The following is a 54,937-nucleotide window of genomic DNA, read 5'->3' on the forward strand; positions in this document are numbered from 1 at the left end:
CGCCGGCCTCGACCCGACCGAAGGCATGGACGGCGTGCGCCAGCTCGAGCGCGCGGTGAAGGACCACGGCTTCATCGGCGCGCACTTCTATCCGCACTGGTTCGAGCTCGCGCCCGACCATGCGAAGTGGTATCCCTTCTATGCCAAGTGCGTGGAGCTCGACGTGCCGGTGCAGCTGCAGGTCGGCCAGTCGATGCTCTACGACCCGAAGCACCGGCTGCGCAGCGTGGGCCGCCCGATCTCGCTCGATGCGGTGGCCTGCGACTTCCCGGAGCTCAAGCTCATCGGCATCCATGTCGGCATTCCATGGACCGACGAGATGATCGCGATGGCGTGGAAACATCCGAACGTGTACATCGGCACCGACGCCCACAGCCCCAAGTACTGGCCGGAGGCTTTCGTCAAGTACATCGACAGCTTCGGGCAGGACAAGGTGATCTTCGGCACCGACTTCCCGGTGCTCGACTTCGAGCGCACGCGCGACGAGATCGAGGCGCTGGGCCTGCGCCCGCTGCCCAAGCGCAAGCTGCTGCGCGACAACGTGCTGCGCATCTACGGGCTGAACGAGGACGGCTCGCGGGCCGCGAAGCGATGAACGAGGCCGCCGTCCCGAACCTGGCCGACCCGTTGGCGCTGCATGCGCGCCAGCGGCCGACCCAGCCGGCGCTCGTGCACGGCGGCACGGTGCTGGACTGTCGCGAACTCGATCTCGCGGTGCGCCGGCGCGCCGCGCGGCTGCAGGACCTGGGCGTGGAACCCGGCGGCATCGTCGGCATCGCGCTGCGCGATTCCATCGAGCATGTGCTCGTGCTCTTCGCGGTGGCGCGCGCCGGCGCAGTGATCCTGCCGATGGATTGCCGCTGGAAGGAATTCGAGAAGCAGCGCCTGGCCGCGCACTTCGAGCCGGCAGCGGCGATCGTCGAGCCCGGCGGCGCATTCGAAGGCGCACGCTGCATCGCGGTCGACGAAGCCTGGCTGGCCGGCGTCGCGACGGCCGCTGCCGATCGCGCGTTTCCCGATGGCGACCGCGGCCTCGTGATGTCGCTGTCCTCGGGCACGACGGGGCGGCCCAAGGGACCGCTGGTGTCGCACCGCAAGTTCGCCAGCCGCTTCTGGACGCACTGGGTGGACCTCGGCTTCGGCAGCCGCGAGACCTACATCAACGCGACGCCGCTTTACTTCGGCGGCGGCCGCGCCTTCAGCCTGTCGACGCTCTGTTGCGGCGGCACCGTGGTGCTCTGCCCGCCGCCTTACACGCCGGAAGAACTCGCGGCCGAAGTCGCGCGCACCGGATCGACCGTGCTGTTCCTCGTGCCCACGCTGCTGCGCCGGCTGCTCGAATGCGACGTTGCCACGCTGGCGCCGCTCAAGCGGCTCAGGACGCTGGTCTCTTCCGGCTCCGCACTCACCGCCGAGGAACGCGTGCGCATCCGCGAGACGGTCTGCCCGAACTTCATCGAGTACTACAGCTCGACCGAAGGCGGCGGTGTCTCGGTGCTGTCGTCGCAGGACCAGCTGCGCCACGGCGAGTCGGTCGGAAGGCCGGTGTTCGGCGTCGAAGTGCAGATCGTCGACGACGCCGACCGGCTGCAACCGCCCGGCAGCATCGGGCGCATCCGCTACCGCGGGCCCGCGGTCGCCGATGGTTTCTATCGCGATCCCGAGGCCAGCCGCGAAGCCTTCCGCGACGGCTTCTTCTATCCGGGCGACCTCGGCACTTTCAACGACGAAGGCTACCTGTTCCTCAAGGGCCGGTCCAAGGACATGATCATCCGCGGCGGCATCAACATCTATCCGATGGAAGTCGAGAGCACCTTGATGAGCCACGCGGCCGTCTCCGAGGCCGCGGTGGTGGGCTGGCCCTCGCGCGAGTTCGACGAGGAGGTCGCGGCCTTCGTCGTGCGCGGCAAGGACGTGGAAGCCGAGGCGCTGCTCGCGCTGTGCCGTGAGCGGCTCGCGCCCTACAAGGTGCCGCGGCAGATCTTCTTCGTCGACGACCTGCCGCGCAATTCGCTCGGCAAGGTCGTGAAGGCGCGGCTGGTGGAAGGCCTGGCGCCGCTCTGAGCGCCCTGCCCGCGCGCCGGTTCAGACCAGCGCGTTGAGCATGCCGTGCGCCTTGCGGCGCAACTGCCAGCGCTGGTAGGCATCGCTGTTGAGCTGGGCCGACAGCTCGGCCGCGCAGGCCTGCAGCGTCTCGACCTGCTTGCGGCGCGGCGGATTGGGCACGTTCTGGATCGAGCCGACGATCGACAGCGCGCCGGCCAGCACGTCGCCATTGCGGAAGATGGGCACGGCGATGGTGTTCACGCCGAGCATCATCTCGCCGTTGCAGACTTCGTAGAACTGCTCGTGGATCAGGCCGAGCCGCTTGCGGATGCGCGCCGGGTCGGTCATCGACTGCGGCGTCTCCGAGGTCATCGGCGCCGACAGCATTTCCTCCTGCAGCACGGCCGGCGAGAACGCGAGTGTCAGCCGGCCCAGCGCCGAGCAATGCGGCAGCGGCCGGTTGCCGGGCTTCACGCTGATGCAGATGCGCGCATAGATGTTGTCCGTGGTCGCGATCACCATCGGGCGGCCGTTGATCGGCACCGCGAGCACCGAGGTTTCCTTCAGCTCGTCGCGCAGCCGCAGCAGGTAGGGCTCGGCGCGGCTGCGCAGGTCGAACTGCGTGCCGGCCGCTTCGCCGAGCTGGAACACGCGCCATCCGAGCCGGTAGCGATCGGTGGCCTGGTCCTGCTCGATCAGGCCGACCTCGCGCAAGGTCGAGAGATGGCGGTGCACGCGCGGCTTGGTTTCGCCGAGCGCCTCGGCCAGCTCGGTCACGCCCATCGCGCGCTGTGCGAGGGCGAGCTCGTCCAGCACGCGCACTGCGACCTTGACCGCTTCCACCGAGTTGAGCTTTTTCTCGCCGGGCGGCAACGACTTCCGGGTCGACGGTTTCGGCGGCGAAGGACGTGCAGCAGGGGAACGGGGCATGGGGTTTGGCCTTTAAACGCGACGTTACGTTCATCGTAATCGCTTGTCATCTGGAATGCTATGCGATATCGTATATCGTCTGACGTAACAACATCGCTTTTGCAGACAGCGGCGCGATGGCCCGTCGACCCCTTCAAAAACTCCGAGGACCCTGCCAATGAAACATCTCCGCCGTTGCGTCGTCGTCTCCGCCGTGTTGCTGGCCAGCGGGCTGCTGGCCCATGCCCAGGGCGCGCCCGCGCCCACCAAGGAGCCGCTCAAGTTCGGCCTGGCCATGCCGCTCACCGGCTCGCAGGCGCTGTTCGGCGCCGACCAGGTCAAGGCCGCGCAATGGGCCGTGCAGGACATCAATGCCAAGGGCGGCATCGAGGGCCATCCGCTCGAGATGGTGCTGCTCGACACGCAGGCGGATCCGCGGCTGGGCATCAACGCGGTCAATCGCCTGGTCAACGTCGACAAGGTGCCGGTCTTCGGCACCGCGTGGAGCGCGGTGGTCAAGTCGGTGGCGCCGATCGCCAACCGCAGCCAGGTGCTGGAACTGAGCGTCGGCGCGAACTCGCCCGACATCGCGAAGCTGGGCGACTACGTCTACACCACCTACCCGCTCGCCGACGTCGACGTGCGCGCACAGGCCCGCTATGCACACGACACGCTGAAGAAGGCCACGGCCGCGGTGCTCTACATCCACAACGACAGCGGCATCGAAGGTGCGCGCATCTACCGCGATGCGTTCCAGGAAGCGGGCGGCAAGGTGGTGGCCTACGAAGCCTACGACGCCCAGGCGACCGACTACACCGGCGCGATCCTGAAGGTGCGTGCGGCCAACCCGGACATCATCCATATCCAGGGCCTGGTGGCCGACCTGCCGCAGGTCGTGGCGCAGCTGCGCCAGCTCGGCCTGAAGCAGCCGGTGTCGACCTACTCCGCGGGCTACAACCCGAAGGTGGTCGAGCAGCTGGGTGCCGCGGCCGAAGGCATGCTGGTCTCCGCGCTCGCGCCGTCGGCCGAGCAGAACGCCGATGTGGCGAAGTTCGTGGACCGCTGGCAGCAGACCGAGAAGCGCGTGCCCAACGGCCTGCCCTACACGCAGTACCTCTACGACATGCCTTTCCTCATCGGCCAGCTCTACGCGCACCTGATCAAGACGAATCAGCCGCTGACCGGCCCCAACATGAAGAAGGCGCTGGTCGAGGTCGGCAAGTTCGACCTGCCGCTGACCGGCCTGCTCGAATTCACCAAGGACCATCGCGTGAACAAGCCGGTCTACCTGTTCGAGGTCAAGGGCGGCAAGTTCGTGCCGGTCGCGACCGTCAAGTAGCCAACCCGCCGCGGCGGCCGCAAAGGTCATCGATCCATGATCGACATACAGACGTTGCTCCAGATCCTCTGGACCGGCATCGCCACCGCCACCTACGGCGTGCTGCTCGCTGCCGCGTTCTCGCTCGTGCTCAAGGTGGTCAAGGTCTGGAACTTCGCGCAGGCCGGGATGATGGGCATCGCCTACTACACGATGTACGTGGTGATCTTCCGGCTCGGCTGGCCTGCCTTGGCGGGCATCGCCGCCAGCCTGGTGATCACCATCGCGGCGGCACTCGCGATGGAGGTCTGGGGCCTGCAGACTTTCCGCCGGCGCCATTCGCCGTCGCTCACCTATTTCATCTTCACGCTGGTGGTGTCGGAGTTCGTGCAGTACATGCTGGCGATGGTGTTCGGCACCGAGCCGGTGTCGCTGGCCGGCAATCTGATGTCGTCCTCGACGCTGGTCGGCGGCATCGTGATCAGCCGCTGGGACCTGACGGCTCTGGGCGTCGCCGTGGTGGTGATGGCAGCGCTCTACCTGCTGCTGAAGAAGTCGCGCTACGGCAAGTTCATGGTCGCCGTGGCCGACAACCCGCACCTGTCGCGCCTGTACGGCATCAACGTGCGGCCGGTCTATGCCGCCACCTTCGCGATCGCCTCGGTGCTGGTCGTGGCCGCCATGTACCTGTTCGGCACGCGGGCCTCGATGGTGCCCAACACGCCGCTCGAGATGATGCTGTTCGCCGTCATCGCGGCGCTGCTCGGCGGCATGGGCAACGTCTTCGGCGCGGCCGGCGCGGCGCTGTTCCTCACGCTGCTGCGCGCGTTCAGCATCCTCGTCATTCCGTCGGCATGGCAGGGGCTGATCCTCTACGCGCTGCTCTTCATCACCATCCTGCTGTTCCCGAACGGCGTGCGCCTGCGGCGCCGCGCCAGGGTGCGGCCGGTCGCCGCCACGCCCGCGGCCGAACCCGCCGCCTGAGGCGCCGCCACCGAAGCCACACGGACCCTTGCCATGGAATACGTCATCTCGCTGCTGGTGCTGATCGGCCTCTACGTGATCCTCAGCGCGAGCTTCAACCTGATCATCGGCTTCGGCGGACTGATCAGCATCGCGCATCCGATCTTCTTCGCGCTCGGCGCCTACACGGTCGGTGCGCTGAGCGTGCAGTTCGACCTCAACCCCGTCCTCGCCGTCGCGGCCGGAGGGCTGGTGGCGCTGCTGGCTTCGTTCATGCTGTCGCTGCCCTCGCTGCGCATCTCGGGCGACTACCTGCTGATCACCAGCATCGGCTTCCAGCTCGGCCTGATCGAGATCATCAAGAACCTCGATTTCATCGGCGGCGCCGGCGGCCTGAGCGGCATCCCGAACGTGGTGGAACAACATCGAAGCGCGACCTTCGCCGCGATCGCGCTGGGCCTGGCGCTCGCCAGCGTGCTCTTCATCCGCGCGCTGGTGCGCGGGCCCTACGGCCGCGCGATCCAGGCCATGCGCGACGACGAGCTCGCCTTCTCCGCCCTCGGCCGCAACGCGATGAACATCAAGATGACGATCTTCGCGATCGGCTCCGGCATGGCCGGCGTCGCAGGCGGCATCTATGCCTACTACTACCAGTACATCACGCCGGACCAGTTCCAGATCCTGCAGTCCGCGATGATCCTGACGATGGTGGTGGTCGGCGGCATGGGCTCGGTCTACGGGCCGGTGGTCGGCGCGGTGCTGCTGATCGCGCTGCCCGAAGCCATCACCTTCCTCAACCTGCCCTCCGAGATCATGGGCCCGCTGCAGGGCGTGATCTTCACGCTGCTGGTGATCGTGTTCCTGTTCCTGCGGCCGCAGGGTCTGGTCGCGCCGGCGCGCGCCCGCTGAAGGAAGCCTCGATGAGCACCGTGCTTTCCCTTCAGAACGTCTGCAAGAAATTCGGCGGCGTGGTCGTGGCCGACCACATCGACCTCGAGCTGCACGCCGGCGAGATCATGGGCCTGATCGGCCCGAACGGCGCCGGCAAGACCACGCTGTTCAACCTGATCTCCGGCGTCGTGATGCCCGATGCGGGCGAGATCGCCTTGACCGGCCGCGGGCTCCATGCGCTGCCGCTGTACCGCCGCGCGCGCCTGGGCGTCGCGCGCACCTGGCAGCACATGCGGCTGTTCGGTTCGATGAGCGTGCTCGAGAACATGCTGGTCGGGCCCTCTCACTATCCGGGCGAATCGCTGCTGCGCGTGGTCTTCGCCGGTGGCGCGGTGCGCCGTGCCGAGCAAGCGGCGCGCGAGCACGCGATGCAGGTGCTGCAACGCATGAACATGGAATCGCTCGCCGCCGCCAGCGTCAACGACATCACCTTCGGCCAGCAGAAGCTGGTCGGCCTGGCCCGCGCACTGATGAGCGATGCGCCCTGCCTGCTGCTCGACGAACCGATGGGCGGCGTCGAAGGCAGCGCCTACGAGACCATGCGGACCATCGTCCGCGAGGAGGCGCAGGCCGGCCGCGCCGTCTGCGTGGTCGAGCACAACGTCTCCTTCATCCGCGACCTCTGCACCAGCGCCGTCTTCATGGTGCAGGGACGCATCGTGGAGCGCGGCGATGTCGGCACCCTGCTCGAGAGCAAGGCGCTGGCCGAACTCTATTTCGGAAAGTGACGGCACCCGCCGCACCGCACCCCTCCATGCTGCAACTCCACGGAATCAACGCCCACTACGGCAAGCTGCACGTGCTGCACGACTTCTCGCTGTCGATCCGCGACGGCGAGCGCGTCGGCATCTTCGGCCACAACGGCGCCGGCAAGACCACGCTGCTGCGCGCCTGCGTCGGCGACCTCGACGAATGCCAAGGCCGCGTGAGCTATCGCGGCCAGGATCTCGCACCCGGCGAGGCGCACCGCAACGTGGTCCACGGCATGGGCTTCGTGCCGCAGGGGCACAACGTGTTCCGCGATCTGTCGGTGGCGGAGAACCTCGAGATCGCGGGCCTGCGCAATGCGCAGCAGGCGCTCGGCGAGGTCTATGCGCTGTTCCCGCTGCTGCAGGAACGCACGCAGCAGATCGCCAGCTCGCTCAGCGGCGGCCAGCAGCAGATGCTCGCACTCGGCATGGCCTTGATGACGCGGCCTTCGATCCTGCTGCTGGACGAGCCGACCATCGGCCTGGCGCCCGTGATCGTGCGCGACGTGCTGCGCAGCGTGACGCAGATCAACCGCACCAAGGGCACCACGCTGGTGATCGTCGAGCAGAACGTGCAGGCCACGCTGGAGAACGTCGACCGCGCGGTGGTCATCAAGTCGGGTCGCATCATTTTCGACGGCGCCAGCAGCGAACTGCTGGCCCAGGAGAGCTTGTGGGAACTGTTCTGACATCGCCCCCAACCGAGGAAGCCGGCGCCGCCTTCGCGCGCTTCGTGCGCTGGGTCGCGGCGCTCGAATGGAGCGATCTGTCGCCGAGCGCGCGCGAGCGCACGGTGGGGGTGCTGGCCGACGACATGGCGGCCACCTTCAGCGCGCTCGATGAACCGCAGGTCGCGCTCGCGCAGCAGCGGCTGCGCGAGGCCGCGCTGCAAGGCGGCCCGGCCTCGCTGATCGCCGCGGGCCGGCCGCGCATGTCGGTCCTGCAGGCCGCGATGGGCAACGGCCTCGCGATGGGATGGAACGAGCTGGATGAAGGCTTTCGCAAGGCCGTGTGCCATGCCGGGCTCTACGTGCTGCCGGCCCTGCTCGCGACCGCCGAGGCCGGCAATGCCTCGCTGCGCGACCTGCTGCGCGCCCTCGCGCTCGGCTACGAGGTCGTCACCCGCGTCGCGCGCACCTGGCAGTTCCCCGCGCTGCGCATTCATCCGCATGCGCTGCTCGCGCCGGTCGGCGCCGCGGCGGGCCTCGCTTTCCTGCAACGGCTGCCGGCGGAGCAGATCGTCTCGGCCATCGCGGGCGCCGCGACCCTGGGCATGGCCGGGCCCTTCGACCACGCCTTGAAAGGCGTCCTCGCGCGCAACACCTGGGCACCTCAGGCGGCCGTCGCCGGACTGAACGCGGTCGAGTGGGCGCAGTGCGGCATCGGCGGCCGGGCCGCGAGCCCGCACGATGTCTATGCCGTCGCGCTGGGCGCTTCCACCGATCTTGCCGTGCTCACGCCGCATGCCGACGAAGGCTGGGCGGTCGAATCCGGCTACCAGAAGATGAACGCCTGCTGCCAGTACGCGCACTCGACGATCGAGGCGATCCAGACGCTGCTCGCGAACGAGCCCTCGCTGCGCGGCGGCGAGCGCGTGACGGCGATCACCGTCGAAGCGCATCCACTGGCGTACGCGCTCGACGACCGCGCGCCGCGGACCACGCTCGGCGCCAAGTTCTCGGTGCCGCATGCGGCCGCGGCCGCGCTGGTCCACGGCAACGGCGGCGCGACCGCCTTCGATGCCGCGTCGCTGGACGATGCGCGCATCGCACGCCTGCGCAACGCGACCACGCTGGTGCCCTTTCCCGAGCTGCGGCCCTGGCCCGACGACCGCCCCTCGCGCGTGACGCTGACGACCGACGACGGCACGTCCTTCGATGCGCTGTGCTGGAGCGCGCAAGGCGGTCCCGACCGACCCTTCCCCGCTGCCGCGCTGTGGGACAAGGTGGCGACGCTGTCCGCGCCGTACGCGCCCGCCTTCGCGCCGACGATGCGCCGCATGGCCGATGCTGCAGCCTCGGGCAGCGGCAGCGCCGATCTCGACCGCCCGTGGCGCGACTGGCTCGACGCCTGTTTTTCCGAGCCGGCGCCGGTGACGGCGGCCGCCCTCGATCCCCAAGCAACGAAGGAACACTGAACGATGCAAGCCCTGGTGCAACAGGTCGAAGAAGGCCAGGTCTGGGACCTGGAAGTGGACGTGCTGGTGGTCGGCGCCGGCGCCTGCGGCATGGCCGCGGCCATCGCCGCGCACGATGCCGGCGCGCAGGTCGCGATCCTCGAGAAGCGCGAGCGGCCGGGCGGCAATTCCTCGCTCAGCACCGGCTCCGTGCCGGGCGCCGGCAGCCGCTTCCAGCACGAAGCCGGCATCGTCGATTCGCCCGAGGTGATGGTGGCCGACCTGCTGCGCCTGTCGGGCGAAGGCGAGCTGCCGCAACTCACGCGGCGCATGGCCGCGATCTCGGCCGAGCTCTGCGAATGGCTGGTCGATAGCGTCGGCGCACGCATGGCGTTGATCACCGACTACTGCCATGTCGGCCACACGATTGCGCGCCTGCACGCGCCGGTGTCGCGGCGCGGCCAGGACCTGGTCGACGATCTGCTGGCCGCGGTGGCCACGCGCGAGATCCCGCTGGCGACGAACAACCCGGTGCAGGTGCTCTATCTGTCCGCCGAGGGCGCGGTGGTCGGCGTGGCAGTCGGCGGCGCCGGTGTGCAGACCTCGCGCATCGGCGCGCGCAGCGTCATCCTGGCATCCAACGGCTTCGCGGCGAACCGCGAGCTCGTCAAGCAGCACTGCGGCGAGATTGCCGGCGCCGAGTATTTCGGCGCGCTCGGCAGCGAAGGCGAGGCCGTGCTGTGGGGCCGCGCGCTCGGCGCACGGCTGGCCAACATGCAGGCCTACCAGGGCTATGCAGCCGTGGCCTATCCGCATGGCTCGCTGCTGTCGTGGACCACGATCGAGAAAGGCGGTGTGCTCGTCAACGCGCGCGGCGAACGCTTCGGCAACGAGGACCTCGGCTACTCCGCCTATGCGCGCCATGTGCTGGCCGAAGACACGAACGTCTATGCGGTGTTCGACGAACGCATCATGGCGCTGGCTTCGAAGGAGGACGAGTTCCGCGAGCTGGTCGAGCATGGCGGGCTCAAGCAGGCGGCGTCGGCGGAAGCACTTGCGGCGCTGTTCGAGCTGCCGCCGCAAACGCTGGCCGCGACGCTGGCCGCATTCAACGAGGCCGCGGCCGGCCGCGCGCCCGATCCGCAAGGCCGCGCGCGCTTCGGCATGGCGCCATTGACGGGCCGGCTCTGGATCTGTCGCGTCACTCCGGGCCTGTTCCATACGCAGGGCGGCCTCGCGGTCGATACCGAAGGGCGCGTGCTGCGCGAGGATGGTTCGGTCATCGCCGGTCTCTATGCCGGCGGCGGCGCGGCGGCCGGCATCAGCGGGCGCGCGGGTGCAGGCGGCTATGCCTCGGGCAATGGCCTGCTGACTGCGGTCGGGCTCGGCTACCTCGCAGGCCGCGACGCAGCGGCCAAGGTCCGCGCCGGAGCCGCGGCATGACGCTGGCCGAACAGTTTGCAAGCTTTGCGGACGGGCTTCGGCTGGCGGATGTGCCGGCGCCGGTGCAGCGCCTCGCGCGTCTTCACCTGATCGATGCGCTCGGCGTCGGGCTCGGCGCCTCGGCCGTGCCCTCGCATCGCCGTTTCCTGCAAGGCCTGCGCGAGGAGTCGGGCACCGGCGGCCGCGCCACGGTGCTGGGCTATTCGACGGGTGCATCGGCACCGGTGGCCGCCTTGCTCAACGGCACGTCCATCCACTCGCTCGAGTACGACGACACGCACATGGGCTCCATCGTGCACGGCAGCGCGGTGATCGTGCCGGCCGTGCTGGCCGCGGTCGAGACGCACGCGCTGTCGCTCGACGAAGCCGTGCGCCTGGTGGTGATCGGCTGGGAGTTGCTGGTGCGCCTCGGCGAGGCGAGCCCCGGCGGCTTCCAGCGCCGCGGCTTCCAGGTGACCTCGGTGGGCGGCGTGGGGGTCGCGGCGCTGCTCGCCTCGGTGGCGCGCGGCGCGAGCCCGGCGCAGAGCGTGGCCGCGATGGGCATCGCCGGCAGCCAGGCCGGCGGCATCTTCGAATTCCTGAGCAACGGCTCCAACGTGAAGGCGCTGCATCCGGGCTGGGCCGCGCATGCAGGCCTGTGGGCCGCGCGCTGCGCAGCCGCAGGCATGACCGGGCCGACCACCGTGATCGAGGGCCGCTATGGCCTGTTCGCCGCCTATGCCGACGACCCAGCCGCCGGCGGTCGCCTGGCCGTTGGCCTGCGCGATCTCGGCACGCAATGGCGGCTGGCCGATGCCGCCTTCAAGTTCTTTCCGTGCTGCCACTACATCCATCCCTTCCTCGAATGCGCACAGGCCTTGTCGGCGCGCATCGCGACGGTCGCGGACATCGCCGAGGTGCATTGCCGCGTCGCGCCGGGCGCGGCCACGGTGATCTGCGAACCCTGGTCGTCGAAGCAGCAGGTCGCGAGCGGCAACGAGGCCAAGTACAGCCTGCCCTACTGCATCGCCCGCGTGCTGCTCGGGCGCCCGGTGGACATCCCCTCGATGACGGCCACCAGCGTCGACGCGGACGCGATCGCACTGGCCGCGCGCATCCAATGGACGCCACGCGACGACAGCGGCTTCCCGGCGAAGTTCGATGCCGACCTGCGCATCATGCTGGCCGACGGCACGCAGCTGCACCATGCGGTCGATCAGGTGTTCGGCAGCCCGCAGCGTCCGGCCGGCGAAGACGCCGTGCGCGCCAAGTTCGCGGCCAACGTCGCGCCCGTGCTCGGTGCCACGGCGCGCGACACGGCCTGGGATGCGGTGATGCAGGGGGGCAGCCTCGACACGCTGCAGCGCGCGCTGCGCACGGCGGCCGATTGAACGCAGGATGGCGATGACGGCGGCAGCGCGCATTCCGGTCGACCTCGTCACCGGCTTCCTCGGCAGCGGCAAGACCACGCTGGTCAATGCCGTGCTGCGCGATGCGTCCTTCGCCGGCGCGATGGTCATCGTCAACGAATTCGGCGAAGTCGGGCTGGACCACGTGCTGATGTCCGCCGCCGACGACCAGGTGCTGCTGCTCGACTCGGGCTGCCTGTGCTGCGCCGCCTCGGGCACGCTGCGCGACACGCTGATCGATCTGTTCGCGCGCCGCAGCAGCGGCGGCGTGCCGCCCTTCGACCGCATCATCGTCGAGACCAGCGGCCTGGCCCATCCCGGTCCGCTGGTGGCCTCGCTGCTGGGCGATTCGGCGCTGAAGCCGCGCTGCGTCCTGGCGCAGGTGCTGACGCTGGTCGATGCGGTGAATGGCGCCGCGACGCTGGCGCGCTATGCCGAAGCGCAGCGACAGGTGGCCTTCGCCGACCGCGTGTTGATCAGCAAGACGGACATCGCCGAACCCGCGCAAGCGAGCGATCTGGTATCTCGGATTCGCGAGCTCAATCCCGCGGCCGAGGTCGCGCGCTGGCAGCGCGGCGATTCGCCGTCGCGCTATTTCGCGCCGGCTGCCAGTGCCGCGCCACACGCGACGGCCGTGCACGCCGAGGCGTGGCTGCGCGGCCCGCTGCGGCCGCAGTACGCGCAGGCCGGCGATGGCGTCGATACGGCCGATGTGGAGCATGACCACGGCACCGCCTTTCGCCAGGTCAGCACGCACGTGCTCGAAGTGCCCGGCCCCATCGACTGGCCGATCTACGCCGCATGGACGCAAGCCCTGAGTGCACGGCTTGGCGCGCGCCTGCTGCGCTGCAAGGGCCTGGTCGCGCTCGGCGACGACGGCGCGCCCTGGGTCGTGCAGGGCGTGCAGGGCTACTTCGCGCCGCCCGAACGGCTGGCCGCCTGGCCCGCCTCGGTGCCGCACGGCTTTCTCGTGTGCATCGGCGAATCCATCACCCGCGCGGAACTCGACGCCATCGTCGTGCCCACGCCCTCTCCCCACTGAAGCAACACCTCACCATGCCCGACACCTTCATTCTTCGCGGCGGCACCGTGGTCAGCGCCGAGCGCGACCCCGAGCCGCAGGACATCCTGGTCGAGGACGGCCGCATCGGCGCGCTGCTCGCGCCCGGCACGCCCGTGGCCGACCACGTGCGCGAGCGCCGCATCGACGGCCTGCACGTGTTTCCGGGCCTGATCGAAGCGCATCTGCATTTCGGCTTCGGCGAGAAGATCACCGAGTACAGCACCGAGACCGCACACGCGGCCATCGGCGGCTTCACCACCGTGCTCGGCTACTTCCTCAACAACGAGGCCTACAGCGACGTGTTCAAGCGCGAGCAGGCCTACGCGCAGCCGCGCGCGCACGTCGACTACGGCTTTCACTTCAGCACCGCCTCCGAGCTGCATCTGCAGGAACTCGAGAGCTATGTGCGCGACTACGGCGTCACCTCGTTCAAGTACTTCATGAACTTCAAGGGCGAAGAAGGCCGCTACCTCGGCCTCGACGGCACCGACGACGGCTACTTCCAGGCGCTGCTCGAACGCGCCGCGGCGATCGGCAACGTGACGGTGGTCTGCCACACCGAGAACATCGAGATCGTCAATCGCCGCCGCAACGCGCAGCTGGAGATCGGCCTCGACAACCTGCAGCAGTGGGCCGACATCAAGCCGCCGATCACCGAGGCCGAAGCCTGCGTGCGCGCGATGTTCCTGGCCGAGAAGGCCGGCGCGAAGATCTACATCCCGCACATGAGCTCGCGCATGGGCCTGGACGAGGTGCGCCAATGGCGCCGGCGCTACGACCAGGTGTTCGTCGAGACCTGTCCGCACTACCTGACCCACACCGCCGACATGGACCTCGGCGGCATGGGCAAGGCGAACCCGCCCTTCCGCAGCAAGGACGACCAGGACGCGCTCTGGGAAGGCCTGGCCGACGGTTCGATCGACGTCGTCGCCTCCGACCATTGCCCGCGCAAGCGCGCGACCAAGGACAAGACGCTGTGGCTCGCCTCGCAGGGCTTCCCGGGCACCGCGACCATCCTGCCCGTGCTGCTGCACGAGGGCTACCACCGGCGCGGGCTGTCGCTGCGCCGCATCTGCCAGCTGGTGTGCGAGGCACCGGCGCGCATCTTCGACATCGCCGCGCGCAAGGGCGCGCTGCGGCCGGGCGCCGATGCCGACATCACGCTGGTCGACCTGAACCTCGAGCGCGTGGTGCGGCACGAGGATCTGCTGTCCTACTCCGACTACAGCATCTACGACGGCTGGACCTTCAAGGGCTGGGCGACCGAGACCATCGTTCGCGGCGAGACCGTCATGCAGGACGGCAAGCTGGTCGGCGCGCCGGGCCATGGCCAGTACATCTTCCGCACGCGCGCCGGCGCGGCAAGCGCCTGACGCGCGCTCCCTTCATTCACCGAAAGACATCCATGACCTCCACCACCCATCCCTGGGACGACGTCATCAGCGCCGAAGAACAGCGCGCCTACAACGCGGTCGGCTTCGGCCGCCCGAGCGGCCTCGGCAAGCGGCCCGGCCTGCTCATCATCGACGTGCAATACCGCACCGTCGGCACGAAGCGCCTGCCGTTCTGGGAAGCCATCGAGGAATTCCCGACCTCCTGCGGCGAGGTCGGCTGGGCCGCGGTGGACGCCATCGTGCCGCTGCTCGCGCTGTTCCGCGAGCGCGACTGGCCGGTGCTCTATCCGCACGTGGCGCCCAAGGTCGCGCACGAAGGCGGCCGGCTGGCCGAGAAGATCCCGGCGATCATGAACATCGCGGCCAAGGGCTACGAGATCGTGCAGGAACTCGCGCCGCGCCCCGGCGACGTGCTGCTGCCCAAGAAGCACCCGAGCGCCTTCTTCGCAACCGCGCTGTGCAGCCACCTGATCGACCTGCGGGTCGACACCGTGGTCGTCGTCGGCTGCAGCACCAGCGGCTGCGTGCGCGGCACCGCGGTGGACGCGTTCTCGTACAACTTCAAGGTCTCGATTCCGCAGGAATGTTCATTCGACCGCAGCATCACCTCGCACAAGGTCAACCTGTTCGACCTCGGGCAGAAGTATGCGGACGTGCTGCCGACCGAGGCGTTGATCGAGAAGCTGCGTGCGCTGCCGGGTTCTGACTGAGGCCAGCGAAGCCCGCGCCGAGCAGCAGGCGCCCGGTACGAAAAGCTGCATGGGAGCTATGCCGCATTTATCCGTTTTTCAGCTACTTGACGATTAGCTGCAATACAGATAAATTTAAAATAGCATGAATACAGCTACTGCCATGGGTGCGCTTCCAGCCCAAGCTCTCGTGTCCGGCGATCAGCTGGGGCAGCTGCTGCGCAGCACGCGCCGCCGGTTGAAACTGAACCAGGCTGCCATCGGCGCCAGGCTGAATCTCAGCCAGAACCGGGTTTCCTACCTCGAACTCCATCCCGATGAGTTGAGCTTCAGGCAACTGCTGAGTTGGTGCTCGGTGCTCGGCCTCGAGCTGAAGCTGAGCGCACGAGGCCCGTTGAAGGTCAAGCCCGGCACGACGGAGTGGTGACGTGGGCCGTCGATCACGCAGCCAATCCCTCGGCCTCTGGTCCAACGGCGAGCGCGTCGGCCGCTGGACGATCCCCGCGCGCGGGGCGATGGAGCTGCACTACGACGAAGCCTGGGTCCGCTCGGACGTCGGCCGCCCGCTGTCGCTGTCGCTGCCCTTCAATCCCTACAACGAACCCCTCCAGGGTTCTGCCGTCGAGCACTATTTCGACAACCTGCTTCCCGACAGCACGGCCATTCGCAAGCGCGTGGCGGCGCGCTTCAAGACGGGCTCGATCGATGCGTTCGACCTGCTGGCGGCCATTGGGCGCGACTGTGTGGGCGCCATTCAGCTGCTCGACGAGGCCGACGCCCCCACGGCGGTCGACAAGGTGGAAGCCGTGCGGCTGGACGACGAGTCCATCGAACGCCACCTGCTGAACATCACGAGCCCCGACAAGTTCGACGCCTCGGTAGACCCCGACGACGACTTCCGCATCTCACTCGCCGGCGCCCAGGAAAAGGACGCCTACCTCTGGTGGAACGGTGCCTGGCACAAGCCCCGCGGCACCACGCCCACCACGCACATCTTCAAGCTCCCCCTGGGTCTGATCGGCGGGCGCCGGGCAGATTTCTCTACCTCCGTGGACAACGAGTGGTTGTGTCTGAAACTGCTTCAGGCCTATGGATTGCCCACTGCCGATGCGACCATCGCATCGTTCGGCAAGCAGCGCGTCCTGGTGGTCGAGCGCTTCGACCGGCGCGTTGCGAACGGCCGTCTCCTGCGGCTGCCCCAAGAGGACTTCTGCCAGGCCACGGGAACCTCGCCCTTGGTGAAATACGAGAACGAGGGCGGGCCAGGTCTGCAGAAGCTCTTTTCGCTTTTGCAGCAGTCCGCGACCGCGGCGGATGACATGCGCACCTTGATGGCCTCGCAGGTCCTGTTCTGGCTGCTCCGCGCGCCGGATGGCCACGCGAAGAATTTCAGCATTCACCTGCTGGCCGGCGGTGCGTTCCGGCTCACGAAGATGTATGACGTCATGTCGGCCTATCCCATCCTTGGCAAGGGCCGCAGCCAATGGGCGCCGCGCGACGTCAAGCTGGCGATGGCGCTGCTCGGCAAGAACCGGCACTACGCCATGGCCGGCATTCAACGCCGGCACTTCAACAGCACCGCGCAGCAGGTGGGATTCGGCCATGACGCAGAAGCCGTCATCCAGGCGCTGATTGTTCGGACGCCCGGCGCGATCAGGGAAGTGCGGGAACAGTTGCCGAAGGATTTGTCGCCTCTGGTGGCCGAGCGCGTGCTGGGCGGCCTGCAGTCGGCCGTGAACACGCTCGAAGGCATGCCTGCGACCTGATGCACGCCACTTCGTCATCCCGATCGTCGAGAATGACGCAAAGGCCGCCGCTCGGGCCTTCACGCATCGGAGAACCGTTTTGGCAGTCAGCGTTTTCGATTTGTTCAAGGTCGGCATCGGGCCTTCCAGTTCGCACACCGTGGGGCCGATGCGGGCGGCACGCCTGTTCACCTCGCGGCTTTCCAACGAAGGCCTGTTGAACGCGGTGGCGCGAATCCAGTCCGAGCTGTACGGCTCGCTCGGCGCCACCGGCAAGGGACACGGCACCGACCGCGCGGTGCTGCTGGGCCTGGCCGGGCACGAGCCCGACACGGTCGATCCGGACCAGATCGCCGCACTGCTCGACGTCATCCGCAGCGAGCGCGCGATCGCCTTGCTCGGCACCCACCGGATCGCGCTCGACGAGAAAAGCGACGTGCTCTTCTACCGCAGCGAGACGCTCCCGTTCCACGCCAACGGCATGAAGTTCAGTGCCTTCGATGCGGCGGGCGCTGCGCTGTGCACGCAGACCTACTACTCGGTCGGCGGCGGCTTCGTCGTCAGCGAGCAGGTGGCCGAGGACGGCCGGCGCCAGAAGGTCATCGCGCCCGACACCACCGTGTTGCCGCTGCCCTTCCACAGCGGCGACGAGCTGCTGGCGCTGACGCGGCAGCACGGCTGCAGCATCGCCGAGGTGATGCGGCGCAACGAGCGCCACTGGCGCGCCGACGACGAGATCGAGGCCGGCCTGCTGAAGATCTGGGCCGTGATGCAAGGCTGCGTCGCACGCGGCTGCAGGACCGAAGGCGTGCTGCCCGGCGCCTTCAAGGTCAAGCGCCGTGCCGCCGCGCTGCACCGCACGCTGACGGCCGCGGCGAAGCCCGGCGCCATCGACGATCCGCTGAAGGTGATGGACTGGCTGAACCTCTATGCGCTGGCCGTCAACGAAGAGAACGCGGCGGGCGGCCGCGTCGTGACCGCGCCCACCAACGGCGCCGCAGGCATCATTCCGTCGGTGCTGCACTACTACGTCGATTTCGTGCCGGGTGCGAGCCGCGCGGGCATCGTCGACTTCCTTCTCACCGCCGGCGCGATCGGCATTCTCTACAAGGAGAACGCGTCGATCTCGGGCGCCGAAGTCGGTTGCCAGGGCGAGGTCGGCGTGGCCTGCTCGATGGCTTCGGCCGCGTTCTGCGCGGTGCTCGGCGGCACGCCCGAGCAGGTCGAGAACGCTGCCGAGATCGGCATGGAGCACCACCTCGGCCTGACCTGCGATCCGGTCGGCGGCCTGGTGCAGATTCCCTGCATCGAGCGCAACGCCATCGCCTCGGTGAAGGCGGTGAACGCGGCCCGCATGGCGCTGCACGGCGACGGCACGCACCATGTGAGCCTCGACAAGGTCATCAAGACGATGCGCGAGACCGGCGCGGACATGATGACCAAGTACAAGGAAACCTCGCGCGGCGGGCTGGCGGTCAACATCGTCGAGTGCTGAGCCGGACGGCTACGTGCCGCTGCGGCCGCCACCCTTCGCACCGGCCAGCGCGTCGCTCGCCGGTCGACGAATCTCCGATCGCGCTTCGGCTCGCCGCCTCGCAAGATAGCGGACCGCCACCAGCGCCGCGGCGAATCCGGAGGCCGCGCCGACCGCCAGGGCCCAGCGCGGGCCGAAGGTGTCCGCGATCCATCCGACGATGGGCGCGCCGATCGGCGTGCTGCCGAGCGCCACCGCCAGCAGAATCGCGATCACGCGGCCGCGCAACGCCGGGTCGGTCGACAGCTGCACGAGGCTGTTCGTCGAGGTCGTCAGCGTCTGCGCCGCCAGGCCGATGAGCACCAGCGCCATCGCGAAGAAGATAGGGTTCGGCATCACCGCCGCGATCGCGCAGCCCAGCCCGAAGAGCGCGGCGCCATACAGCAGCATCGTCATGCGCGGCCGGCCGCGCCTGGCGGCGAGCAAGGCGCCGGTCACGGAGCCGACCGCCATGGCCGAGGACAGCAATCCGTACTGCCCCGCCCCGCCGTGGAACGCACCGAGGGACATCGTCGAAATGAAGATCGGGAAGTTGAGCCCGAAGGTGCCCACCAGCAGCAGCATCAGCAGCGCCGCCTTGAGATCCGGCCGATGCCAGACATACCGGAGCCCTTCGGCCAGTCCGCCGTGCGTTCGAGGCAAGGCCATCCTCGGCTGGAGCTCGGCGCGCCGCAGCCCGAGCAGCGAACCCAGCACGGCGAGAAAAGAGACCGCGTTGAGGAGGAACACCCAGCCGACGCCGGCGGCTGCGATCACCACGCCTGCGACGGCCGGCCCGATCATCCTGGCGGCGTTGAAGGACGTGGAATTGAGCGCCACCGCGTTCGAGAGATCGGCCGACGCCACGAGATCGGAGACGAAGGTCTGACGCGCAGGCGCATCGAAGGCCGCCGTGCACCCCAGCGCGAACGCGAACGCGTACACATGCCAGAGCCGGACGACGCCCGCGAGCGTCAACAGGCCCAGTCCCAGCGCCAGCGCACCCATCACGGCCTGCGTCACGAGAAGCAGCTTGCGCCGATCGAGCCGGTCGGCCGCCAGGCCGGTGAACGGCAGCAACAGCAGCTGGGGGCCGAACTGCAGCGCCATGACGATGCCCACGGCCGTCGCGTTGCGATGGGTGAGGTGGGCGAGCACGAGCCAGTCCTGGGCCGTGCGCTGCATCCATGTCCCGATGTTGGAGACCAGCGCGCCGATGGCCCAGAGGCGGTAGTTGAAGCCGCTCAGCGAGCGGAAGGTTCCGGCCACTGCGGTTCAACCCGCCAGAGGAGGGCCGCTGCCGGCCCGATCAGTTCCGATGCGCATCCAGCAACCGGAGAATGTCCTGCGTCGTGCCCGTTTCGCCCAGCCTCGGGAAGATCCGCGTGATGCTGTTCGCATGGGCGTCCGCGTTCGTGTCGGTCATCGCATCGACCGCGAGCGTGACGTGGAACCCGAGCTCGCTCGCCTGCCGCGCGGTCGACTCCACGCCGATGCTGGTGGCCACGCCGGCCAGCACGATCTGGGTCACGCCCAGGCCGCGCAGGGACTTCTCGAGGCCGGTGCCGGTGAAGGCGCCCCAGGTCCGCTTCGTGACCCGCAGGTCGGTGGGCTGCTGTCCCAGCGCGGGTATCAGCTCGGCCCAGTCCGCCGGCAGCTCGCCGGGGCCGCGGGGCTGCTCGTTGCGTCCGGGCGCGAAGCCCGCCACGTTGACGAGAACCACCGGCAGGCCATGCCGGCGGAACGCATCGGCGAGCGAAACGGCATGCCGCACGATCTCGTCGATCGGATGCACGGCCGGCCGGGCCACGATGCCCTTCTGAAGGTCGATGACGACGAGTGCGGATGTGGGATCGAGCGTGCTGATGGGCATGGCGGTTCTTTCAGGAGGAGTCAGTCGACAAGACGTTGGAGGAGTTCGATGCCGGTCATCAGCTGGCGCTGTTCGGCCTGCGAGAACCGGCTTTGCATGGAAGCCAGCAGCCAGTCCTCGCGGGCTGCGCGGACCGCCTTGAACGCCTTGCGGGCCGTCGCCGTCAGCGACAGGATGGTCTGGCGTCCGTCCTTCGGATCCGGTGTCGCTTTCAGGAAGCCTGCATCGACGAGCGCGGCGATCGTGGCGCCCATCGACTGCGAGCGCATGCCTTCGGCCCGGGCCAGCGCAGTCACGGTCGAGGGACCGTCGCGCTCCAGCCGACCGAGCACATGGCGCTGCGGTTCGGTCAGATGCCCGGCCGGGGCTTCGTCCCGCAGCCGCCTTCGCAGCTTGCCGACGAACACGCGCAGGTCCACGGCGGCGCTCATCAGGTGCGCGGCTTCAGGGCTTTCAGGTTCCACGTCGGCAAGTCCTGGATATGAAGTTTGGCTTCGCAGTTTAGCTTCGTATCAAGACCTTCCTCAAGAAGCGGTCTTGGCGTGCCCGCTCGCTCCTTCTAGACGAAACGCAACCCGACGCTGCCCATCCCCTGCACCTTCAGCGTGACCGCGTCACCCGCCTTCACCGCCACCGCCTCGGTGATGCCGCCCGACAGGATCAGCGTCCCGGCCGGGATCTCTTCGCCGTGCGCGCCGAGATGGTTGGCCAGCATCGCGATCGCCGCGGCGGGATGGCCGAGCACCGCCGCGCCGGCGCCGAAGGCCACCGGCTCGCCGTTCTTCTCCAGCACCACGCCCACGGTGCGCAAGTCGATCTCGGACGCCGGCCGCGCGCGGCCGCCGATCACGAAGCGCGCGGCCGAGGTGTTGTCGGCCACCACGCTCTTCAGGTCGAACTTGAAATCCCGGTAGCGGCTGTCGATGACCTCGATGCCGGGCAGCACGAAGTCGGTCGCGGCGAGCACCGCGCCGATGTGGCAGCCCGGACCCCTGAGCGCGCTGCGCGTGACGAAGGCGATCTCGGGCTCCACCTTCGGATGGATCAGCTCGGCGAGCCTGCACTCGCCGCCTTCGGGCACGGCATGGTTGTCGGCCATGAAGCCGAACACCGGCGTGGTCACGCCCATCTGCTTCATCTTCGCGTGCGAGGTGAGGCCGGCCTTGAGGCCGATCACGCGATGGCCGCGCGCGATCTTGCGGCGGCGGATCTCGTTCTGGATCGCATAGGCATCGTCCCAATCCATCTGCGGGTATTCGTCGGTGATCTTCGGCGTGTCGCGCGCCTCGCGTTCGCAGCTTTCCAGGTGCTCGGCGAGCGCGGCGATGGTGCGTGGGTCGAGCTTCATGCCGCCACCTCCTGCGCCGCCTGGCGTGCACGCGCCAGCGTGATCGCGGTGTCCTCGATCATGTCTTCCTGGCCGCCCACCATGCCGCGCCGTCCGAGCTCGACCAGGATCTCGCGCGCCGGCACGCCGTACCTCTTCTCGGCGCGCTTGGCGAACAGCAGGAAGGACGAGTACACGCCCGCATAGCCCAGCGTCAGCGCGTCGCGGTCGACGCGGATGACGTGGTCCATGATCGGCACCACGCGGTCCTCGGCCACGTCCTGGATCCTGAAGACATCGACGCCGGTCTCGATGCCCATGCGCTCGCACACCGCGACGAAGACTTCCATCGGCGTGTTGCCCGCGCCCGCGCCGAGGCCCGCGGCCGCGGCGTCGATGCGGTTGGCGCCGGCCTCCACCGCGGCGATCGAATTGGCGACGCCCATCGCGAGGTTGTGATGGCCGTGGAAGCCCAGCTCGGTGTCGGCCTTCAACGCCGCGCGCACCGCGCCGATGCGCGCCTTCACGTCATCGGGCAGCATGTGGCCGGCCGAGTCGGTGACGTAGACGCAGTTGGCGCCGTAGCCTTCCATCAGCAGCGCCTGGCTCACCAGCTTCTGCGGCGAGGCCATGTGCGCCATCATCAGGAAGCCGACGGTGTCCATCCCGAGCCGGCGCGCCATCGTGATGTGCTGCTCCGAGACGTCGGCCTCGGTGCAGTGCGTGGCGACGCGCACCGTGTGCACGCCGATCCCGTGCGCCATGCGCAGGTGGTCGACGGTGCCGATGCCGGGGATCAGCAAGGCCGAGACCTTGGCCCTGCGCATCAGCGGGATCACCGCGCCGAGGTAGTCCTCGTCGCTGTGCGCCGGAAATCCGTAGTTGACCGAGCTGCCGCCCAGGCCATCGCCATGGGTCACCTCGATCAGCGGCACGCCGGCTTCGTCGAGCCCGGCGGCGATGTCCTTCATCTGGTCCAGCGTCATCTGGTGGCGCTTGGGATGCATGCCGTCGCGCAGCGTCATGTCGTGCACGGTGATGTGTCGGCCCTGGAGATTCATGGTGGGGTCCTCAAGCCGTGGCGGCTTCAGTTTGAACTTCACCGGCCAGCATCGCTTCGGCGAACATCTCCGCCGTGCGCGCCGCGGCGGCGGTCATGATGTCGAGATTGCCGGCGTACTTCGGCAGGTAGTCGCCGAGGCCCTCGACCTCGAGGTAGATCGACACGCGCCGGCCGTCGAACACCGGCCCGTTCACCAGCCTGTAGCCCGGCACGTACTGGCGGACTTCCGCCATCATCTCGTGCACCGACGCGGTGATGCGCGCCTGGTCCGGCTCGTCCTCGGTCAGGCAATGCACGGTGTCGCGCATGATGAGCGGCGGCTCCGCCGGGTTGACGATGATGATCGCCTTGCCCTTCGCCGCGCCGCCCACGCGCTCTACCGCGCCGGCCGTGGTGCGCGTGAACTCGTCGATGTTCTTGCGCGTGCCCGGCCCGACCGATCGGCTCGACACCGTCGCCACGATCTCGCCGTAGGCCACGGGCTGCACGCGCGAGACGGCCGCCACCATCGGGATCGTGGCCTGGCCGCCGCAGGTGACCATGTTGAGATTCATCGGCCGCCCGCCCGGCGCCGCGAGCTGCGCCTTCAGGTTGACCGGCGGCACGCAGTAGGGGCCGATGGCCGCGGGCGTGAGGTCGATCATCATCACGCCGAGCGCATTGAGCTTCGCGCTGTTCTCGGCATGCACGTAGGCGCTGGTGGCGTCGAACGCGATCCGCACACCGTCGGCCTCGACATGCGGCAGCAGGCCGTCGACGCCTTCGGCGGTGGTCTTCAGGCCCATCGCGCGGGCGCGCTGCAGGCCGTCGGACGCGGGGTCGATGCCCACCATCCACACGGGTTCGAGCACCGCACTGCGCTGCAGCTTGGCCAGCAGGTCGGTGCCGATGTTGCCGGGCCCGATGAGGGCGCACCTGATTTTCTTCGTCATGGCGTGACTTCCTTCTTCGTCAGTGAAAGCGCACCGAGCAGCCGCCGAGGCCGCCGATGGAAACGCGGAAGTTGTCGCCGGCCGCGGCCGGGAACATGGCGGCCAGCGCGCCCGAGAGCACGACCTCGCCGGCCTTCAGCCCGATGCCCAGCCGGCCGAGCGTGTTGGCGAGCCAGGCGACCGCATTGACCGGCGATCCGAGTGCCGCGGCACCGGCGCCGGTGGCGATGATCTCGCCGTTCTTCTCCAGCACCATGCCGCAGGTGGCGAGGTCGACGCGGCGCGGATCGACCGCGCTGTCGCCCAGCACGAAGACGCCGCACGACGCGTTGTCGGCGACGGTGTCGGCGATCCCGATCTTCCAGTCGCGGATGCGCGAGTCGACAATCTCGAAGCAGGGCATCACGCATTCGGTCGCGGCCAGCACGTCGGCGTTGCCGATGCCAGGCCCCATCAGATCCCGCTTCAGGATGAAGGCGATCTCGCCCTCGGCCTTGGGCTGGATCAGCGTGCTGCGGTCGATCGATTCGCCTTCGTTCACGATCATGCCGTCGAGCAGGTAGCCGAAGTCGGGCTGCCAGACGCCGAGCATGGCCATGACGGCGCGCGAGGTGACGCCGATCTTCTTGCCGACGACGCGCTCGCCGGCCTCGAGGCGGCGCGCGATCATGCGCTGCTGCACGCCGTAGGCGTCGTCGATGCCGATGTCCTTGTGGCGCTCGGTGAGCGGTGCCACGACCTGGCGGTCGCGCAGCGCGGCGTAGAGCTCGTCACCGAGCTGCTGGATCAGGGTGTTGTCCATGAGGGTCTTCTCTGTCGGTGCGTGGAAATCAGTCGGCCTCGGCGAGGAAGTCGCCGACCAGCCGCACGAAGCGGGCGCTGTGCTCGATCTGCGTCCAGTGGCCGCAGCGGCCGAAGACATGCAGCTGGCTGCGCGGGATCCATTGCGCGAGCGTCAGCGAGGTGGCGAGCGGAATCACCTGGTCCTCGCGCCCGTGCAGCAGCAGCGTCTCGTGCGGCAGCGCGCGGATCGCGGCCTCCGGGCTCGCCATCGCGTCGACCCAGCGCTGGCGCGGTGCGGGAAACATCGCGCCGAAGGACTCCTGGAAGCCCGGCTGGATGCTGGCCTCGTAGCGCAGCTGCGCGAGCTCGTCGGTGACCAGCGTGCGGTCGTGCGCGAACACGTCCATGATGCGGCGCATGTTGTCGAACGAGGGCGTGTAGCCCCACACCGCATCGAGCCCCGGCGTGATCGGGAAGGGCACGCCGACGCTGCCCATCAGCACCAGACGGCGCACGCGCTGCGGCGCGCGGATCGCCAGCGCGAGCGAGAGCGCGCCGCCGAAGGAGTTGCCGACCACGTCGGCGCGTTCGATGTCGAGCGCGTCGAGCAGGTCGATGGCCTGCTGTACCCAGGTGTCCATCGTGTAGGCGATGCCGGGCGGCCGATCGGTGAAGCCGAAGCCCGCCATGTCCGGCGCGATGACGCGGCGCGTGCGCGCGAGCACCGGCATCGCGAGCCGCCAGTTGGCCCACGCGCTGACGCCGGGGCCGGAGCCGTGGATGAAGAGCACCGGCGCGCCCTGCCCCAGGTCGTGCACGTTGGTGTGAAAGGCGCCGGTGCGGATGCGGCTTGCGATTTCGGGATTGGCCATGGCCGTCGATGCCTCAGAGCCTGATGCAGACGTTGCGCAGCTCGGTGTAGAACTCGAGCGAATGCACGCCGCCTTCGCGGCCGATGCCCGAGGCCTTGGCGCCGCCGAAGGCGGTGCGCAGGTCGCGCAGGAACCAGCTGTTGACCCAGCAGATGCCGACCTCGACCTGCCGGGCGACGCGGTGCGCGCGGCCGAGGTTCTCGGTCCATACCGTCGTGGCCAGGCCGTAGTCGGTGGCGTTCGCGAGCGCTACCGCTTCTTCCTCGGTGTCGAAGGGCGCGATGTGGCAGCACGGCCCGAAGATCTCCTCGCGGATCACCGCGGCCGTCTCGGGCAGGCCGGTCCAGATCGTCGGCTGTACCCAGTGGCCTTCGGCCAGCATGCCCTTCATCGGCGGCACGCCGCCGCCGGTGACCAGCGTCGCGCCCTCGTCCATCGCCTTCCTGTAGTACGACAGCACCTTCTGCTGGTGCTCGCGCGAAATCAGCGGCCCGAGGTTCACACCGGGTTCCTCGGACGGCCCGGTCTTCAGCGCCTCGGCCCTGGCCTTCAGCGCGGCGACGAACCTGTCGAAGATCGGCCGCTCGACATACACGCGCTCCGTACCCAGGCACACCTGGCCGCAGTTCTCGAAGGCCGCGCGCGCGATGCCGGCGACGGCGCGGTCGAAGTCGGCATCGGCGAACACGATGCCGGCGTTCTTGCCGCCGAGTTCGAAGGACACCGGCCGCACGCCCTTCGCCGCCGCGGCCATGATGGCCTCGCCGGTGCGCGTTTCGCCGGTGAAGGTGATGCCGTTCACGCCCGGATGCCGGGTGAGGAATTCGCCCGCCGAGCCGGGGCCGAAGCCGTGCACCACGTTGTAGACGCCGGGCGGAATGCCGACCGCGTTCATCACCTCGCCGAGCAGCGTCGCGGTGGCCGGCGTTTCTTCGGACGGCTTCACGACCACCGTGTTGCCGCAGGCCAGCGCCGGCGCGACCTTCCACGTCATCAGCAGCAGCGGCAGGTTCCACGGGCACACCACGCCGATCACGCCCACCGGCGAACGCAGGGCGTAGTTGAGCGCATGGCCGCCGTCCGGCGTCGCCATCTCGAAGCTCTCGGCCGGCACGTTCTTCACGATGTCGGCGAAGGCCTTGAAGTTGGCCGCGCCGCGCGGGATGTCGACGTGCGAGGCCAGTGCATGCGGCTTGCCGGTGTCGGCCATCTCGGCCTGCAGGAAGTCGTCGAAGCGGCGGTCGATCTCGTCGGCCACCGCGTGCAGCAGCGCGACGCGACGGGCCACGCTCATGCGGCCCCACTCGCCTTGCAGGGCCGCACGCGCCGCGCGCACAGCGGCGTCGACCTCGGCCGCGCCGGCCTCGTGCACCTGGCCGATCAGCCGGTTGTCGACCGGCGCGCGGTCGTCGAAGGTCTTGCCGGTGGCGACGAACTCGCCACCGATGAAGTTGAGGAACTGCTTCATGGCCGAGACTGCTTTCAGGTCAGCACCGAGAGGAAGGCTTCGTTGAGCTTGCGGTCGTGGTAGAAGATCGCGCGCCCGAGTTCGTCATCCGTCCAGGTCAGCGGCGGCTTGTCCGGGTAGAAGATGTAGCCGCCCGAGAAGACCTCGTTGCGGTTGCCGCTCGGGTCGAAGAAGTAGATCGTCTCGCCGCGCGTGATGCCGTGGCGCGTCGGGCCGATGTCGAGCGAGACGCGCTTCTTCGTGATGATGTCGGCCGCCTTCAGCACCTCGCCCCAGTTGTCGAGCAGGAAGGAGGCGTGGTGGAACTTGTTCTTCTCCGGATGGCGGATGAAGGCGATGTCGTGCGGCTTGGTCGAGCAGGTCAGGAAGGCCGCGATGGGCATGCGCTCAGGGCCGGCGACCACGCTTTCCGCCATCGAGAAGCCCAGCACTTCGGTGAACAGCTTGATCGTGCCGTCGAGGTCGTCGCCGTACAGGAGGCAGTGGTCGAAGCGCGAGGGCGCCATGCCCTTGAGGTCGTCCGGCGAGATCTCGGGGTTCTCGTAGGGCATGCCATTGCCGACCTTCTCCTTCTCGGCGAAGAGCTCGATCGAATGGCCGGTCGGCACGGTGAAGCGCAAGCGCTTGCCGGTCTTCGGCTGTTCGCCGGCCGCGATCCATTGCATGTCGGTGGCCAGGCCGCTGGCCTGGAGGTCGGCGGCCAGCTTGTCGAGCGTGGCCGGCGAGTCGACGCGAAAGCCCATGAAGTCCATGCCGGCCGTGTCGGCCTCGCGCAGCACCACGCTGTGGTGATCGTGCTCGTCCCAGGCTTTCAGATAGATGCGGCCTTGCGCGTCGCGCGCGGTCTCGATCAGGCCGAGCACGTCGCGGTAGTGCTTGAGCGCGGTCTCGATGTCGAGCACGCGCAGTTGAACGTGGCCGGGTCTGAGTACGCCAGTGAGTGCCATGAGAGTCTCCTTCGGTGAGTGGAATTCAGGTGGAGGAACGGGAGGTCGCGAGATGACGTTCGATGCAGCGCGCCATCCGCTCGACGGCGCGCAGCTGCAGATCGCTCTGCGGATAGGCGCGGCAGGCCAGCACGTAGCCCTGCGCTTCTTCGGCGGCGCTGACGTGGCCGCGGCTCATGCGTTCGCAGCGCGCGCGGCCCGACTCGATGCGCACCTTGCACACGCCGCAGCCGCCGCCGCGGCAGCCGACCGGGATGCCCTTGCGGCCGAGCTGTTCCATGCCGCCCAGCAGCGTCTGGCCGGCGCGGCAAGCGTACTGCTCGTTCGTGTTGCCGATCGCGATGGAATAGATCGGGTCCATGTCAGAGGGCCTTGAACAACGGGCTGCGCGGGGCCGCAGAGGCCGCATCGGCGGCGGTGAAGAACTTCTCGGTGTAGATGTCGCGCTCGAACAGGCGGCCCTGCATCAGGGTCGCGATACAGGCCTCGGTCATCGGCGGCGGTCCGCACAGGTAGGCCTTGTGGCCGCGGAAGTCGTTGGCGAACTGCGCCTTCAGCGCCTCGTGCGCGAAGCCGCGCGCGCCGCGCCAGCCGGCATCCGGCGGCAGGTCGGACAGCACGGGCACATAGCTGAAGTTCGGATGCTTCTCGGCGAGCGCCTCGAAGAGCTCGTGGAAGTACAGCTCGTCGAGGTTGCGCGCGCCCTGGATCAGCGTGATGGGCAGCGTGCAGCCTTCGCCGAGCAGGTCGAGCACCATCGACTTCGGGCTCGACAGCCCGGAGCCGCCGGCCACGAAGATCATCGGCAACGCGGCCGACTTGCGCACGAAGAAGCGGCCGTTGGGCGCCGTGAAGCGCAGGCGCTGGCCGACCTGCAGCTCGTCGTGCAGCCAGCCGGTGGCGCGGCCCTGCGGCACGCGGCGCACGTGCAGTTCGATCAGGTCCTCGTCCGGTGCATTGGCGATCGAGAAGGCACGCGCGCCATCGACGCCCGGCACATGCAGCATCAGGTACTGGCCGGCCTGGAAGGGCGCACGCCGCGCGGTGCGCAGCCAGAGGCCGCGGATGGTAGGCGTGAGCATCCGCGCCTCGACCAGCTCGGCATCGAAGTCCTCCAGCGGCAGGAATTGCGCATCCGGGTCTTCGTCGATCTCGGCCTCGATCACGAGGTCGGCCTGCGCCATCGCGCAGCAGGCGAGGATCTTGCCCTCGTCGCGCTCGAAGTCCATCAGCGCGAAGTTCGATGCGTCGCCGTGCTCGCATTCGCCTTCGAGCACCTGGACCTTGCAGGTGCCGCAGACGCCATGGCCGCAGGCATGCGGCAGCCACACGCCGGCGCGCAGGCAGGCGTCGAGCACCGTCTGGCCGTCGCGGGCCGGGACGCCCTGGCCGAGCGGCTCGATCATGATCTGGAAGCTCATGGCCGTGTGCCTCGCGCGTTCAGCTGCACGAGCCGCGGATGCCCTTCAGGCCGGGCACGCGGAAGCGGATCACCGACTTGTGGACCAGGCCGTTGTCGGCCAGCGACTTGGCGGTGTCGGGCTTGAAGGGCTTGCCCGAATCGAACCACTGGGCCTGGGTCCAGTCGATCTTCTCGAAGTCGGGATGGCTGCCGTAGACGCCGGGCAGCACGTCGCTGAGGAGTGCGCCGAAGGGCATCGCCGCGGGCAGCGGCAGGCACACGGGCGCGCAGAACAGCAGGTGGTCGTCCCAGCCGATGTAGAGCAGGCGCTTGCCATGGAAGCGGTCTTCGCTGTCGGCGACGGTGCCGGTGTAGCCGGGGGCGAGTGCAACAACAGACATATCGTTCTCCTTGTCAGGTCGATGGGGCTCACGCCGCCTTCTGCGCGGACAGGTCCTGGCCGGTCCAGCGCTCCCAGTTCGCCTTGTCCGGCGAGGTGTTGAATTCGCCGTTGTCGGCGCCGTCTTCGATGTGGTAGTACTTCAACACCGCCGCCAGCGGATTGAAGCCGGGCACGGTCGGGTCGGTGCCTTCGGGGAAGCAGTTGCCCTGGTAGATCTGGTGCACCGGCAGCCAGGCCTGCACGTACTTCTCGGGCTCGCCGTCGAAGATGTCCTTGCAGCCGTCCGAGCAGAAGTGGTGCTTCATGCCGTGGTAGGTGCTCTCGCGGTAGCAGATCCTGGTGGGGTCGTCGGGCTCGGTGAAGAACATCGGCACCTGGCAGGTCTGGCACAGCATCGGCAGCGTGTTGTTGAACCAGCGCTTGCCCTGCTTCTCCTGCTCGGCCAGCCACTCGAAGCGCGGGCGGTACAGGGTGTCGAAGGTCTCGGGGTACTTCTCGGCCAGCCACTGCATCTCGTCGGGCTTCGGCACCCAGACGTTGAAGTCCGCCGCATGGCCGTAGTTGTTGAAGGTGGCCCAGGCCTCGTGCGAGAGGCGGCTCTTCTCCTTGGTCGCGACCTCGTGGTACTTGGGCATGCGGATGCCGTAGCGCGCGAGATCCTGGAACAGCGCGCCGCCGTTCTTCTCGAAGTACATCTCCCAGGCTTCCGACCAGCTCATCACGCGCTTGGGCAGCATGTAGTCCATCATCATCGCGACCAGCGTGAGCAGGCGATAGCCGCGCCAGAACCACTTGTCGACCCACTTCTGCACGATGGGCACGTTGTCCGGATCCTGTTCGAGGATGAACTTCACCACTTCGAGGCCGAGCGTCATGTGGCGCGACTCGTCGCTCTGCGCCGAGAAGCCGAAGGTCACGGTGGCCATGTCGCCGTTGTAGGCGGCACCGCTCATGAAGGGCATGAAGAGCAGGTTGGTCAACACGTACTCGAACGAGAACGAGATCGCGGTGACGAATTCGAAAGGCCCCGCGCTCATCGCGTCCTCGAAGTAGCTCTTGGGCACCGAGAGGTACCACACGCGGTCGTGCATGTGCTGCGGATCGTGCAGCCCGTTGAAGTACTTGTTGAAGTGGCTGATGGTGTGGAACTGCGTCTGCGCATGGCGCAGCTCGTCGATCGACTGCATCTGGCAGGCCACGCGCGCGCCGACGCCGCGGAATGCGCGCCCGTTCATCGCGTAGCCGCGGTGCGCCGCGTACTCGAGCGGCGACACGCCGGTGAGGAACAGCTTGAGCGTGTTCAGGTAGCGCGGATCGCTGATGTTGAACTGGCCGTTGTTCTGCTGGAACGCATCGATGATGGCGTAGAGCTTCTTCTCCTTCTCGCCCTGGAACTTCCAGTAGGCGTCCATCGTGAGGCGGAACGGGTCTTCCCATTTGTCCCAGTCGTGGATCTTGATGCCCTCGAACTTGTCGAAGGGAAAGACCTCGTCCATCGACTGGTAGGTGGTGTCCCAGCCGAGGCCGCGGGTCATCATCGCGTAGCGTTCCTTGAGGCCGAGGCGGGCGGCGGGGCGCGGGGTGGCTGCTTGGGTCATGGCGTGTCCTGTGCTCTTGTCTTGGAAGAATGGCAATGGGCGGTGCGCTCAGGCGCCCCAGTGGAGGATGAATTCGTCGTCGGTCTCTTCGATGCTTCCGGACAGCGAGATCAGGCTCAGGTGGATCTCCTGCATGTCCCAGCGCCGGCCGATCAGCGCCTCGACGCTGGCGCGCCGGATCACGAGGCGGCCGGGCGAATCGACCTTCACCATCGCCGGGTAGTCGCTGACGGTGGCCTCGGGGTTGTCGGCGACGATGGCGTCGACGATGGCACGCGCGGTCTCGCTGGTCTGCAGCGCGATGAAGACGGGCGGGCGGGAAATCTCTGCGGTGGCGGTGGACGTCATGCGTGGCTCCTGGGGGGTTTGCATCAGGCCGCGATGCCGAGGCGCGCGGCGCGGGTGTCGAGATCGGCGCCGATGGCCTGCAGCGCATCGGCGCCGTCATGGCCGAGCGCGAGCGCGGCCAGCGGCGCGAGCGCGCCGGCGATCTCGCTGCGCCAGGCGGCGTACCAGCGGGCCAGCTGCGCCGCGTTGGCGGGCGACTCCTCGGCCGCGGTCTTCAGCGTCGCGTCGACCCAGCGCGCGGTCTCGTCGTACCAGTCGTTCTGGAACTCGGTCAGCATGGCCAGCGCGTTGCCGGTGGCGGCGCTGCGCGCATTCACGTAGCGGCGGTAGACCAGCGGATAGAGCAGGCCGTCGAACACCAGGTTCTGCGCGACGAAGACCTCGAACCAGTCCTTCGTGACGAACAGCTTTTCCATCGTGCGGCGCACGCCCTGCCAGGCCGGGTGCGCGAGCCAGGCTTCCTTGCCGGCGTCGAGCGCCTTGCCCGAATTGCCGTCGAGCTGCAGGCCGACGCGCGACAGGTATTGCGCGATGCCCAGCCGGTCCATCGCGGCGAAGATGAAGGGCTGCGTGATCGCGGTGCCGTAGCCGTAGCCGCAGCAGTAGCTGTGGTTCATGTTCGCGCCCCACTCGTAGTGGCGCAGCGGCACCAGCACCTGCTGCAGCGACTCGCGGGTGCCGGCATCGGCCTGCGCGAGCAGCTGGCGCTTGTCGGCGAAGTCGAACTGCCGGTCGGCGCCTTCCTGCTGGCGCGCGCGCGTCATCGTGTAGATGCCGTAGTAGTAGTGGCGCGGATCCTTGAAGCTGTACCAGTCGGCCATCACGATGGCGGTGCGCCGCTTGTCGTAGAGCTCGTACTGCGGCGCCCACAGCGGCCGGTAGTGGAAGTTGGCCGTCGGCTGCATGTCCAGCGTGGCCTCCTGGTAGCGCGAGGCCGGCTTGTCGCCGAGCCGCCGCGCGACGTGCGAGAAGGTCTGCCGGATCGGGCGGATGTCGGATGTCTTGATGTCGACTTGCACTGCGTGTCTCCTCGGGATGGGGTCGGTGGGTCTGTCTGTCTCTGCTCAGTGATCGATGCCCGGCGCGCCGTAGCGCCACTTCATGCGCTCGAAGTCGAGCCGGGCGCCCTCTTCGGTCGTCAGGTGCCGCACCTCGTGGCGCGCACAGAATTCGCGGAACTGGTCGAACTGCAGGACGAGCTCGACCGCCAGCTCGGGATCGCCGATGGCGAACTCGAACTCGACGAAGCGCGCGTCCCGCGTGCCGGTCACGCGCACGAAGCACGGCTGGCCGGTCATCCGGCTGGCGCTGCCTGCGTGGGTCGATGGGGTCGAAAGCGTCACTTGTTCAATCCGTCACTCGGGCGGTGGCAACAGCGCCACACGCTCCTACACGGGCAACGGACGTGCCAGCGCGGCTAAGTGATTGATTCGTATGGGCCCGGCCGCGACGGAGGCCGGAAGCTCCGGGTTGTCCCGGATGATGGGGTGATCATTTGCTGCGGTGCAGCTTGATCAAATGGTGAAACGCATGGGCTGCACGATGGCTTCGTGCGGCAAGCAACTAGGGCTTCCGAACGTTGGCGCGTTCGTGGTATTCCGCGATCAGCCGTTCCCAGACGACCTCCAGTTCGTAGGCCATGGAGCGGGCCAGGCCATCGAGATCCGGAAAGAGCGTCGAGTTCGTGACGTTCATGCGATACAGGGACTGCATCGCCTGTGCACGCATGTCCAGCGGCAGCACGTACTTGACGATCACCGGCTCGTCAGCCACATAGCCATCGAGGATGCGGTGGAGAGGCTGATCCAGCACGCCCGGCAAGACGAACAGGCCCGACTGCGCGACCAGCCGCTGATCCATCTCCAGCGGCTCGCCGAACCAGACGACCGGCAGCTCGTTCACCATGAAATATTTCTCGAAGTTTCCCGCGACGCGAGGATCGATCGTTTCGCGCGTCAGCGCCGGATCGAATGACGGGAATGCCGACCACAGAACGGGCGTGTTGAGGGCGTAGACCGCCGCGTCGGTGACCGCATCCTCGAGCGCGAAGAATGCAGCGACGTAAGGCGACTTGGTGAAATCGAGCAGTCGCGTGGGCGCGCCATGGTGTTGCATCAGCGCCAGGCAACGCAGGTCGTCCTGCAGAGCAGCCGGAGAGGTGCGATAGATGTGCGCCTTGCGGCGAAACACGCGCAAGGAACGTTCCTCGCGCAGTGGCCACAGCGAAGAATCGGGTGCGTAGACCTGCAGTCGCCGAGTGAGCGAACTCACCAGCGGCCACTGCGCCGAAACTTCCCCGCGGAATGCCCAGCCCGTCTGCGCCTCGGTCAGTTCGACGAACTCGTTCCACTTCGAAAGCTTTCTGACTTCCATCGTCTTGTCCGTTCCGTTGTTGCCGCATGCGCCGCGAGAACGGCGCGCCGGCGTGGCTAGGTGGCGTTGGGCTCGATGCGCGTGAGCCGCTGGCCCAGCTCGCGCGTCGAGGGCACACGCCGCTTCGTGCCCTCGGCAGCGGATTCGTCCTCGGCCAGCGCGGCGGTGATGGCGAGCAAGACCCGCCGTGTCGTCTCCACGTCCTCTGCCGAGATGCCGCGCACGCTGATCTCGTTCACTTCCTCTGCCAGAGGCACGAGCTTGCGCTGCAATTGCTTGCCCAGTTTCGTCAGGTAGACATGGACCTTGCGGTCGTTGCCGGGCAGGTGAAAGCGCTCGACATAGCCCAGTGTTTCGAGCGCCTTGACGGCGGTGAAGGTGGTCGGTTCGGCGATGCCGGCCTGGATGCTCAGCTCCCGCTGCGACAGGCCGTCGCGCACCCAGAGCGCGCGAAGAACCGACCAGTGGCCGTACGAAACCGCGTGCGACACCAGCCGCATCTGCAATGCGCGGACGTACGCCCGCGCCGCATCCTTGACAACATGGGCCAGCCGCTCCTGAGCGCCCTCGCGTGAATCGGCAAGCGGTGGGGGCGATGGGTCTCTCATGGCATGCAGGGCGAGGATTCCGAAAGGCGGTGGGATGGCGGGGGCGCACGTCCCGGGGGAACGCTGCGCGCATCCATGAATGATAGATGCTGCCCCGCATCGCTTCTCGTCACGGCAACCAAATAATATTAGAGATCAAATATGTTGTTGACAGTAGCTTCATATGGTCTAGACTTATGAACTTCGATAGCTAATATTATCGAAGAAGATTCCAACCCAGCAGGCCGCCGGCGCGCGGCCGCATCCAGGAGCGCGATATGTACGACCCGTTCTTGACCGATCGCCTGATCGATCAATGGCTAGCAGAGGACATCGGAGGCTGTGACCTGACGGTACAGACCATGATCGACAGGGACGAGCGCGGTGCGTTCTGCATGAATGCGCGGGAGACGGCGATCGTGGCGGGCGTCGACGTGGCGGCGCGCGTGTTCAAGCGCTACGACCCGTCGCTGGAGATCGACGTCCTCGTGGCCGACGGGGAGCGCGTGGAGCGCGGCGCGATCCTGATCGCGGTGAAAGGCTCGGCGCGCAGCGTGCTGACGGCCGAGCGCACCGCGCTGAACATCATGCAGCGGCTGTGCGGCATCGCCAACGAGACGGCGAAATACGTGGACGCCGTCGCGGGCACCCAGGCCAGGCTGATCGACAGCCGCAAGACCACGCCGGGCCTGCGCATGCTGGAGAAGCATGCCGTGCTTTGCGGTGGTGGCCTGAATCACCGCTTGGGCCTGGACGGCGGCGTGATGATCAAGGACAACCACATCGCGGTCTGCGGCAGCATCGAGGCGGCCGTCGCCCGCGCACGCCGGTCGTTGCCGGTGCTGACCAAACTGGAAGTCGAATGCGACCGCCTGGAACAGGTCGCGCAGGCGCTGAAGGCAGGCGTGGACGTGATCATGCTGGACAACATGTCGGTGAGCGACATGCGACAGGCCGTGCGCATGGTGGAGGGCCGCACCAAGGTCGAGGCCTCGGGCGGAATTCGCCTGGAGACGATTCGCCCGATTGCAGAAACCGGCGTCGACTACATCTCGACGAGCCGCGTCACGCAGGCGGCGATTGCCGTCGACATCGGCCTCGACGAAGCCCGGTAGCCGACATGGAAAGCGGCACCTTCTTCCTCGTCGTCGGCCCGAGCGGCGCGGGGAAGGACTCGCTGATCGACGGCGCGCGACAGCGGCTGTCGGCGCAGGCGCGCCACGTCTTCGCCAGGCGCACGATCACGCGCCCGACGGCGGCGCCGGGCGAGGACCATGAAGGCGTCACGCGCGCGGAATTCGATCGCCGCGAGGCCGCCGGGGACTTCCTGGTGACGTGGCAGGCCCACGGTCTGTGCTACGGCTTGCCCGTGTCGCTGCGCACCGTGCTGGAGGCCGGCCAGCACGTGGTGGCCAATGTTTCGCGCAGTGTCGTCGCGCAGTTGTCGCGATGCCTGGCGCGCCTGGTCGTGATCGAAGTGACGGCCGCTCCGGAGCTTCTGGCGAAGCGCATCGCCGCCCGGGGGCGCGAGCGCGAGGAAGAGACGCAGTTGCGGCTGGTCCGGCGCGGCGAGCCGATTCCGGCATCGGTGCGCTCGCTCGGCGTGGACAACGACGCCGGCGTGGCCGAAGGCATCGACCGCTTCGTCGAGGCGATCGAATCGTTTCGCGGCTGGGCGACGATCCGGTGCCTGGAACTGCGCAGCGGCGGGGATCCCGTGGTCCATTTTTCCTCCATCGACGCCGGCAGGCAGCCGCCCGCGTGGCGCGGCGGCGAGCAGGTGGAACTGTCGGCCGATGGCAGCCGCGGGATCTCGCGCGTGTGGGCCCGTGTCCACGTCGGCGGCGCGGGCGCGGCGCTGGCGGCAGGCGAAATCGGCTTGTCGCGCGAGACCTTCGAGGCCCTCGGTGCAGCGCAAGGCAGCCAGGTCGCGGTGCGCGCGATTCCTGCGCCCCGCAGCCACGCGCTGCTGGTGCGCAAGATCCGCGGCGAAGCGCTGAACGAAGCGCAATACCGACGGCTTCTGCGCGACATCGTGGAGGGACGGTACGCCGATCGCGAACTGACCGCCTTCCTGGTCGCCGCGACGCAGAACCTGTCGGACGCGGAGGTCCTGAGCCTGGCCCGCGTGAGAACGAGCCTGGCGCATTGCCTGACGTGGGATGAGCGCATCGTCGTCGACAAGCATTCGATGGGCGGCGTGCCCGGCAGCCGCATCACCCCGATCGTGGTCTCGCTGGTCGCGGCGCACGGCCTCGCGATGCCGAAGACCTCGTCGCGCGCCATCACGTCCGCGGCCGGAACGGCTGACGTCATGGAAGTCGTGGCGCGGGTCGATCTCACGGTCGAGGAGGTGCAACGCTGCGTCGCCGAGGCGCGCGCCTGCATCGCCTGGAACGGCCGCCTCAATCATTCGGTGCTGGACGATGCGATGAACGCCGTGACCCGGCCCCTGGGCCTCGATTCGACGCGCTGGTCGGTGGCGTCGATCCTGTCGAAGAAGAAGGCGGCGGGCGCCACCCACGTCATCGTCGATCTGCCCTGCGGCCCCTACGCGAAGCTGCGCACCGAGCACGCGGCGCTCGAACTGGCTGCATTGTTCGAAGCCACGGGCGCCGGAATCGGCCTGCATGTGCGCGCGCTGGTGACCGACGGCAGCCGGCCCATCGGCCGAGGCATCGGTCCGGCGCTGGAGTTGCGCGACGTGCTGTGCGTGCTCGACAACCGCGCCGACGCCCCCTGCGATCTGCGCGACAAGGCCTTGCGCTTTGCCGGCCAGATCCTGGCCTGGGATCCGGCCGTGGGTTCGGCCGAGAAGGGACGCGCGGTGGCGCAGGCGCTGCTGCAATCGGGCGCGGCGCGGCGCGCCTTCGCACGCATCGTCGAGGCGCAGGGAGCCCACGACGCGCCGGTGCGCCCGAGCACGCTGACCCATGTCGTGCGAGCAGAACATGACGGCGTGGTGAACGGGATCGACGGTTGGACCCTTGCCGGCATCGCGAGACTCGCCGGTGCGCCTGTCGACAAAGGCAGCGGCATCGACCTGCTGTGCCAGGTCGGCGATGCGGTTGGGGCCGGCGATCCGCTGTATCGCATCCATGCCGCGACCCCGGACAGTCTGGCTGCCTGCGTCGCGCTCGTGCAGGGTGCACATCCGGACGGTGAGCCCGCAAAGGCCATTGAAATTGCCGCCCAGTGGCCGCAGGCCCAGGCCGTGCGCGGCGCCCGGTCGGCAGCGGCGTCCACTTGGATCAACGAAGGGAATCGAGCATGAAGCAATGCAATCGGCTGGTCGGGATCGCCGCATTCATCGTGGCCTGCCTTCAGGCGCCTTTCGCGATCGCCGGCGACAGCATCGAGGCTGCCGGGAAACCGATCGAGATCACCGTGACCTTTCCGCCGGGCGGCGGCACGGACGTGCTCGCCCGGTTGATCGGCAACCACACGATCGACAGCCTGGGCCGGCCCTCGGTCATCGAGAATCGTCCCGGTGCGAGCGGCAACCTGGGCGCCCGCTATGTCGCCGCGCGGCCGGCAGACGGCGCCTCCTTGTTGATGGTGAACAGTTCGTTCGCGATCAATCCCGGCGTGTTCAGGACGCTGCCCTTCAATCCGAAGACCGACTTCGTCGCCATCATCAACGTGGCCTACATCGCCACCGTCATGGTCGTGCCGGCCGACTCGCCCTACAAGACCTTCGCCGACGTCATGGCGGCGGCCCGGCCGAAGGAAAGCAAGGTGTCCTTCGGCTCGTGCGGAAGCGGCACGCCGCAGCATCTCGCAGGCGAACTCATCAACCTGCGCGCCGGCGTCCACATGCAGCACGTCCCGTACAAGGGCTGCGGACCGGCGCTGAACGACATCGTTGGCGGCCAGGTTTCCATCGCTCTCGTCACTGCATCCAGCGCCATGCCATTGATCAAGAGCGGCAAGCTGAGAGCACTGGCCATTTCCTCGAAGGAGCGATTCAGCCAACTGCCCGACGTCCCGACCGTCGCCGAACAAGGGCTGCCGGGTTACGAACTCAGTCAATGGCACGGCCTGCTCGCACCCAAAGGCACGCCCGTCGAGGTTCAGAAGCGCCTCTACGAAGGATTCGCAAAGATCCTGTTGCGCAACGACGTGCAGAAGGTGCTGAACGACCTGGGCTACAGCCCGGCAAGCGATGGGCCCGAGGCATTCCAGAAGATCGTCAACAGCGACATCGATCGATTCGCCGAGATCTCCAAGCGCATCGGCCTGACCGCCGACTAGGGCCATCGCTATGCCAGCAAACCCCAACCTCTGGAATGCGTGAAAGGGCGTCCAGCGAAACCAATTCGTCAGAGCGAGTACAGCGTCGTCATACCGAGCCGATCACGACGCGATGCTGCGCGTCAAGACGCTGGAAATGCGGCGTCTGGAAGGCCAATCTGCGCACTTCGCGACTTCCGGAGCGGCCCATGGAACTGCGACGACTTCCTCTTTGCAGCTTGCTGCTGCCGAGCTTCCTCTGCATCGGCTGTGCGCCGATCCCGGTTGCGCTCTACGTGGCCGATGCGACGCAAGGAAAGATCATCGACTACGCGTGCTCGATCAACAAAGGCGTCCCGGAAGGCATCGAAGTGGAGATGCAAGGCTTGCACGCACAGGTCAAGCTGGTCCAGGCCTTCTCGCAGGGGTACCTCGAAGTCCGGCTCGATGTACCACCAGGGATGACCGTGCAACTCGACGATGCAACTGCAACGATCACTCGCGCAGACGGCCGCCCGGCACTGTCAGCCCAATACCCGAACATCAGCCTGGTGGATTCACCCGGCATCAACAGCTTCAGCGGCTCACCGGCCCTGGCGAAGTACATGGTACCCGTGCGCACGCCTTTGGTGGGCGGCCGCATGGTCATCGGCCGGCAGGCGTGGGACAAGCACTACTGGATGGCCGCGCGATTCGGCATGCAAGAGGCTTCCGATGTGTCCGTCACACTGCCGGACTTCACGATCAACGGCACACCCGCGCAGTTCCCCGTGCTCCGGTTTCATCGCGAGCTCTTCGTCTTGCTCGCACCCTTCAATTGCTGAGCGAGCGCAAACGCGTCGCCGGCTGCAGTGAACGACAGGTCCTTCAGACTTCTCTATGGGTCATTGTGAAGTTGACGTCTCCCCTGAATTCCGGACTTTTCAAAACCAGAGGTACGGTTGCTTTCCGGCAGGCCCGAAGGGGCGCAAGGAGAAGCAATGAAGAGATCGAGATTCAGCGAGGAGCAGATCGCCTACGCGTTCCGACCGAACGATCCGCCCCTGGGCAATACCGAACTGGCCGACGAACTCGGCATCGCGCACCGAGACGCCGGAGTTCATGGGGCCGATGTCGCCGAACGACTCAATTTCCAACAACCGAGGCCGGCAAGCCTTCCTTCTTGAGCCGATAGGCCAGTTGCGGCCGTGTGATGCCCAACAGGCGCGCGGCCTGCGACAGGTTGCCCTTGGCGCGCTGCATGGCCGTCTGCATGAGCCGCTGTTCCAGCGACGCGATGCTGATGTTCTGCGCCAGCACGCGGTCGCACATGGCGTCGAGTTCGTCGCCGTTCGCACCGGGCGAAGCGCCGATATGGCCGCTCGCGTCGACCTGCCCGTCGGTGCCCGGCACCGGCGGCGACATCCACAGGTGGGTCGCCTCGATGTAGCCCTGGTCGGGGGCGAGCAGGACGGCCCGCTCGATCACGTTCTCGAGCTCGCGGATGTTGCCCGGCCAGACATGCCGCTGCACGTCGCGCGCCGCCTTGTCGGTCAGCCCGCGCAGCTTCTTGCCGTACAGCGCGCTGTATTTCTCGACGAAGCGCAGCACCAGCGCCGGGATGTCGGCGGTGCGCTCGCGCAGCGGCGGAATGCTGACCGGAAAGGTGTTGAGGCGGTAGAACAGGTCGCTGCGAAAGCGCCCTGCCTGCATCGCCTGCTGCAGGTTCACGTTGGTCGCGGCAACGATGCGCACGTCGACCCGGATGGCCTGCTCGGCACCGAGCCGCTCGATCTCGCCGGTCTGCAGCACGCGCAGCAGCTTGACCTGCGCGGCCAGCGGCAGGTCGCCCACTTCATCGAGAAACAGGGTGCCGCCGTGCGCCCGCTCGAAGCGGCCCGCGCGCGCGTTGTGGGCGCCGGTGTAGGCGCCCTTCTCCACACCGAAAAGCTCGGCCTCGATCAGATCGGCCGGGATCGCCGCGCAGTTGACGGCGATGAAGGCCTGCTTGGCGCGCGGCCCGTTGTCATGCAGCCAGCGCGCGAAGACCTCCTTGCCGACGCCCGTCTCGCCGAGCAGCAGCACGGTGATCGCGCTGTCCACCGCGTTGCGCATCAGCTCGAAGGCTGCCCGGAAGCCCGGGGACACGCCGACCAGCTTCTGGTCGTATTCGCGCCGCGGCTGCAGGCGCCGGATGTGCTGCAAGCCGAGGTTGAACTCGATGAGCTTTTCGGCCACGTGGTGCTGGCGGAAATACTCGAGGTAGTGCTCGTCCTGCCAGTCTTCCGCCGGGTGGGCCACGATGCGGCAGCGGCTGTCGCCCATGCTCGTGCACTCGACCTCCTTGAAGACGATGAGCCGCCCCATGAAGGCGCTGGTGTAGCCGGAGGCATAGCCGATCTGCGACCAGCACTGCGGGTCTTCGCCGCAGCCGAATTCCGCGACGTGCGCCTCGCACTCCCACGAGTTCTCCCACAGGAATTCGCCATAGAAGTGCTTGCTGGCGATGTCGAAGTCGAGCTGGACCTTCTGGACCGAGACGATGCCCTCGATCGAATGCAGGCGCGGCCCCAGCATGAACGCGTCCTCGGCGCGCAGCCCGGCCTGGCGCTCGCGCACCGCGACTTCGCCGTCCCGCTGTCCGGAGACGAAGCCCATGCGCACGAGCAGGCCGCGCGCGCGCTCGATGCCCAGCGAATCGAGCAGCTCCTTGCGCAGTTCGGCCAGCGCGCGTGCGTGCATGAGCAACATGCGCTGCTCGTCCAGCCAGATGTGGCCCGAGCCGGCGCTGAAGCGCAGGAGAGAAAGAAGTTCCCCCACCGTGGTCTCCTGTGGTTCGCGCACTGCGCGCGACATCCCGGCGGATGCTAGCAGTGCGTCAGATCAGCGACTTCGCGTTGTGGAGCACGTAGTCGCACGCCTTGGTCTTGAGCTTGCCGCCGACGTTCTTGAGGTTGAACGAATGGCCGTCGCTGCCCTGCAGCAGGCCCTTGCTGCCGTTGGAGAATCCGGTCTGCTGCGCCTTCTTGCCCGTCACCATGCCCAGCAGCTTGTCCTTGACGCCGCCGGCGGCATCGGCGCTCAGGTAGTTGTTCTTGATGCAGTACTGAAGCACACCGGCCGCATTGCCCATGGTGCTGGTGCCGATCGCCGGCATGGACATGCCCATGCCCGCCGCGAGCGCCGCGCCCGTGCCGCCGAGGCCGCCGCCATTGCCGGCCGCGCCCGTGCTGGATTCCGTCTTGGCGCCGCCCAGTTCGTTCTTGAGCTTGTCGAGCATCTGATTCTGCGCAGAAGCCATGTGCGCGACGGCCAGCAAGGCCGCGGCGGCGAGGATCGAACGAGCTTTCATGAGAATCTCCTGTAGGGGTCGTGATGATCAGTGTATGCGCCGGCAGGCCGTGTTCAGCAGCGGATCAGCCGCAGCCCGAGTTCGTGCAGGGCATTCGAATGCGGCACCTTGGCATAGGGCGGCTTGGGCCATTCCCAATCGCGTGCAGTGAACAGCGCACGCATCGCATTGATGTCGCAATGGTAGGGCGGCCCCTCGATCAGGCCCGTCTCGGTGGCGGCAGGGCGAATCGCCTGCATGAACATCACCCAGAGCGCCGCGCCCGGCTTCAGCCAGCGGTGCAATTGCTGCGCATACCCGAACCAGTGGTCCGGATGCAGCGCGCACAGGCAGGTCTGCTCGTAGACGGCATCGAAGACTTGCTCGGGCTGGTAGCTCAGCACGTCGGCCTGAACGACTGTCGCCTCGAGCGCCCGCGCATCGAGCAGCGCACGCGTCTGCTGCACCGCGGCCGGCGTGTAGTCGATCGCCGTGACCTCGAAGCCGCGCTGCGCGAGCTCGGCCACTTCCCAGCCGCGGCCGCAACCCGGCACCGCGATGCGGCAGGGTTGCAGGGCGCCCTCCTCCAGCCAGGCCAGCAGCCGGGGGCTCGGGCCTCCGCGGTCCCAGCCGGTTTCCTTCTTGTCGAAGCGCTCCTGCCAGAACGCGGGCGTGGGGCCGGCCATGTCGGATCCTTTGCAATGGTGGTCGAGGGTCGATGCCATTGTGCCGCGATGGGCGCGTCGCGGGGGCGGCCGAGGGCATACTGGATGGCGCTGCGCCGCGGTAGCGCAGCCTTGTCCAAACTCCTGGAGGTGAAGATGCAGCATGCGATGAACAATGCAGCCGCACTCGCATCCGGAAGACGATGTGTTCTACGTCATCGAAGGCACGATGAGCGTGCTCGTCGGCCAGGCGTGGACGCATGCCGCGCGCGGCGCGTTCGTGCTGGTTCCCGGCGGGGTCACGCACGACTTCGAGAACCGCGGCGATGTGCGGGCCGGCGTTCTCAATGTCTCGGTGCCGGGCGCGTTCGAGCCGCACATGGGTGGGATCGCGGCGTGGTTTGCCGAGCATCCGCCGCAGGATGCGGGGGGCTGATCGAATATCGCTCGCTCTCCTCAACCCGGAACATTCGGCTCGACCAGCTGGGCCAGCGCAAGAAGCGACTCCTGCCAGCCCAGGTAGCACATCTCGACAGGAATCACCTCGGGGATGCCTTCCTGCACGACGTTCATTTCAGTGCCGCAGGACACCGGGGTCAGCGTCACGGTGGTCTTCATCGTGCCGGGCAGGTTCGGGTCGTCGAAGGTCGCGTCGTAGGCAATGCGCTGGCCGGGAACAAGCTCCAGGTACTTCCCGCCGAACGAATGGCCGTGGCCGGTCGCAAAGTTGGTGAATGACATGCGCCAGGCGCCGCCGACCACAGGCTCCATGTTGTGGACGCGGCCGGTGAATCCGAACGGCGGCAGCCAGCGCTCGAAAGCGCCGGGTTCGACGAAGGCCCGGTAGAGCCGCTCCGGCGGGGCGCGCAGCACGCGGTGCAGACGGACGGTGTTGGTAGCCATGCTGGTGTTCTCCTGAAGTGCAGAGGATGACCCTCCACGGACACGTCGAATGAGCCTTCGCAAAATCGACATGCCGGAGCATAGGGGGAAACCGATGCCGTGCAGATCCGCGAAACAGGCAGGACAGCGCCTCAGCGACGCGCATGGCGTTCGCATCGGAGACAAATTGACAACGCCCGCCGTGGTGAAGAAGCTCGCTCTTCTGGGCGACGAGGCGCGACCGATCGATCGATCTTCGCCGAGAGGATGCCGCCCGGCTTCGCGCCAGGTCGCCAGCCGGACCCCTTACTTCGCAGCCGCCTGCCGCGCAGCCGTATCCGCCGTGCCGATCCAGCGGCTGATCTTGCCGCCCTTCATCGTGAACACGTGGACCCACTCGCTGTCGAACACATTGCCGTTCGGCAGCGGCCTCCCGCGTTCCCATCCCAGCACCGTGACGTGATCCGGCCCTTCCAGGAATTCACGCGGCTCGAACTGCTGGATGTCATCGTTCTGGGCGAGCGTGGCGAACCAGGCCTCCACTTCTTTCTTGCCGGTGAACTTGCCTCCGTACGGGATGCCGGTGGCGGGGCTGGCGTGGAAGCGCCAGTCGACGTCGTCGGTGAGCGTGGCCAGAATGCCCGGGATGTCGCGGCGTCCGAAAGCGGCGTAGGCCTGCTGGACGACTTCGGTCGGGGTGCTCATTTCGCGTCCTCCATGCTGAACTGGGGACATGAAGTTTAGTCACGCGATGCCCCATTTCAACCGCGGTGCATGCCTTCCGGGTTTCAGGCATATGCTGTCCGACCCTCATCAAGGAGCACCGATGCCGCCTCGCCTCACAGCCCAGGATTTCGACCAGGATCTGCTCGTTCTTTTCGATGCCTATGTGCATGGCAACCTCGACCGCCGAGGCTTTCTCACGCAGGCGCAGAAGTTCGCCAAGGCCGGCGTGACCGCGGCGAGCCTGCTCGCGGCGTTGAGCCCCAATTTCGCGGCGGGCCAGCAGGTGGCGCCCGGCGATCCCAAGCTCAGGACCGAACACATCGGCTACCCCTCCCCGGCCGGCACCGGCACGGTCAAGGGCTACCTGGCGCGGCCCGCCGACGCCGGCGCGCGGCGCCTGCCGACCGTGCTGGTGATTCATGAGAACCGCGGGCTCAACCCGCACATCGAGGACATCGCGCGGCGCCTGGCGCTCGATGGCTTCATGGCTTTCGCGCCCGATGCCCTGACGCCGCTGGGCGGCTACCCCGGCGACGAGGACAAGGCGCGCGAAGCCTTCGCCAGGCTGGACCAGGCGCTGGCCTTGCAGGACTTCATCGCCGCGGTCGCGTGGCTGAAGGCGCGCCCGGATACCAACGGGAAGATCGGCGCGGTCGGCTTTTGCTGGGGCGGCGGCATGGTCCATCTGCTGACCACGCATGTGCCCGACCTCAGCGCCGGCGTGCCCTTCTACGGCAACACGCCCGCACCGTCGGAAGCCGCCAAGGTCAGGACGCCGCTGCTGGTGCAGCGCGCCGCCATCGACGAGCGCATCAATGCCGCGTGGCCGGCCTACGAAGCGGCGCTCAAGGCCGCGGGTGTCAGCTTCACCGCGTACCAGTACCCGGGCACGCAGCACGGCTTCAACAACGACACGACGCCGCGCTACGACGCGGCCGCGGCGAAGCTGGCGTGGACGCGAACGATCGCCTTCTTCAATACCCATCTGGCCGAGGCCGGGTAGTCGCGAAAGAACCGCGATGCGCTGCATGACCGCGATCCACCGCTGGCGCCTGCTGCTGTTCATGCTGTTGTGCGTCGCGGTCCTGCCGCTCAGGGCGCAGACCGCGGCCCAGGTGGTGGACATTCCGACCCGGCCGGGCGTGACGCAGCGCTTCCTCTACCTCGCATCCGACAAGCCGCGCGCCGCGGTGATTCTTCTGGCGGGCGGCCATGGCGGCCTGCGGATATTTCCCAACGGCAGTTTCGGATGGGGCGACGGCAACTTCCTCGTGCGCACGCGCGAGCTGTTCGCGCAGCAGGGGCTGGCGGTGGCGGTCGTCGATGCGCCGTCGGACCGGCAGTCGGCGCCCTTCCTCAGCGGCTTTCGCCAGACGCCCGAGCATGTGGCGGATCTCAAGGCGGTGATCGCCTGGCTGCGCGACAAGACCGGCGTGCCGGTCTGGCTGGTGGGCACCAGCCGCGGCACGCAGTCGGCGGCCTGGGCCGCCACGCAATTGCCGCGTGCCGATGGCGGACCGGACGGCCTGGTGCTGACCTCCACCATCCTGAGCGACCCGCGCAGCCGCGCGGTGCCGGCGATGCCCCTGGAGCGCGTCGCGGTGCCGGTGCTGGTGGTGCACCACCAGCAGGACGGCTGCGCGCTGTGCGCCTTCGCGCTGACGCCGGGCCTCATGGAGAAGTTCACGGCCGCACCGCGCAAGGAACTCATCGCGGTCAGCGGCGGCATCAGCAGGGGCGACCCGTGCGAGGCCGCGGCCTACCACGGCTACAACGGCGTGGAGGCCGACGTGGTGGGCCGTATCGCGGCCTGGATCACCGCGCATTGACGGCGCTCGAACACGCAGCGCCCGCACGCACGCGCCGGTTCGCCCTCGGTTCGCTGTCGAGCCGACGAACGGCTGCGGCCCTGGATGCAGGCTGCACGTCGTGCGGTACCACCAGGACGTCGGCGGTGGCATGGCGCAGCACGCGCCGGGCGACGCTTCCGAAGACGAAATCGGACACGGCAGAGGCCGGGCGCTTGCCGATCACGATGAGCTCGGCGCCGCCGTGCTGCTGCTGCACCACCGTCTGGCGCGCGGGGTCGCCATGGCCGATGGCCGAATAGACGCGGTTCCGGCGCGCGTCCGAGGAATCGGTCAGCCAGAACATCCGGTCCTGTGCGTAGCGCCGGCATGCGTGCCGGTAGGCCTTGATCGCATGCTCGGAGACTTCCGCGCAGCGAAGCTTTCCTTCATTGGCGGTGCTGAGCGCATGAAAGAGTTCGACCTGCGCGGACTGGTTGAGTGCGAAGGCGAACTCGACCAGCTTGCGCGAGGCGTCCGAGAAGTCCACCGCGACCAGCAGCCGCCGGTAAGGCGCTTCGGCTTTCTGGCGCGTGACGAGGATGGGCCGGCGCGCCATGCGCAGGAGCCGCTCCACCGGCTGGCCGCAGAGCAATGAGCGCAGGCTGCATTCCGGCATCGCGCCCATGACCACGAGGTCGGCACAGCGCGCTTCGCTCGCGACGTCCTCGAGCGTGTTCATGGTCTGACTCAGGGGCCGCACGCAAAGGCCATGGCGCTGGCCCAGCTGCAGTGCCTGATGGGCCAGGCGGCAGGCCGCATCGGCGCGCGGGGACACGCCGGCCGGCGTCGCATAGAGCAGCTTGAGTGTGGTGTCGTGCTCGACGGCCAGAAGCGCCGCGCGGGAGAGGGCGAGGTCCGCGCGCACGCTCAGGTCGGTCACGGCAAGGATGGATCGAGGCGTCATGGCAGAGCTAACTTTCCTGGAGACGAGCGCGACCCTGCAGACGCGAGGGATCGACGCACTCCATTCATGCGGACCGCCTTCGATCGAAGGCGGCCGCGGACGCGCGGGGCTCGTGCCCGGCGGTGGAAGGTTGCGCTGAAAAGGAAAGGAGCGGACCGCCGGGCTTAGAGCTGTGCAGGCGGCTGCTTGCGACGCACCTTCAGGACCTTGCGTGCGCGCAGGCAGGTCGCTGCAAGGAGCAGCGCCGCGGCGGCGATGTGGGTCAGGGCAAGGAGCGTGGTCGACATGGCATCGAGTCTATGCACTGCGTCCTGTTCGGGCAAGCAATGGCCTCAGGCTTCTTGCCAGATTACTCAAGCGGGAGCGCAGCGGGCAGCAGCAGGAGGGTCGTGAAGCCGGCCAGCGGCGGCGACAGCCAGCGCTGCGCGCGCGCCCGTCCGATCGCGCGCACCCGGCCCTCGGCCTCGAGTTCGACCAGCGCGCGCTGGACGGTGCGCTGGCTGGCACCCAGCGCCAATGCCAGGGCCGAGGTCGACCAGGCCGCGCCATCGGAGAGCAGCGCCACCAGCGAGGCCTGCTCGCCGTCGATGGGCGGCGCCAGAACGACCACCTCGCGCGCCGCGTGCGGCCTGAGAACGAAGCCTTGCGCGGTGGCCTCGATCGACGCCAGCGTCGCGACAAGCGCCCGCAGGCGGCCGATCTCGACGCGCAGCCGTGCCCGATGCGTCTCGTCGGGATCGCGGGTGTGGAAGGCGCACGCGATCAGCGCCTCGCGATCGACATCGCCGGGCCAGCCCTCGGCGAGCGCGCGCGCCAATGCGAACAGCACCGGCCGGCGCGCCAGCGGCTGCCATGCGTCGCCGGCGCGCAGCCCGCGGCGGCAGGCATCGATCACCAGCGCGCCCGAAACCAGCAGCGCTGCGACCTCGTCGAGGCGCAAGCTCTTCGCGCTGCCCGCGGCGAAGCAGCGCGCGGCAGGACGATCGAGCACGGCGCGCGCCTCCGCCACCTCGGCCCGCAATGCCGGCACGCGTGCGCGATCGGCGGCCTCGTGCGCGCGGGCGAGCGCCGCTTGCGCCGGGCCGATGCGCAGCGAGCGCAGCGCGAGCTCGGCCGCGGTCAGCTCGGCCACTGCCGCCAGCGCCGGCGGCAGGCCGCGCGCATCGAGCCGCGCCAGCGCGGCCGCGGCCTCGTCGAGGCGGCCGAGCAGCAGCAGCCGGCGCACCGCGATCAGCCGTGCCTGCAGCGCGTTGGCATGATCGGCGCGGGCCTCGAGCGTGGCGGCCGCCGCCGTCAAGGTGCGTGGCAAACCGCCGAGGTCGCGCATGGCCAGCGCCACCTCGGCCTCGGCCACGACACAGCGCGCACGCGCCAGCTCCTCGTGCGCACCGAAGCCGCGCGCCGCGCGCCGCAGCAGTTCGCGGGCGCGCGGATGCTCGCCGAGCTGGGCCATCGCGATGCCGCGCAGGGCCAGCGCCGGCGGGTCTTCGCGCAGCGCGATGCGCTGGAGGGCACCGATGGCATCGCCGGCGGCGAGGGCACGCGCGGAGGCGGCGATCAGGGAATCCATGCCGACAGGCTACACCGGCGGCATGGACTCCCGCGATGACGGCAAGGCCGAAGGCACGGGCCGTGGCGAGCGCGTGGCGACGGCAGTCCGCGCGATGTCGCTCGTCGGCCATTCGAGGGTCAGGTTCAACGGGCCGGGCGCAGCGAAGGCCTCGGCGCCGCCATCGAGCTTGCCGATCACATGGATGCCGCCGCTGATCGTCTGGCCGTCATGGCGATAGAAGATCGACAGGTCGGGACCCGGCCCCCAGCAGACCAGGTCGCCGACTTCGTAGGCGCGCGTGCGCGTGCCCTTGCCCGAGATGGGCCTGGGGAGCGGACCGAATTTCTCTCGGCGAAAGAGATCGTGCAGGGTGATCGTCAGCGGCAGCATGGCGGCCAGTTCCCGCGCCGTCCTGTTGCGCGCCAGCGTGGCCGCAAAGACCTTGCCATTCAGTTTCAGATGGATTTTCATGATGGACCTCCGGGGCGGCGTCCATCGAGACGACGAACGCCCTCTGCGGTGCGCCGCCGAGCGGCGCCACCGACATGTGCGATTGGGAATACGGGTCGGGTCGCTGCCGATGCGCAGCGGGCCGATGGCTTCGTCAGGGGCTCGTGCGACCCAGCTGAAGTTCACGCAGACGCTTGACGTCGCGTGCCGGCGGCAAGCCGAAGAAGCGGCTGTATTCGCGGTTGAACTGCGACTGGCTCTCGTAGCCCACGCGGTGCCCTGCGGTGGCGGCATCCACGTGTTCGCTGATCATGATGCGCCGCGACTCCTGCAGGCGCAGCTGCTTCTGGAACTGCAGCGGGCTCATCGCGGTGACGGCCTTGAAGTGCTGGTGCAGCGAAGACACGCTCATGTGAACCTCGTCCGCCAGTTCCTCGACCCGCAGCGGTTCCTGGAAGCGCCGCGAGAGCACGCCGATGGCCTGCGCGATGCGCTGGCTGTGGCTGTCGACCACCGCCATCTGGGCCAGCCGCCAGCCGTCGGGCGAGCGGAGCAGGCGGTAGAGGATCTCGCGGATGATCAGCGGCGCGAGGGCCGGCACGTCTTCGGGCGCATCCAGCAGCCGGGTCAGTCGCAGCAGCGGATCGAGCAGCGTGCCCGACAGCTCGCCGGTGAAGATGCCGCGCTGCGACGCCCGCTTCGGCAGCGTCTCGCCGAGCCGGAGATCCAGCGCGAGTGCCGCGATGTCCTTGACGTCGAAGCTCAGCCGCAGTCCCAGGAACGGTGCCTCCGGCGACGCATCGACCACCTGGCTGGACACCGGCAGGTTCTGCGCCACCACGAGGTACTGGCTGCTGTCGTAGACGTAGACCTCGTCGCTGAGCAGCACCCGCTTGCTGCCTTGCGCCAGCACGCAGAAGGCCGGTTCGTGGACCGCATGGACCGGATGTTGTTGCATGTGCGATACCCGGGCCAGCGTGAGGCGCGGTATCGCCGTCGCATGGACGCCCTCGGCGACCGTGATGCGGTCGATCATCGCCGCGAGTTCGGCCCTCATCACGGTGGCCTGAAGTTGATCGACGGGGCGATCGTCGAGCCGTGCGTTGGGGATGGATGTGAGCATGGACTGAAGCTTATGCATCTCGCAGCGCCTTGTCTCCATGCTTGCGATGCTGCCGGAGAATCATGCAAACATCTTCAACGATCCTGCAAGCGGCGGGGCCGCACAAGGCCCGGCGCTTGACCCGGCCCCAGGGGCACCCTTTAAAAAGGGAAGACCCCAACGAAAGGAATTGTCCATGCCATCTTCGGCCCGGTCCCTGAATCCGTCCGAAGCCGCGCGGCATCTCGGCGTATCGGCCAAGGCGCTGCGGCTCTACGAGCAGCGCGGCCTGTTGAATCCCATGCGCACGGCTGCCGGGTGGCGCGCCTACGGTCCGCACGAGATGGCCCGTGCCGCGGAGATCGTCGGCCTGCGCACGCTCGGCCTCAGCCTGGCCCAGGTGGGGCGCCTGGTGAACGGCAATTCCCAGGGCCTGGAACACACGCTCGCCGCGCACCAGAAGACGCTCGAAGGACAGCTTCATCGCCTCGCGCACACGGTCGAGCAAGTTCGCGGCCTGCGAAGCGACGTGGCGCAGGGCCGCACGCCGACGCTGGCCGAACTGACTGGCCTGCTGGCGCCCGCCGCCCAGGTCAGCGTGGCATTCGATCTGCCGTGGCCCTGGGGCGGCGAGCGATTCGAGCTGCGCGGCATCCGGTCGCTGAACTACATCGTCGGCCCACTCGGCAGCGGCAAGACCCGGCTGGCGCAACGCCTCGCCGAAACGCTGCCCAACGCCGCGTGGCTGGGTCTCGATCGACTCGCCCGGGGCGGCGCGGCCGCACGCGCACGGCTCGCTGTCGACCCCGCACTCGCATCGAAGGTCGATCAAGCGATGGCATGGCTGGTGGAGGACGGCGCCACGCCCTCGGATGCGCTGGTCGCGCTGCTCGCCGGCCTGGAAGCCGACGGCCCCGAGACGCTGGTGGTGGACCTGATCGAAGAAGGGCTGGACACGGCGACGCAGGAGGCCCTGATGGCGCTGCTGCACCGGCGCGGCGCCGGCGCGCGTCCGATCTTCCTGCTCACGCGCTCGTGCGCGATCCTCGATGTGACCGCTGTCGGTCCGGATGAAGCGATCATTCTTTGCCCCGCGAATCACAGCCCGCCGACGCAGGTGGCGCCCTGCCCCGGCGCGCCCGGCTACGAGGCGGTCGCCACCTGTCTGGCCTCGCCCGAGGTCCGGGCCCGAACGGCAGGGCTCATGGCGCGCTTCGCAGACAAGGCAGCGGCATGACCGGGCTCGAGCTCTCGCGCGATGCGGGAGCCGCCGGGCCGGATGCTGCGGCAGCATGGACAGCGCCGCAGTGGTTTGCCAGGTACATGTGAGCTTCCATCAGGGCTGCCGACCTGAGAAGATCGATCCCGGCGACCTGTTCGCCTTTGAATGCAACCCTGGAGACACTCATGCTGACCCCCAGCCCCACCGACCGCAGTCGCATCCTGGCCGACCGCGTCGAGGCCTTCGTGCGCAAGGTCGTCATTCCGTATGAAGCCGATCCGCGCTGCACCCCTCACGGCCCCACGGCCGAACTGGTGTCCGAGCTGCGCGACATGGCGCGCGACGCCGGCCTCATGACGCCGCACATCCTGCCCGACGGGAGTCACCTCACCCAACTGGAAACCGCCGCGGTGCTGAAGCGCTCGGGTCTGTCGCCGCTGGGTCCGGTGGCCTTGAACACCATGGCGCCGGATGAAGGCAACATGTTCCTGCTCGGCAGGATCGGAACGTCCGCGCAGAAGCAGCGCTTTCTCGAACCGCTGGTCGAAGGCCGGGCCCGATCGGCCTTCTTCATGACCGAGCCGGCAGTCGAAGGTGGCGCGGGCTCGGACCCGTCCATGCTGCAGACCACTGCCGTGCGCGACGCCGGCGAATGGGTGATCAACGGGCGCAAGACTTTCATCACGGGCGCCGACGGTGCGGCGGTGGGCATCGTGATGGCGCGCACCGGCAGCGGCGAACATGCGCAGTCCACCATGTTCCTGGTGGACCTGCCGCACCCGGCGGTTCGCATCGAGCGGGTGCTCGACACCATCGACAGCTCGATGCCGGGCGGCCATGCGTTGATCGCGATCGACGGCCTGCGCGTACCGGACAGCCAGGTGCTGGGCGCCGTGGACGAAGGCTTCCGCTATGCGCAGATCCGTCTGTCGCCGGCGCGCCTTTCGCACTGCATGCGCTGGCTGGGCGCCACCGCCCGCGCGCATGAGATTGCCACCCGCTATGCCACCACGCGCAAGGCCTTCGGCAAGCTCCTGGTGGATCACGAGGGCGTCGGGTTCATGCTGGCCGACAACCTGATCGATCTGCAGCAGGCCGCATTGATGATCGACTGGTGCGCCGGCGTGCTCGACGGCGGCTCGCAGGCCACCACGGAAAGCTCCATGACCAAGGTGGCCGTGTCCGATGCGCTGTTCCGAGTGGCCGATCGCTGCGTGCAGGTGATGGGTGGCAGCGGCGTTTCGCGTGACAGCATCGTGGAACAGGTTTTCCGCGAGATCCGCGCCTTCCGCATCTACGATGGTCCGACCGAAGTGCACAAGTGGTCGCTGGCCAAGAAGATCAAGCGCGACGCCGCCGCACGTTAGCCCAGCGGGTCGTAGCCGGGGGCCTGGTCCATCTCGGAGGGTTTGTAGATGGTGTGCTGCGCCGCGGGACCGAGCGCGTCCGTGACCACCAGAAGACGCCAGAGCGGCTCGCGCGCCGAGCATGCGCGCTCATCGCTCGTCAGCTGAAATCCGGGCACGCCTGCCGAGGTGCCCTTCACCGCGACCTTGAGAAGCGTCGCACCTTTCGCGTTCGACACCCCGATGTCGTAGCCGAGCTGCTGACCCACCACGTTCTCGGCCTTGTAGCCGTAGCCCGTGAAGTGGCGCGTCACGTAGGCGATCGCGGCGGCCTCGACTTCTTCCCGCGAAGCCTGAGGGGCCGCCGCGAGGTCCGGCTCGGCCTCTTGCCGAATGCCCGCCCGCGCTGCGGCGGCCTGCATGTCGGCCTCGGTCGGAACCCAGCCGCGCGGGCCACGGACCAGAATGGCCAGCTGCCGCTCGGGCTCCCAGGTGGCGACGTGCCACTCGTCTTCATCGCGCACGCGGGTCGACACCTTCGCGCTCTTGTTGCTCTCCAGCTCGACGATGGCGACGCGGTTGGTCTGCAGAACGGCCCGGAAGCCCTGGCCGGCGTCGAAGCTCCGCTTGAGCAATGCGAGGCGGTCCTTGACGCGCTGGATCTGGTTGGGCGTGCGCGCGCCGCCGCCCGCGCGGCGCTGCGTGTCCAGCGACTCGAGGTAGAACCACCGTCCGCCGGAACCGACACTGACGTACTCGGCCCAGATGGTGGCGATGACGTTGTCGCCCGTCGCCAGCCAGGCGTACTCGTAGGGCTTGTCGCGCGCGTCGAACACGCCCATCTTGGCGACGATCTCCACCGGCGCGAGCCGGGGTCCCGACAGGCGCTTCTCATTGATGACGGCGAGTACCTGGGGGTCGACTTCCTTGTCCATTCAGCGGGCTTCTGGCGAGTTGGGGCTTGGCAGTATGCCGCATCCGTCGTCATCCCCCGGCATGTCAGCCGACACTGCGCCACCGGCCCGAATCCGGGCACACGGCGGCGCGTGCGCCGTCCAGCCAGACCTGCTCTTCCTCCAGCTGCGAGGCGGTCGAGGGATCGATGTCGAAGGCGATGCGCAGTGCGCGGGCCACGTCGGCGTTTTCGATCGGAAGCTCCCAGCTCAGGAAGACCTGCGTGCAGTCCTGTCCGGCCGCGAAGTCGGCCACATCGAAGCCGCTGCTGCCGCGCCGGATGACGGCATGCGGCTGGGCCGTATCGAACAGCAGGGCCGTGCCTCTCGCCAGGGGGATTCGATGGCCGGTCGAAGGGAAATGCACGTCCAGCCCGCGGTCCTCGCTCACGAAGAGATTGCAGAAGGCCGCGCCGCCATACTGCGCGCCGTCATGGTGGTACCTCGCGCCGCGGCAGACCATCAGCGCTGCATCGCAGTCGGCGAGCACATCCTGCAGACCGAGTGCGCGCGTCCAGTCGGCCATCGCCTGCACGCAGCGTCCGTAGTCCGGCCAGCGCGCACGCGCGCGTGCCAGGGGCAATGCCTCGACATCACCGGGTTCCAGGGCCAGGTGCAACGATGTCTCTCTTTCCCAATCCGCCGTGAGCCTCGCAGGGGGCGCAGGCACGTCGAGGCTGCCCGACCGCACGGCATCGCTCACGCTGCGGCTGCGGATGGCATCACCGCTGCGGAAGTGGGACACCAGGCGCGCTGGCGCGCGATGCAGCGGAGGGGAACGGCTCATCCGGACGAGTCTAGCGAGAGTGATGCGGTCGAAGCGGCATGCCCGAGAATCCCTGCATGCCTCACGCCGTCTCGCTTCTGCGCACCGCCCGACTGGCACGCAGCGCCAAACCCTTTCTCGCCCGCGGCGGCTTCAAGCGCGAGCGCTGCGCGGGCTGCCGGCTCGTTCCCAGCCACTGCATGTGTGCCTTGCGCCCGTCGGTGGCCACACGCGCGGGCGTGTGCCTGATCATGGCCGACATCGAGGCGCTCAAGCCCACCAACACGGGCTGGCTGGTCGCCGACGTGGTGGCCGATACCTTTGCCTTCGGCTGGGCGCGCACCGACACCGACCCCGCACTTCTGGCCCTGCTGGCCGATCCGCAGTGGCAAGCCTATGTGGTGTTTCCGGGCGAGTATGCGGCGCCCGAGCGGGTGGTGCGCACGATTGAACCGGCCGAAGCCTCTTGCGGCGGGGCGGCGAAGCGCCCGCTGTTCATCCTGCTGGACGCGACCTGGACCGAGGCGCGCAAGATGTTCCGAAGGAGCCCCTATCTGGACGCACTGCCGGTGCTGAGCCTGCAGCCCGAGCAGACATCGCAGTACAAGCTGCGCCGCTCCCGCCGCGACGATCACTTCTGCACCAGCGAGGTGGCCGCGCTGTGCATGAACCTGGCGGGCGAACATGCGGCCGAGCAGACGCTGGAGGCCTAC

59 protein-coding genes (2 of these 59 only partly in view) are annotated in these 54,937 nt (G+C 68.2%); 26 read left to right on the forward strand and 33 right to left on the reverse strand.

From position 1 onward, the window contains the following. A protein-coding gene (locus E5P2_RS36545; protein WP_162571951.1) for an amidohydrolase family protein crosses the window boundary here: on the forward strand, positions 1–595 show its 3' portion. It extends 296 nt beyond the left edge of the window; the window shows 595 of its 891 coding nt (coding positions 297–891); the start codon falls outside the window, past its left edge; the stop codon is at positions 593–595. Next, positions 592–2,064, forward strand: a complete 1,473-nt coding sequence (locus E5P2_RS36550; protein ID WP_162571952.1) for a class I adenylate-forming enzyme family protein — start codon at positions 592–594, stop codon at positions 2,062–2,064. Before E5P2_RS36545 ends, E5P2_RS36550 begins: the two co-directional genes overlap by 4 nt. 21 nt (positions 2,065–2,085) lie before the next feature. Here the strand turns inward: E5P2_RS36550 and E5P2_RS36555 are convergent, their stop codons facing one another. Next, the gene (locus tag E5P2_RS36555) at positions 2,086–2,976 is read right to left on the reverse strand and encodes an IclR family transcriptional regulator (RefSeq protein ID WP_162571953.1); all 891 of its coding nucleotides are present in this window, start codon (positions 2,974–2,976) and stop codon (positions 2,086–2,088) included. A gap of 157 nt (positions 2,977–3,133) precedes the next feature. Between E5P2_RS36555 and E5P2_RS36560 the strand changes: the two genes are divergently transcribed. From E5P2_RS36560 to E5P2_RS36625, 14 genes are all read left to right on the forward strand, one after another. Then, positions 3,134–4,294, forward strand: coding sequence for an ABC transporter substrate-binding protein (locus E5P2_RS36560; RefSeq protein WP_162571954.1), 1,161 nt, complete (start codon positions 3,134–3,136; stop codon positions 4,292–4,294). Between the two features lie 36 nt (positions 4,295–4,330). Continuing rightward, positions 4,331–5,257: a branched-chain amino acid ABC transporter permease gene (locus tag E5P2_RS36565; RefSeq protein WP_162571955.1), complete on the forward strand. Its 927-nt coding sequence runs from the start codon at positions 4,331–4,333 to the stop codon at positions 5,255–5,257. Between the two features lie 33 nt (positions 5,258–5,290). Continuing rightward, positions 5,291–6,145: a branched-chain amino acid ABC transporter permease gene (locus tag E5P2_RS36570; RefSeq protein WP_162571956.1), complete on the forward strand. Its 855-nt coding sequence runs from the start codon at positions 5,291–5,293 to the stop codon at positions 6,143–6,145. A gap of 11 nt (positions 6,146–6,156) precedes the next feature. Beyond that, entirely contained in the window at positions 6,157–6,915 is a 759-nt protein-coding gene (locus E5P2_RS36575) for an ABC transporter ATP-binding protein (RefSeq protein WP_162571957.1), read from the forward strand. 26 nt (positions 6,916–6,941) lie between these two features. After that, positions 6,942–7,625 carry an ABC transporter ATP-binding protein gene (locus E5P2_RS36580; protein ID WP_162571958.1) on the forward strand — a complete coding sequence of 228 codons (684 nt, stop codon included), beginning with the start codon at positions 6,942–6,944 and terminating at the stop codon, positions 7,623–7,625. Further along, positions 7,610–9,073, forward strand: coding sequence for an MmgE/PrpD family protein (locus E5P2_RS36585; protein ID WP_162571959.1), 1,464 nt, complete (start codon positions 7,610–7,612; stop codon positions 9,071–9,073). The genes E5P2_RS36580 and E5P2_RS36585 overlap by 16 nt, the downstream gene beginning before the upstream one ends. A gap of 3 nt (positions 9,074–9,076) precedes the next feature. Continuing rightward, positions 9,077–10,495: an FAD-dependent oxidoreductase gene (locus tag E5P2_RS36590; protein ID WP_162571961.1), complete on the forward strand. Its 1,419-nt coding sequence runs from the start codon at positions 9,077–9,079 to the stop codon at positions 10,493–10,495. Continuing rightward, a complete protein-coding gene (locus E5P2_RS36595; RefSeq protein ID WP_162571962.1) occupies positions 10,492–11,865 on the forward strand; it encodes an MmgE/PrpD family protein in 1,374 nt (457 codons plus the stop codon). Before E5P2_RS36590 ends, E5P2_RS36595 begins: the two co-directional genes overlap by 4 nt. A 13-nt stretch (positions 11,866–11,878) precedes the next feature. Then, on the forward strand, positions 11,879–12,925 hold the full coding sequence (locus tag E5P2_RS36600) for a CobW family GTP-binding protein (protein WP_162571963.1): 1,047 nt from the start codon (positions 11,879–11,881) through the stop codon (positions 12,923–12,925). Positions 12,926–12,939: 14 nt separating this feature from the next. After that, positions 12,940–14,319, forward strand: a complete 1,380-nt coding sequence (locus tag E5P2_RS36605) for a dihydroorotase (protein ID WP_162571964.1) — start codon at positions 12,940–12,942, stop codon at positions 14,317–14,319. A 32-nt stretch (positions 14,320–14,351) separates the two neighbouring features. Continuing rightward, positions 14,352–15,050, forward strand: coding sequence for an isochorismatase family protein (locus E5P2_RS36610; protein ID WP_162571965.1), 699 nt, complete (start codon positions 14,352–14,354; stop codon positions 15,048–15,050). 124 nt (positions 15,051–15,174) lie between these two features. Beyond that, a complete protein-coding gene (locus E5P2_RS36615; RefSeq protein WP_443083487.1) occupies positions 15,175–15,456 on the forward strand; it encodes a transcriptional regulator in 282 nt (93 codons plus the stop codon). A gap of 1 nt (position 15,457) precedes the next feature. Continuing rightward, positions 15,458–16,795, forward strand: a complete 1,338-nt coding sequence (locus tag E5P2_RS36620; protein ID WP_162571968.1) for a type II toxin-antitoxin system HipA family toxin — start codon at positions 15,458–15,460, stop codon at positions 16,793–16,795. 79 nt (positions 16,796–16,874) lie between these two features. Further along, a complete protein-coding gene (locus E5P2_RS36625; protein ID WP_162571969.1) occupies positions 16,875–18,269 on the forward strand; it encodes an L-serine ammonia-lyase in 1,395 nt (464 codons plus the stop codon). Between the two features lie 9 nt (positions 18,270–18,278). Here the strand turns inward: E5P2_RS36625 and E5P2_RS36630 are convergent, their stop codons facing one another. The 19 genes from E5P2_RS36630 to E5P2_RS36720 all read right to left on the reverse strand — a co-directional run bounded on the left by E5P2_RS36630 (position 18,279) and on the right by E5P2_RS36720 (position 34,284). Next, positions 18,279–19,556: an MFS transporter gene (locus E5P2_RS36630; RefSeq protein ID WP_162571970.1), complete on the reverse strand. Its 1,278-nt coding sequence runs from the start codon at positions 19,554–19,556 to the stop codon at positions 18,279–18,281. A gap of 40 nt (positions 19,557–19,596) precedes the next feature. After that, positions 19,597–20,160, reverse strand: a complete 564-nt coding sequence (locus E5P2_RS36635) for an isochorismatase family protein (protein ID WP_162571971.1) — start codon at positions 20,158–20,160, stop codon at positions 19,597–19,599. Between the two features lie 20 nt (positions 20,161–20,180). After that, positions 20,181–20,591 (reverse strand): MarR family winged helix-turn-helix transcriptional regulator, encoded by a 411-nt coding sequence (locus E5P2_RS36640; RefSeq protein ID WP_162571972.1) that lies wholly within the window; start codon positions 20,589–20,591, stop codon positions 20,181–20,183. Positions 20,592–20,719: 128 nt separating this feature from the next. Further along, positions 20,720–21,508, reverse strand: a complete 789-nt coding sequence (gene dmpH / locus E5P2_RS36645) for a 2-oxo-3-hexenedioate decarboxylase (RefSeq protein WP_162571973.1) — start codon at positions 21,506–21,508, stop codon at positions 20,720–20,722. Then, the gene (dmpG, locus tag E5P2_RS36650) at positions 21,505–22,548 is read right to left on the reverse strand and encodes a 4-hydroxy-2-oxovalerate aldolase (RefSeq protein ID WP_162571974.1); all 1,044 of its coding nucleotides are present in this window, start codon (positions 22,546–22,548) and stop codon (positions 21,505–21,507) included. Before dmpG ends, dmpH begins: the two co-directional genes overlap by 4 nt. A 10-nt stretch (positions 22,549–22,558) precedes the next feature. Continuing rightward, positions 22,559–23,482 carry an acetaldehyde dehydrogenase (acetylating) gene (locus E5P2_RS36655; RefSeq protein ID WP_162571976.1) on the reverse strand — a complete coding sequence of 308 codons (924 nt, stop codon included), beginning with the start codon at positions 23,480–23,482 and terminating at the stop codon, positions 22,559–22,561. Positions 23,483–23,501: 19 nt separating this feature from the next. Continuing rightward, positions 23,502–24,284: a 2-oxopent-4-enoate hydratase gene (gene dmpE / locus E5P2_RS36660; RefSeq protein WP_162571977.1), complete on the reverse strand. Its 783-nt coding sequence runs from the start codon at positions 24,282–24,284 to the stop codon at positions 23,502–23,504. A gap of 28 nt (positions 24,285–24,312) precedes the next feature. Then, a complete protein-coding gene (locus tag E5P2_RS36665; RefSeq protein WP_162571978.1) occupies positions 24,313–25,137 on the reverse strand; it encodes an alpha/beta fold hydrolase in 825 nt (274 codons plus the stop codon). Positions 25,138–25,150: 13 nt separating this feature from the next. After that, complete coding sequence (locus E5P2_RS36670; RefSeq protein ID WP_162571979.1) at positions 25,151–26,605, reverse strand: 2-hydroxymuconic semialdehyde dehydrogenase; 1,455 nt, start codon at positions 26,603–26,605, stop codon at positions 25,151–25,153. A 14-nt stretch (positions 26,606–26,619) separates the two neighbouring features. Continuing rightward, positions 26,620–27,552 carry a catechol 2,3-dioxygenase gene (locus E5P2_RS36675; protein WP_162571981.1) on the reverse strand — a complete coding sequence of 311 codons (933 nt, stop codon included), beginning with the start codon at positions 27,550–27,552 and terminating at the stop codon, positions 26,620–26,622. A gap of 25 nt (positions 27,553–27,577) precedes the next feature. Further along, positions 27,578–27,913: a 2Fe-2S iron-sulfur cluster binding domain-containing protein gene (locus E5P2_RS36680; RefSeq protein WP_162571982.1), complete on the reverse strand. Its 336-nt coding sequence runs from the start codon at positions 27,911–27,913 to the stop codon at positions 27,578–27,580. A 1-nt stretch (position 27,914) separates the two neighbouring features. Further along, positions 27,915–28,973: an NADH:ubiquinone reductase (Na(+)-transporting) subunit F gene (locus E5P2_RS36685; protein WP_162571983.1), complete on the reverse strand. Its 1,059-nt coding sequence runs from the start codon at positions 28,971–28,973 to the stop codon at positions 27,915–27,917. Between the two features lie 19 nt (positions 28,974–28,992). After that, complete coding sequence (locus E5P2_RS36690) at positions 28,993–29,355, reverse strand: phenol hydroxylase subunit P4 (protein ID WP_162571984.1); 363 nt, start codon at positions 29,353–29,355, stop codon at positions 28,993–28,995. Positions 29,356–29,383: 28 nt separating this feature from the next. Continuing rightward, positions 29,384–30,955 carry an aromatic/alkene/methane monooxygenase hydroxylase/oxygenase subunit alpha gene (locus tag E5P2_RS36695; RefSeq protein ID WP_162571985.1) on the reverse strand — a complete coding sequence of 524 codons (1,572 nt, stop codon included), beginning with the start codon at positions 30,953–30,955 and terminating at the stop codon, positions 29,384–29,386. 48 nt (positions 30,956–31,003) lie between these two features. Next, on the reverse strand, positions 31,004–31,303 hold the full coding sequence (locus E5P2_RS36700) for an MmoB/DmpM family protein (protein WP_162571986.1): 300 nt from the start codon (positions 31,301–31,303) through the stop codon (positions 31,004–31,006). Between the two features lie 23 nt (positions 31,304–31,326). Then, on the reverse strand, positions 31,327–32,322 hold the full coding sequence (locus tag E5P2_RS36705; RefSeq protein WP_162571987.1) for an aromatic/alkene monooxygenase hydroxylase subunit beta: 996 nt from the start codon (positions 32,320–32,322) through the stop codon (positions 31,327–31,329). A gap of 45 nt (positions 32,323–32,367) precedes the next feature. After that, a complete protein-coding gene (locus E5P2_RS36710) occupies positions 32,368–32,646 on the reverse strand; it encodes a phenol hydroxylase subunit (protein WP_443083488.1) in 279 nt (92 codons plus the stop codon). Between the two features lie 220 nt (positions 32,647–32,866). After that, on the reverse strand, positions 32,867–33,676 hold the full coding sequence (locus tag E5P2_RS36715; RefSeq protein WP_162571989.1) for an FRG domain-containing protein: 810 nt from the start codon (positions 33,674–33,676) through the stop codon (positions 32,867–32,869). A gap of 56 nt (positions 33,677–33,732) precedes the next feature. Then, positions 33,733–34,284 (reverse strand): MarR family winged helix-turn-helix transcriptional regulator, encoded by a 552-nt coding sequence (locus tag E5P2_RS36720; protein WP_162571990.1) that lies wholly within the window; start codon positions 34,282–34,284, stop codon positions 33,733–33,735. Between the two features lie 257 nt (positions 34,285–34,541). On the opposite strand from E5P2_RS36720, the gene nadC reads away from it, so the two are divergent. The 4 genes from nadC to E5P2_RS36740 all read left to right on the forward strand — a co-directional run bounded on the left by nadC (position 34,542) and on the right by E5P2_RS36740 (position 39,320). Continuing rightward, positions 34,542–35,378 (forward strand): carboxylating nicotinate-nucleotide diphosphorylase, encoded by an 837-nt coding sequence (nadC, locus tag E5P2_RS36725; protein WP_162571992.1) that lies wholly within the window; start codon positions 34,542–34,544, stop codon positions 35,376–35,378. 5 nt (positions 35,379–35,383) lie between these two features. Further along, positions 35,384–37,537 carry a phosphonate metabolism protein/1,5-bisphosphokinase (PRPP-forming) PhnN gene (gene phnN / locus E5P2_RS36730; RefSeq protein WP_162571993.1) on the forward strand — a complete coding sequence of 718 codons (2,154 nt, stop codon included), beginning with the start codon at positions 35,384–35,386 and terminating at the stop codon, positions 37,535–37,537. After that, positions 37,534–38,517 (forward strand): Bug family tripartite tricarboxylate transporter substrate binding protein, encoded by a 984-nt coding sequence (locus E5P2_RS36735; protein ID WP_162571995.1) that lies wholly within the window; start codon positions 37,534–37,536, stop codon positions 38,515–38,517. Before phnN ends, E5P2_RS36735 begins: the two co-directional genes overlap by 4 nt. Positions 38,518–38,705: 188 nt before the next feature. After that, positions 38,706–39,320 (forward strand): hypothetical protein, encoded by a 615-nt coding sequence (locus tag E5P2_RS36740; RefSeq protein WP_162571996.1) that lies wholly within the window; start codon positions 38,706–38,708, stop codon positions 39,318–39,320. A 99-nt stretch (positions 39,321–39,419) separates the two neighbouring features. On the opposite strand, the gene E5P2_RS36745 is transcribed toward E5P2_RS36740, so the two are convergent. Genes E5P2_RS36745 through E5P2_RS36760 form a run of 4 tightly spaced genes read right to left on the reverse strand, consistent with a single transcriptional unit; the run spans position 39,420 to position 42,492 of the window. Then, positions 39,420–39,599, reverse strand: coding sequence for a hypothetical protein (locus tag E5P2_RS36745; protein WP_162571997.1), 180 nt, complete (start codon positions 39,597–39,599; stop codon positions 39,420–39,422). A gap of 22 nt (positions 39,600–39,621) precedes the next feature. Continuing rightward, positions 39,622–41,331 (reverse strand): sigma-54-dependent Fis family transcriptional regulator, encoded by a 1,710-nt coding sequence (locus E5P2_RS36750; protein WP_162571998.1) that lies wholly within the window; start codon positions 41,329–41,331, stop codon positions 39,622–39,624. A 22-nt stretch (positions 41,332–41,353) separates the two neighbouring features. Continuing rightward, positions 41,354–41,827 (reverse strand): DUF2501 domain-containing protein, encoded by a 474-nt coding sequence (locus tag E5P2_RS36755; RefSeq protein WP_162571999.1) that lies wholly within the window; start codon positions 41,825–41,827, stop codon positions 41,354–41,356. Between the two features lie 53 nt (positions 41,828–41,880). Continuing rightward, entirely contained in the window at positions 41,881–42,492 is a 612-nt protein-coding gene (locus E5P2_RS36760; protein WP_162572000.1) for a methyltransferase domain-containing protein, read from the reverse strand. A gap of 154 nt (positions 42,493–42,646) precedes the next feature. On the opposite strand from E5P2_RS36760, the gene E5P2_RS36765 reads away from it, so the two are divergent. Further along, positions 42,647–42,907, forward strand: coding sequence for a cupin domain-containing protein (locus tag E5P2_RS36765; RefSeq protein WP_162572001.1), 261 nt, complete (start codon positions 42,647–42,649; stop codon positions 42,905–42,907). 20 nt (positions 42,908–42,927) lie between these two features. On the opposite strand, the gene E5P2_RS36770 is transcribed toward E5P2_RS36765, so the two are convergent. Together E5P2_RS36770 and E5P2_RS36775 are read right to left on the reverse strand one after the other, a co-directional pair. Next, entirely contained in the window at positions 42,928–43,374 is a 447-nt protein-coding gene (locus E5P2_RS36770; RefSeq protein ID WP_162572002.1) for an SRPBCC family protein, read from the reverse strand. Positions 43,375–43,659: 285 nt separating this feature from the next. Continuing rightward, the gene (locus E5P2_RS36775; RefSeq protein ID WP_162572003.1) at positions 43,660–44,058 is read right to left on the reverse strand and encodes a nuclear transport factor 2 family protein; all 399 of its coding nucleotides are present in this window, start codon (positions 44,056–44,058) and stop codon (positions 43,660–43,662) included. 121 nt (positions 44,059–44,179) lie between these two features. Between E5P2_RS36775 and E5P2_RS36780 the strand changes: the two genes are divergently transcribed. Then, positions 44,180–45,082 (forward strand): dienelactone hydrolase family protein, encoded by a 903-nt coding sequence (locus tag E5P2_RS36780; RefSeq protein WP_162572005.1) that lies wholly within the window; start codon positions 44,180–44,182, stop codon positions 45,080–45,082. Between the two features lie 25 nt (positions 45,083–45,107). Next, a complete protein-coding gene (locus E5P2_RS36785) occupies positions 45,108–45,908 on the forward strand; it encodes an alpha/beta hydrolase (RefSeq protein ID WP_162572006.1) in 801 nt (266 codons plus the stop codon). Here the strand turns inward: E5P2_RS36785 and E5P2_RS36790 are convergent. The 5 genes from E5P2_RS36790 to E5P2_RS36805 form a co-directional block, all read right to left on the reverse strand. Then, positions 45,895–46,833 carry a universal stress protein gene (locus E5P2_RS36790; RefSeq protein ID WP_162572008.1) on the reverse strand — a complete coding sequence of 313 codons (939 nt, stop codon included), beginning with the start codon at positions 46,831–46,833 and terminating at the stop codon, positions 45,895–45,897. The genes E5P2_RS36785 and E5P2_RS36790 overlap by 14 nt on opposite strands. A 164-nt stretch (positions 46,834–46,997) precedes the next feature. Next, positions 46,998–47,120, reverse strand: a complete 123-nt coding sequence (locus E5P2_RS38265; RefSeq protein WP_269475725.1) for a hypothetical protein — start codon at positions 47,118–47,120, stop codon at positions 46,998–47,000. A 62-nt stretch (positions 47,121–47,182) separates the two neighbouring features. Then, positions 47,183–48,403: a helix-turn-helix domain-containing protein gene (locus E5P2_RS36795; RefSeq protein WP_162572010.1), complete on the reverse strand. Its 1,221-nt coding sequence runs from the start codon at positions 48,401–48,403 to the stop codon at positions 47,183–47,185. Between the two features lie 9 nt (positions 48,404–48,412). Beyond that, positions 48,413–48,856, reverse strand: a complete 444-nt coding sequence (locus tag E5P2_RS36800) for a cyclophilin-like fold protein (protein ID WP_162572012.1) — start codon at positions 48,854–48,856, stop codon at positions 48,413–48,415. Between the two features lie 133 nt (positions 48,857–48,989). Further along, a complete protein-coding gene (locus E5P2_RS36805) occupies positions 48,990–49,892 on the reverse strand; it encodes an AraC family transcriptional regulator (RefSeq protein WP_162572144.1) in 903 nt (300 codons plus the stop codon). Between the two features lie 241 nt (positions 49,893–50,133). On the opposite strand from E5P2_RS36805, the gene E5P2_RS36810 reads away from it, so the two are divergent. Beyond that, positions 50,134–51,174: a MerR family transcriptional regulator gene (locus E5P2_RS36810; protein ID WP_162572014.1), complete on the forward strand. Its 1,041-nt coding sequence runs from the start codon at positions 50,134–50,136 to the stop codon at positions 51,172–51,174. A gap of 170 nt (positions 51,175–51,344) precedes the next feature. Then, complete coding sequence (locus E5P2_RS36815) at positions 51,345–52,526, forward strand: acyl-CoA dehydrogenase family protein (protein ID WP_162572016.1); 1,182 nt, start codon at positions 51,345–51,347, stop codon at positions 52,524–52,526. Here E5P2_RS36815 and E5P2_RS36820 read toward each other — a convergent pair. Further along, positions 52,523–53,440 (reverse strand): protein NO VEIN domain-containing protein, encoded by a 918-nt coding sequence (locus E5P2_RS36820; RefSeq protein WP_162572018.1) that lies wholly within the window; start codon positions 53,438–53,440, stop codon positions 52,523–52,525. The two genes, E5P2_RS36815 and E5P2_RS36820, sit on opposite strands and share 4 nt — an antisense overlap. A gap of 64 nt (positions 53,441–53,504) precedes the next feature. After that, entirely contained in the window at positions 53,505–54,245 is a 741-nt protein-coding gene (locus E5P2_RS36825) for a hypothetical protein (RefSeq protein ID WP_162572019.1), read from the reverse strand. Positions 54,246–54,301: 56 nt separating this feature from the next. On the opposite strand from E5P2_RS36825, the gene E5P2_RS36830 reads away from it, so the two are divergent. Further along, positions 54,302–54,937, forward strand: the 5' portion of a protein-coding gene (locus tag E5P2_RS36830; RefSeq protein WP_162572021.1) for a tRNA-uridine aminocarboxypropyltransferase. Its footprint extends 135 nt past the window's final position; 636 of the gene's 771 nt are visible here — the first part of the coding sequence; it begins with the start codon at positions 54,302–54,304; its stop codon lies beyond the right edge, outside the window.

The organism is Variovorax sp. SRS16 (assembly GCF_901827165.1).
Lineage (GTDB): Bacteria > Pseudomonadota > Gammaproteobacteria > Burkholderiales > Burkholderiaceae_C > Variovorax.

Bases quoted from the DNA above. Each gene is read 5' to 3' on its own strand.
- E5P2_RS36550 (WP_162571952.1), top strand. From the start codon at position 592: ATGAACGAGGCCGCCGTCCCGAACCTGGCCGACCCGTTGGCGCTGCAT.
- E5P2_RS36555 (WP_162571953.1), bottom strand. From the start codon at position 2,976: ATGCCCCGTTCCCCTGCTGCACGTCCTTCGCCGCCGAAACCGTCGACC.
- E5P2_RS36560 (WP_162571954.1), top strand. From the start codon at position 3,134: ATGAAACATCTCCGCCGTTGCGTCGTCGTCTCCGCCGTGTTGCTGGCC.
- E5P2_RS36565 (WP_162571955.1), top strand. From the start codon at position 4,331: ATGATCGACATACAGACGTTGCTCCAGATCCTCTGGACCGGCATCGCC.
- E5P2_RS36570 (WP_162571956.1), top strand. From the start codon at position 5,291: ATGGAATACGTCATCTCGCTGCTGGTGCTGATCGGCCTCTACGTGATC.
- E5P2_RS36575 (WP_162571957.1), top strand. From the start codon at position 6,157: ATGAGCACCGTGCTTTCCCTTCAGAACGTCTGCAAGAAATTCGGCGGC.
- E5P2_RS36580 (WP_162571958.1), top strand. From the start codon at position 6,942: ATGCTGCAACTCCACGGAATCAACGCCCACTACGGCAAGCTGCACGTG.
- E5P2_RS36590 (WP_162571961.1), top strand. From the start codon at position 9,077: ATGCAAGCCCTGGTGCAACAGGTCGAAGAAGGCCAGGTCTGGGACCTG.
- E5P2_RS36595 (WP_162571962.1), top strand. From the start codon at position 10,492: ATGACGCTGGCCGAACAGTTTGCAAGCTTTGCGGACGGGCTTCGGCTG.
- E5P2_RS36600 (WP_162571963.1), top strand. From the start codon at position 11,879: ATGACGGCGGCAGCGCGCATTCCGGTCGACCTCGTCACCGGCTTCCTC.
- E5P2_RS36605 (WP_162571964.1), top strand. From the start codon at position 12,940: ATGCCCGACACCTTCATTCTTCGCGGCGGCACCGTGGTCAGCGCCGAG.
- E5P2_RS36610 (WP_162571965.1), top strand. From the start codon at position 14,352: ATGACCTCCACCACCCATCCCTGGGACGACGTCATCAGCGCCGAAGAA.
- E5P2_RS36615 (WP_443083487.1), top strand. From the start codon at position 15,175: ATGAATACAGCTACTGCCATGGGTGCGCTTCCAGCCCAAGCTCTCGTG.
- E5P2_RS36635 (WP_162571971.1), bottom strand. From the start codon at position 20,160: ATGCCCATCAGCACGCTCGATCCCACATCCGCACTCGTCGTCATCGAC.
- E5P2_RS36640 (WP_162571972.1), bottom strand. From the start codon at position 20,591: ATGAGCGCCGCCGTGGACCTGCGCGTGTTCGTCGGCAAGCTGCGAAGG.
- dmpH (WP_162571973.1), bottom strand. From the start codon at position 21,508: ATGAAGCTCGACCCACGCACCATCGCCGCGCTCGCCGAGCACCTGGAA.
- dmpG (WP_162571974.1), bottom strand. From the start codon at position 22,548: ATGAATCTCCAGGGCCGACACATCACCGTGCACGACATGACGCTGCGC.
- E5P2_RS36655 (WP_162571976.1), bottom strand. From the start codon at position 23,482: ATGACGAAGAAAATCAGGTGCGCCCTCATCGGGCCCGGCAACATCGGC.
- dmpE (WP_162571977.1), bottom strand. From the start codon at position 24,284: ATGGACAACACCCTGATCCAGCAGCTCGGTGACGAGCTCTACGCCGCG.
- E5P2_RS36665 (WP_162571978.1), bottom strand. From the start codon at position 25,137: ATGGCCAATCCCGAAATCGCAAGCCGCATCCGCACCGGCGCCTTTCAC.
- E5P2_RS36670 (WP_162571979.1), bottom strand. From the start codon at position 26,605: ATGAAGCAGTTCCTCAACTTCATCGGTGGCGAGTTCGTCGCCACCGGC.
- E5P2_RS36675 (WP_162571981.1), bottom strand. From the start codon at position 27,552: ATGGCACTCACTGGCGTACTCAGACCCGGCCACGTTCAACTGCGCGTG.
- E5P2_RS36680 (WP_162571982.1), bottom strand. From the start codon at position 27,913: ATGGACCCGATCTATTCCATCGCGATCGGCAACACGAACGAGCAGTAC.
- E5P2_RS36685 (WP_162571983.1), bottom strand. From the start codon at position 28,973: ATGAGCTTCCAGATCATGATCGAGCCGCTCGGCCAGGGCGTCCCGGCC.
- E5P2_RS36690 (WP_162571984.1), bottom strand. From the start codon at position 29,355: ATGTCTGTTGTTGCACTCGCCCCCGGCTACACCGGCACCGTCGCCGAC.
- E5P2_RS36695 (WP_162571985.1), bottom strand. From the start codon at position 30,955: ATGACCCAAGCAGCCACCCCGCGCCCCGCCGCCCGCCTCGGCCTCAAG.
- E5P2_RS36700 (WP_162571986.1), bottom strand. From the start codon at position 31,303: ATGACGTCCACCGCCACCGCAGAGATTTCCCGCCCGCCCGTCTTCATC.
- E5P2_RS36715 (WP_162571989.1), bottom strand. From the start codon at position 33,676: ATGGAAGTCAGAAAGCTTTCGAAGTGGAACGAGTTCGTCGAACTGACC.
- E5P2_RS36720 (WP_162571990.1), bottom strand. From the start codon at position 34,284: ATGAGAGACCCATCGCCCCCACCGCTTGCCGATTCACGCGAGGGCGCT.
- nadC (WP_162571992.1), top strand. From the start codon at position 34,542: ATGTACGACCCGTTCTTGACCGATCGCCTGATCGATCAATGGCTAGCA.
- phnN (WP_162571993.1), top strand. From the start codon at position 35,384: ATGGAAAGCGGCACCTTCTTCCTCGTCGTCGGCCCGAGCGGCGCGGGG.
- E5P2_RS36735 (WP_162571995.1), top strand. From the start codon at position 37,534: ATGAAGCAATGCAATCGGCTGGTCGGGATCGCCGCATTCATCGTGGCC.
- E5P2_RS36740 (WP_162571996.1), top strand. From the start codon at position 38,706: ATGGAACTGCGACGACTTCCTCTTTGCAGCTTGCTGCTGCCGAGCTTC.
- E5P2_RS36745 (WP_162571997.1), bottom strand. From the start codon at position 39,599: ATGAACTCCGGCGTCTCGGTGCGCGATGCCGAGTTCGTCGGCCAGTTC.
- E5P2_RS36750 (WP_162571998.1), bottom strand. From the start codon at position 41,331: ATGTCGCGCGCAGTGCGCGAACCACAGGAGACCACGGTGGGGGAACTT.
- E5P2_RS36755 (WP_162571999.1), bottom strand. From the start codon at position 41,827: ATGAAAGCTCGTTCGATCCTCGCCGCCGCGGCCTTGCTGGCCGTCGCG.
- E5P2_RS36760 (WP_162572000.1), bottom strand. From the start codon at position 42,492: ATGGCCGGCCCCACGCCCGCGTTCTGGCAGGAGCGCTTCGACAAGAAG.
- E5P2_RS36765 (WP_162572001.1), top strand. From the start codon at position 42,647: ATGCAGCCGCACTCGCATCCGGAAGACGATGTGTTCTACGTCATCGAA.
- E5P2_RS36770 (WP_162572002.1), bottom strand. From the start codon at position 43,374: ATGGCTACCAACACCGTCCGTCTGCACCGCGTGCTGCGCGCCCCGCCG.
- E5P2_RS36775 (WP_162572003.1), bottom strand. From the start codon at position 44,058: ATGAGCACCCCGACCGAAGTCGTCCAGCAGGCCTACGCCGCTTTCGGA.
- E5P2_RS36780 (WP_162572005.1), top strand. From the start codon at position 44,180: ATGCCGCCTCGCCTCACAGCCCAGGATTTCGACCAGGATCTGCTCGTT.
- E5P2_RS36785 (WP_162572006.1), top strand. From the start codon at position 45,108: ATGACCGCGATCCACCGCTGGCGCCTGCTGCTGTTCATGCTGTTGTGC.
- E5P2_RS36790 (WP_162572008.1), bottom strand. From the start codon at position 46,833: ATGACGCCTCGATCCATCCTTGCCGTGACCGACCTGAGCGTGCGCGCG.
- E5P2_RS38265 (WP_269475725.1), bottom strand. From the start codon at position 47,120: ATGTCGACCACGCTCCTTGCCCTGACCCACATCGCCGCCGCGGCGCTG.
- E5P2_RS36795 (WP_162572010.1), bottom strand. From the start codon at position 48,403: ATGGATTCCCTGATCGCCGCCTCCGCGCGTGCCCTCGCCGCCGGCGAT.
- E5P2_RS36800 (WP_162572012.1), bottom strand. From the start codon at position 48,856: ATGAAAATCCATCTGAAACTGAATGGCAAGGTCTTTGCGGCCACGCTG.
- E5P2_RS36805 (WP_162572144.1), bottom strand. From the start codon at position 49,892: ATGAGGGCCGAACTCGCGGCGATGATCGACCGCATCACGGTCGCCGAG.
- E5P2_RS36810 (WP_162572014.1), top strand. From the start codon at position 50,134: ATGCCATCTTCGGCCCGGTCCCTGAATCCGTCCGAAGCCGCGCGGCAT.
- E5P2_RS36815 (WP_162572016.1), top strand. From the start codon at position 51,345: ATGCTGACCCCCAGCCCCACCGACCGCAGTCGCATCCTGGCCGACCGC.
- E5P2_RS36820 (WP_162572018.1), bottom strand. From the start codon at position 53,440: ATGGACAAGGAAGTCGACCCCCAGGTACTCGCCGTCATCAATGAGAAG.
- E5P2_RS36825 (WP_162572019.1), bottom strand. From the start codon at position 54,245: ATGAGCCGTTCCCCTCCGCTGCATCGCGCGCCAGCGCGCCTGGTGTCC.